The organism is Micromonospora sp. DH13 (assembly GCF_020873825.1).
In the GTDB taxonomy this organism is placed as follows: Bacteria; Actinomycetota; Actinomycetes; order Mycobacteriales; family Micromonosporaceae; genus Micromonospora; species Micromonospora haikouensis.
Window position 1 is genome coordinate 111,804 of sequence record NZ_JAHWGR010000005.1, and the last position, 55,324, is coordinate 167,127.

A 55,324-nucleotide genomic window follows, 5' to 3' on the forward strand; every position below is an offset into this window, starting at 1 on the left:
GCCCCGGGCGGTAGCGCCGGCTGGACCGCCCTGCGGCGGGCGGCGGTCGGGCCGCCTCCGGCGGGCGTACCCTGCAACCCGCGGCGGCATCGGCGGTCGCGGCAGCGTGGGGAGGGGGTCGCCATGTCGGACCGGACGGAGCGGAACGAGGCCACGTCGCCCACGGGCGCGCGGGCGATCAAGCCCCGGGCCTGGGCCCCGGTGCGGGCGATGACCCGGATCCTCAACGCCGACGGCAGCCAGCGCACCGCCGTACCGGCCGGCACCGGCACCGGCCGCAGCGCGGTCATGGACTCCGCTCTCTACGTCGATGGCCGGCGGCAGCCCGGCGACCGGCACTACGCGGAGGCGCTGGCCGCCGCCCGCCGCGAGCGCGGCTTCGTCTGGATCGGCCTGCACGAGCCGGAGCTGGCGGAGATGACGGCGATCGCCGCCACCTTCGGCCTGCACGAGCTGGCCGTCGAGGACGCCGTCAAGGCCCAGCAGCGGCCCAAGCTGGAACGCTTCGGCGAGGTCAGCTTCCTGGTGCTGCGCACCGCCCGCTACTGCGAGCACGACGAGCTGACCGAGAACTCGGAGGTCGTCGAGACCGGCCAGGTGATGCTCTTCATCGGCCCGAACTTCGTGATCAGCGTCCGGCACGGCGACGCCTGCCGGCTCGCCCCGGTCCGCGCCGACCTGGAGGCCAAGCACGACCTGCTGGCGCACGGCCCCTGGGCCGTCGCGTACGCGATCACCGACCGCGTGGTCGACGTCTACCTGGAGGTGGCCGACCAGCTGGAGGACGACCTGGACGTCCTGGAGGCCGACGTGTTCGACCGGCAGAGCAGCGGCCGGATCCAGCGGATCTACCAGATGAAGCGGGAACTGGTCGAGTTCAAGCGGGCCGTCGTCCCGCTGCAACGCCCGCTGATGACCCTCACCGCTCAGGTCAGCCGGGAGATCCCGCAGGAGGTGCGGCGCTACTTCCGGGACGTGCAGGACCACCTCAGCCGCACCGTCGAACAGGTCAACTCCTACGACGACCTGCTCAACTCGATCCTCCAGGCGCGGCTGGCGCAGGTCACGGTCGACCAGAACAACGACATGCGCAAGATCGCGGCCTGGGCGGCCATCGCGGCGGTCTGGACCGCCATCGCCGGCATCTACGGCATGAACTTCGAGAACATGCCGGAACTCAAGATGACGTACGGCTATCCGGTCGTGCTCGCCCTGATGCTCGCCATCTCGCTCGCGCTCTACCGCTGGTTCCGCCGCAACGGCTGGCTCTGACGGCTCCGCCGTCGCGGCGGCCTGTGACGACAGCGCCCACGGCGCGGGACGACGGGGGTCGTCGCCGCGCCGCGGGCGGTGGCACGAGGGTCAGCGGCGGCCGCCGGAACCGGCCGTCTTCTCCTTGTTGAGCGCCTTGTCGAGGTTGTCGGCCGGGCGGCCGGAGACGTCGCGGGCGCCCTCGGCGACCGAGGGGACCTTGTCGGTCGGGTGGACCACCGGCTGGGCGGCGGGCCGGGGGGTGGCGGGGCTGGCCGAGGGGGTCTCCACGACCAGGGTGTCCACCTCGTCGCGGGCCGGCTCCAGGGTGCGGGTCGGGTCGTACTCGGACCATTCCTGCTGCTCGCGGCGGCGGCGCAGCGCCATGGCGCCGGCCAGGCCGGCGACCGTGCCGGCGGCCAGCAGGCCGACCATCGTGCCCCGCGAACGCTTCTGCTTCCGCTTCGCCTTCATGCTCTTCGCCTTGACCTTCCTGCTCACGGCGGCCTGCCGCGCGGCGGCGGCCTTCTTCCCCGCGACGGCCTTCCCGGCCGCCTCGGCCTGCGCGTTACGGACGGCCAGGGCGAGCGGCGCGAGGGCCGCGACCGTCGACGCGAGACCGCTGGACGCCCGGTCCCGCACCACGAGGGCGGTCGGCGCGACGGCTCCCCGGGCCGCCTGGACCCGCGGGCCGACCGTGGCGCCGGCACCCTTGGCGGCGTACGTCGCAGCCTGCCGCAGGTGGCCGATGCCCTGGTTCAGCTCGGCCCTCGCCAGCTGCCCCTGGGTCTTGCGCCGCACGATTCCAAACACGGTCCCACCTCCTGGGAGTTGTTCCTTCGTCATCCTCCACCTTCGGATGCCTCCGCACTGCCAGAACGGGCACATGGGAGGATCCGCATGGAACTGACCAACGACTGAGGAGTACCCGTGGCCGAGGCTGTCTACGCCACCTTGCACACCAACGCCGGCCCGATCCGGCTGGAGCTGTTCCCCAACCACGCGCCGAAGACGGTTCGCAACTTCGTGGACCTGGCCGAGGGCAACAAGGAGTACATCGACCCGCGTACGGGTCAGCCGGGCAGTGGGCCATACTACGACGGCACGATCTCGCACCGGGTGATCAGCGGCTTCATGGTCCAGATGGGCGACCCGACCGGCACCGGTCGCGGCGGCCCGGGCTACAAGTTCGGTGACGAGTTCCACCCCGAGCTGCGCTTCGACCGGCCGTACCTGCTGGCGATGGCGAACGCCGGGCCCGGCACCAACGGCTCGCAGTTCTTCATCACCGTCGGCCCGACCCCGCACCTGAACAACCGGCACACCATCTTCGGTCAGGTGGCCGACGAGGCGTCGGCGAAGGTCGTCGACTCGATCGCCAACACCCCCACCGGCCCGAGCGACCGCCCGCTCCAGGACGTCGTCATCGAGCGCGTCGAGATCGAGCGCGTCCCGGCCTGACCGGCTGCGCGAGGTACCTTTGCTCGCATGACCGAGCGCCCCGCCGCACCGGGAGGCAGCAGCCGTGAGTGAGTCCCCGCCGACCACCCCGGTCTGCTACCGGCACCCCGGCCGGGAGACGTACGTCCGCTGCACCCGCTGCGACCGGCCGATCTGCCCCGACTGCATGCGGGACGCCTCGGTCGGGCACCAGTGCCCGGAGTGCGTGGACGAGGGACGCCGCAGCGTGCGGCCGGCGCGCACCGCCTTCGGTGGCGGTGCCGTCGGCCGCCTCGGCTACGTCACCAAGGCACTCATCGCGCTCAACGTGCTGCTCATGCTCCTGTCCATCGCCTCCGACCGGGGCGGGGACGCGCTGGCCGGCGGCTCCGGGTTCGGTGGCCTGATGGGTGGCAGCACCCCGCTCACCGACTGGGGCTCGGTGCTCGGGCAGGCTCTCTTCCCCGACGGCAGCGTGCACGGCATCGCCCAGGGCGAGTGGTACCGCCTGGTCACCGCGATGTTCCTGCACTACGGCATCGTGCACCTGCTGCTGAACATGTGGGCACTGTGGGTGCTCGGGCGGTCCCTGGAGGCCAACCTCGGCCCACTGCGCTTCCTCGCCCTCTATCTGATCGCCGGCCTCGGCGGGAACGTGGCGGCCTACCTGTTCAGCGCCGAGAACGCCACCACGGCCGGCGCATCGACCGCGATCTTCGGCCTCTTCGCCGCGCTGATCGTGATCGAACGCCGGATGGGGCGGGACATCTCCTCGGTGCTGCCGGTCCTGGTGATCAACCTGGTCTTCACCCTGACCGTGCCGGGCATCTCCATCCCGGGTCACCTCGGCGGCCTGGTGACCGGCGGGGCCATGGCGCTGGTGCTGGCGTACGCGCCCCGGTCCCGGCGGACGCTGTTCCAGGTCGCCGGCGCGGCCGTCCTGCTGGTGGCGCTGCTCGCCCTGGCGGTCGTGCGCACCCTGACGCTGACCGGCTAGCCGGCCAGTCCAACCCCGGTCGGCCCCGGTTAGCCCCGGTCAGCCGGAGGCGGCGGGCCCTGGCCCGGGAACGCCGGCCGCCGCACAAACTGTGCCCACGCTCCGTGCGTCACAGCGGGGCGGGTCCCCGCCGGCCGGCCGATCTCACTCCGCGTGTTCTCCTGCCGGCCTGCCACCACGCCCGACGCCCCCTTTGCTCTGCACCCATATAAGCAGCATCAGCCTGAGCTGCGTTGATGCGGGATGGTCAAGGGTGGGGGGTGGTGACGACCGGTTGCGCTACGTAGACCGTTGCGTATCCGGGTGCAGAGCAAAGGGCCGGAGCAGGTGGTTGGCCCCGCGCTGGCTCGTTGCTTTCCGTCACCGGGCCCGAGAATGATCGTGGTGCCTCCGAGTGGCATCGGCGGAACGGCGAAGCGGCGGGACGGCGGGACGACAGGGCGGCAGGACGCGGAGCCGCCGCCGGGCCGTCGCCCGGACCGCGGCGGCGGCTCGGGCGCGACAAGCTAGGGGCGATCCAGCCCGCCCGGCCTTCCCACGCCGCCCGGCTCACCCATCCCGGTCGACCGGGCGCGGGCGGCGCGCAGCGCGTCGGCCACCTCACCGGGCGGGGCGTCCAGGTCGTAGCGGCCGAACAGGTGCAGCGACTCGCCCGCGTCGATCTCCAGGATCTCCGTGGACAGGCCCAGCCGGGGCCGCCGGTCCACGGTGATCGCCTCGACGGAGGCCCAGTCGAGGCGACGCCGGCCCGCGAAGCCCCGGACCACTGTGATCCCCGCCGGATCGACCGCGAGCCGCACCGGGGCCAGCAGGTCCCGCAGCGCCCAGCCGACCAGTCCGGCGGCCAGCACCCCGGCGAGCACCAGCCGCACCCGGTCGCCGTCGGCGAACACCAGCCCGAGCCCGACCAGCGCCGCCGCGCCGACCAGCTTCAGCGCCGGCAGGGTGGGTGGGACCCGCCACTGCCGGGCCGACGGTGCTGTGGGGGTCAGTGCCGACTCCATCCCACCAGGATGCCAGCCGGGCCCACCCGTGACAGGGGCCCGCCCGCGACCGCCCCGACCGCCGTGGGGGGACGGCCGGGCGACGGAAGACGTACTATCGGGGCAGCCAGGTTACCGGGGAGTAAACATGAGTGACGCGGTCATCGTCGGTGCGGTACGCACCCCGGTCGGGCGGCGCGAGGGCAGCCTCGCCGCCGTACACCCGGTCGACCTCTCGGCCCACGTGCTGCGCGCCCTCGCCGAGCGCACCGGGATCGACCCCGCGCAGGTCGACGACGTCGTCTGGGGCTGCGTGTCCCAGGTCGGCGAGCAGTCGTGGAACGTCGCCCGCAACGCCGTCCTCGCCGCCGGCTGGCCCGAGTCGGTGCCCGGCACCACGCTGGACCGGCAGTGCGGCTCCAGCCAGCAGGCCCTGCACTTCGCCGCCGCCACCGTCCTGTCCGGGCAGGCCGACCTGGTCGTCGCGGGCGGCGTCGAGTCGATGACCCGGGTGCCGATGGGCTCCAGCGTCGTCGGCGGCACGCCGTTCAGCGCCCAGGTCCGCGACCGCTACCGGGGCGTCGAGGGCTTCGCCGGGGACGAGCCGCTGCCGTTCAACCAGGGCGTCGGCGCCGAGCTGATCGCCGCCCGCTGGCACTTCTCCCGGGCGCAGCTCGACGAGTTCGCCCTCGCCAGCCACGTCAAGGCCGCCGCCGCGCAGGACGCCGGAGCCTTCGACCCGGAGCTGGCGCCGGTGGTGCTGGCCGACGGCGGCAAGTTCGCCGCCGACGAGGGCATCCGCCGGGACACCTCGCTGGCGAGGCTGGGCGGGCTGAAGACCCCCTTCCGCGCCGACGGCGTGGTCACCGCCGGGTCCGCGTCCCAGATCTCCGACGGCGCCGCCGCGCTCGCCGTCACCACCTCCGAGTGGGCCAGCCGCCACGGCCTGCGCCCGCTGGCCCGGGTGCACACCGCCGTGGTCGCCGCCGACGACCCGGTCACCATGCTCACCGCGCCCATCCCGGCCACCGCGAAAGCCCTGCGCCGCGCGGGGCTGGGCATCGAGGAGATCGGGGTGTACGAGGTGAACGAGGCGTTCGCCCCGGTGCCGCTGGCCTGGCTGGCCGAGACGGAGGCGGACCCGGAGCGGCTGAACCCGCGCGGCGGCGCGATCGCCCTGGGGCACCCGCTCGGCGCGTCCGGGGCCCGGATCATGACCACGATGCTCCAGCACATGCGCGACAACGGCATCCGCTACGGCCTGCAGACCATGTGTGAGGGCGGCGGCATGGCCAACGCCACCATCGTCGAGCTGCTCTGAGCGGGCGGGCGGGGAAAACCCCTCGCCGGCCGGCACGGCGCTGCCTACCCTGCCCACCGTGACCAACGCACCGACGCCCCCCGCCGACGCGCTGACCCCGCCCGCCGACGCCCCGCCGCCGTCCACCGACTGGGCCGACCCGCGCTGGCAGGCCCGCGCCCACGACTGGGTCGCCGGGCAGCTCGACCGGGTCGGCCGTCGGGTCACCGGGCCGGTGGAACCCCGCCTCCGGCCCTGGTCGCTGGTGTGGCGGGTGCCCACCGACGCCGGCCCGTACTGGTTCAAGGCCAACAATGCCGGCACCCGCTTCGAGGCCGGGCTGCTCGGCGCGCTGGCCCGGATCGCCCCCGGCCGGGTGCCCGACCCGGTGGCGGTCGACGCCGACCTGGGGTGGTCGCTGCTGCCCGACGGCGGCGAGACCCTGCGCGACGCGCTCGCCCGGCACCGCGACCCGGCCGTCTGGGAACGTGTCCTCCCCCGGTACGCGGCGTTCCAGCGCGCCGTCGCGCCCCGGGTCGGCGAGCTGCTGGCCCTCGGGGTGCCGGACCACCGCCCCGAGGCGCTGCCCGCCCTCCTCGCCGGGCTGCTCGACGACCCCGACGCCCTGCTCCTCGGCGCGCAGGGCGGCCTCACCCCCGAGATGTCGGCGCGGCTGCGGGCGTTCCTTCCTGAGTACGCCGACCGCTGCCGCCGGCTGGCCGCGTCCGGGGTGCCCGCCAGCGTGCAGCACGACGACCTGCACGACGGCAACGTGTTCGCCGCCGACCACCGCTTCTTCGACTGGGGGGACGCCTCCGTCGCCCACCCGTTCGGCACGCTGCTGGTGACCCTGAACTCCGTGGCGCACTCCTTCGAGCTGCCCGACGGCGACCCGGTGCTGCTGCGGCTGCGCGACGCGTACCTCGAACCGTGGACCGACCGGCACGACCGGGCCGACCTGCGGGAGGCGGCCGCCCTGGCGGTCACGGTGACCAAGGTCAGCCGGGCGCTGTCCTGGCGGCGCGCGCTGAGCACGCCGGACCCGGCCCGCGCCGAGTACGCCGAGGCGGTCCCCGGCTGGCTCGCCGAGCTGTTCGAACCCGACCGCCTCTGACAGTCGTCCACCCCGCGCGTGGAAGTTCCGTAGATTGGCGGTTGCCCATATCAGGCGCGGGGCGGGCTCGTTGGTCACGTCATGGACGTCTTCTCCCGCACGTTCCTTCCGGCCGCCGCCGAGACCGGGCTGGCCGTGCAGGCCGTCAGCCGGCACGTGCCGGTCTTCCGCCGCTGCGTCGGCGCCGGTGACGCCAGCGTCCTGGTCGCCCGGTGCGGCCGACCCGACCGGGCGGCCGGCGAATACCTGCTGCTGCTCACCCACCGCCGGCTCGTGGTCACCCGGCAGACCCGGGTGCTGCACCGGCTCCGCCTGCACCTCAACGCCGAGCTGGGCGAGCTGAGCGACGTCACCTGGAGCGCCGACCCGCGTCAGCCGGCGGTCGAGCTGGCCGCCACGGCCATCGACGGCGTGCGGGAACGGTTCGTCATCCGCGTCCAGCACCCGAGGCAGGTGTGGCAGCTCGACGCGCTGCTGCACCACGCGTTCAGCACCCGGCTGCGCAGCTCGCGGGAGCGGGTGGTGGCCGCCATCGGCGACGCGCCGACCGCCGCCCGGGGGGCCGCGTTCCGGCCCGTCGTGGTGCACTGATCGGGCCCTTACCTGATCCGAACATGTCCTGACGCCCTCCGTCGGGCGGTGGTCGGCAATCATGGTCCGGTGACCGTCGACGCACCGCAGCGCGGGCTGGTCCTCGTCGTCGAGGACGAGCCGGCGATCGCCGAGCTGGTTCGGCTTTACCTGACGCGGGACGGTTTCGGCGTCCACCTGGAACGCGACGGCGCGGCGGGGCTGTCCGCCGCCCGCCGGCTGCGCCCGGTCGCCTGTGTCCTGGACATCGCCCTGCCCGGGCTCGCCGGCACCGAGATCTGCCGGCGGCTGCGCGAGGCCGGCGACTGGACGCCGGTGCTCTTCCTCACCGCGCGCGACGACGAGGTGGACCGCATCATCGGTCTGGAGCTGGGCGCGGACGACTACGTGACGAAGCCGTTCAGCCCGCGCGAGCTGGTGGCCCGGGTCCGGGCGGTGCTGCGCCGCACGGCGGGCGTGCCGGAGGGCGTCGAGCGGCCCCGGACGGTCGGCCCGGTCACCCTCGACCCGACCCGCCGCACGGTGACCGTGTCCGGCGAGCCGGTGCAGCTCACCTCGACCGAGTTCGACCTGCTCGCGCACCTGATGGCCCGCCCCGGCCGGGTCTTCACCCGCGAGGAGCTGCTGGCCGGCGTCTGGGGCTACGCGGCCCACTCCGGCACCCGCACCGTCGACGTGCACGTGGCGCAGGTCCGGGCCAAGCTGGGCGGGGCGGCCGGGGTGATCCGCACGCACCGGGGCGTCGGGTACGCCGCCGATGGCTGACCGACCGGCGACGCCGGGGGAGTCCGTGCCGGCCCAGCCCACCGTCGCGCTGCCGGTGATCGGCCCGCGCCCGGCCGGCCCGCGCCGGCGTCGCCCCGGGCGTACGCTCACGGCCCGCGCGGTGCTCGTCACCTGCGCGGTCGCCCTCGTCTCGGTGCTGGTCACCGCGCTTGTCGCGGTCCCGTTGGCGGTGCGCGGGCAGGAGCGACGCGACCAGGAGGCGCTCGCGGCGCAGGCGCGGCTCGCCGCCGACGTGCTGCGCGTGCGGGCCCCGAGGCAGCGGGACGCGGCGGGCGAACGGTTGATCCGCCAGCTCCAGGAGCAGGACATCTCCGTGTACGTGATCCGCGCCGGCACGGTGGACCACGCCGGCCTGCCCCGGCAGGTCGTCAACCGGGTCGCCGCCGGCAACACCGTCTCCGGCCGGCGGCTGGTCTCCGGCGAGCGCGCCCTGGTCGAGGGGCGGCCGCTGGCCGGCGGGGACGGCGTGGTGCTGACCCGGCCCGCCACGCCCGGCCTGTGGGGGCGGGTCGTCCGGGGCCTCTGGCTGCCGCTGCTCGCCGGGCTGGCCGCCGGCCTGGCGGCCGGGATGCTGCTGGCCCGCCGGCTGGCCCGCCCGATCCGCGTCGCCGCGACCGCCGCCGCCCGGCTCAGCGCCGGTGACCGGGCCGTACGGGTGCCCGTCGAGCCACCCGACGAGGTCGCCGAGCTGGCCCTGGCCCTGAACGGGCTTGCCGCCGCGCTGGCCACCAGCGAGGACCGGCAGCGGGAGTTCCTGCTCTCCGTCTCCCACGAGCTGCGCACCCCGCTCACCGCCATCCGCGGGTACGCCGAGGCGCTGGCCGACGGGGTGATCGACGCGGACGACACGCCGCGCACCGGGCGCACGATGCTGGCCGAGGCCGAGCACCTGGACCGGCTGGTCCGCGACCTGCTCGCGTTGGCCCGGCTGGAGGCCGCCGACTTCCCCCTCGAACCGGTGCCGGTCGACCTGGCCCGGCTGGCCGCCGACGCGGAACACACCTGGGCCGACCGCTGCGCGGCGGTGGGGGTGACGTTCCGCATGGAGATCCCCGACGGCGTGGTGCCCGCGTACACCGATCCGGGGCGCATCCGGCAGGTGGTCGACGGGCTGCTGGAGAACGCGCTGCGGGTCGTACCCCCGGGTGCGCCGGTGGTGCTCGCGGCCCGGCCCGCCGGAGCCGACCCGGCGGCCGGTGGGATCCTGGAGGTGCGCGACGGCGGCCCCGGCTTCACCGACGACGACCTGGCGGTGGCGTTCGACCGGGGTGCGCTGCACGCGCGTTACCGGGGGGTACGCAAGGTCGGCAGCGGCCTCGGGCTGGCGCTCGCCGCCGGGCTGGTCCGCCGGCTGGGCGGGGAGATCTCCGCCGGTCACGCCGCCGAGGGCGGCGCGGCGTTCACCGTGCGGCTGCCGGCCGACCCTTACCTGACCCGAACATCGCGCTGACGCCCCCTGAGCACCGGGGCGGGACGCTGGGACCCTCACCGACGAGAGGGATACCCATGGCACGTCACGGATTCGCGGTCGCCGCCACCTCGCTGCTCGCGGCGGTCGCCCTGGGCGTCACCGGCTGCGGGCCGGCGCAGGTGGCGCAGGACGCCTCCAAGGAGGTCGCGGTCGACGTGTCCGCCGCGCTGGGCGCGGAGGGACAGGCGCTCACCGCGCTGGGCTTCGACCCGGGCGACCTCGACCTGGTGGCCGCCCCGGCCCCGGCCGGCTCGGACTCGACACAGCCGGGCGCGCCCGCGCCGGCCAGCGGCGAGCCCGACGCGAAGGAGAAGCGGGGCGAGCGGGCGCAGGAGTGGCGCAAGCGCCGGCAGGCGCGGGTGCTGCTGCGGAAGAAGAACACCCTGCACGGCGAGGTCGTGGTGGGCACGAAGGACGGCGGCACGAGGACCGTCGCCGTGCAGCGCGGCGAGGTCACCGCGATCGACGGGGACTCGATGACCGTCAAGTCCACCGACGGGTTCACGATGACGTGGACCTTCGGCGACGACCTGCGGGTGGTCGAGCGGCGCAAGACGATCCAGCCGGAGGCGGTGCGGGTCGGCGCGACGGTCGGCGTGGCCGGCGCGAAGGACGGCGACGCCGCCAAGGCCCGGCTCGTCCTGCTCAAGTAGGCGGCAGGGCGTACCCGACGTAGCCCCGCCAGGTCAGCGTCCAGCCGGTGGGCACCAGGTCGGCGCAGACCTTCCGGGTGCCCGTGCAGACGATCGCGTCCGTCGAGGCGGGGTCGGCCGGCGGCCGGTCCGGCAGCACCGACTGGAGCGCCACCAGCTCGGGCGGCCGGCCGTCGGCGTCGCGCAGCAGGAGCCACCACGGGTACTCCCAGTTGTCGTTCTGCTGCACCAGCCCGATCCGCCGCGCACCGCTGGCCCGGACCGCGTCGGCCGCCGCCCGGAACTCGTCGGCCCACTGCGGCCGCCGCAGGAAGCGGGTGTCCCACTCCGAGGTGGTGAAGACGGAGCCGGCCCCGACCAGCCGGCGCGGGAAGCCGTACGACAGGGCGAGCACGCCGGCCAGCGCGGACCCGGCCAGCATCGCGACCGCCAGCCCGACCGCCACCGACCGCCGGCGGCCCGAGGCGGAGGAGAAGCCGCTCGCGGACTCCGACTCCGACGCCAGCCGGCGGCGGAAGAGCGAGTCCAGCCAGAGCCCGGCGAGCGGGGCCGCCAGGACCAGGGCGTACAGCAGGAGCCGGTTCCCCCACGGCTGCCACTTGATCATCGCGGTGTGCAGCGCGACGGCCGTCACCACCACGATCGCGTACCCGCGCAGGGCACCGGCTGCCGTCGGGCTGACCCGGGCCGGCCGGGCCAGCGCCAGCGCCGCGCCGACCAGCGCCAGCGCGCCGGCCAGCGGGAACGCCACCCGGTCCTCGTCGGGATACCAGGACGGCACCGGGAAGGTCTCCCGGCCGAAGGTGATGGCCCGGTCCTGCGGGTCCACGCCGATCGCCCGCGCCCCGGCCATGATCGCCTCGGCGGTGCCCGCCCGCACCGGCGCGAGCGGCGTGTCCAGCGCGGTGTGTCCGATCCGCAGGGCGTTGACCAGTACCGACGGCGGGTCGTGCCGTTCCATCGGGATGGACTCGCGCAGCCGCGGCGGCCCCAACGGGTGCCCGAACTCCGCCTGCACGCGGGCCAGGAACGGGCCGACCACCAGCAGGGCCACCAGCACCACCAGCACCGAGCCGGCCACCGTCCGGGCCACGCCGCCCGCGCGGGACCCTGGCGGCTCCGGGGCGCCGCCGCCCGCCCCCGGCCGGGCGACGTCGTCCGAGCCGATCGGGGCCACCTCGTCGGCCCCGCCGGTCGGCAGACCGACGCGACCCGCGCCGACCAGGGCCGGCCGGGCCGGTCCGTCGACCCTGGCCCCGGCCCGCCGGTCGCGGTCCGCACCCCGCACGATCCCGCCGAGGTACGCCAGCCGGAGCTGGCCGATCCCCCAGAGCAGCAGCAGCGGGCCGACGCCGATCAGGCCGCTGGTCTTCGTCACCGCGGTCAGTCCCGTCGCCGCGCCGAGCAGCAGCAGCGTGCCGACCCCGGCCCGGCGGCGCAGCCCGTCCAGGGCGAGGGTCGCCACGCAGGCCACCCAGGCGGCGCAGACCAGGTCGGTCTGGGTGCTGGTCGCCTGCAGCGCCACCATGGGCGTGGTGCCCAGCACGAACGCGGTGAGGAGCTGGGCCCGCCGTCCCCCGCCGAGCTGCGCCGCGATCCGGGCGACGGCCAGTAGGCAGCCCACCCCGGCGGCCCACTGGACCAGGTTGTGCAGCGCGTCGCCGCCGGTGAACAGGCGCAGGTGCAGCAGCAGGTACTCCGCACCGGGCGGGATCGTCACCTGCCGGTGGATCGCGGTGGGCCAGAACTCCAGGCTGCCCTGGGCCACCCAGTGCTCCACCTTCGGCAGGTGGTACGTCTGCGAGTCGAAGTTGTTCGGCTCGGCGAGCAGCGCGATCAGCAGCTCCACCAGGACGAGCCCGCCGACCGTGCCGGCGAGCAGGCGCTCGCCCCGCCCGGCCGTACGCCACCGGTCCGCCAGCCGGGCCCGGACGGCGGCCAGGCTCCGGGCGGCGCCGGACCCGGTTGGTGCGGCGGTGCGGCGGCGTCGCCAGCCCGCCGCCGTCACGGTGGCGGCGACGAAGATCAGCCACGCGACCGCGAACGCGGGCAGGGTCAGCAGGCGCAACGCGCCGAGCAGCTCCACGGTCAGCACCGCGAACGCGCCGGTGACCACCGCGGCCCGGACCACGGCGAGGCGCAGCGGGGCGACGGTGTCCGGCCGGGCGGGGCGCAGCGCCACGGCGAGGGACAGGACGGCGACGAGCGGGGCCGCCACGAGCAGGGAGCCGGCTGCCGACATGGCGCGAAGTAAACACCATCCGGCTGAACGCGCCGAGCCCGACGCCCGGCGGTGCTGCACCCCGCCGCGCTGAGCTGCCAAGCTAGGCTAGGCCGGACGTGTCGCCGTTAGCGTGGAGATTCCCGTGAAGCTCTCGATCCTCATGCCGGTCTACAACGAGGAAGAACGCATCGCGGATGCCCTCAAGCAGGCACTGGCGGTCGACTATCCGTGCGAGATCGAGCTGGTCGTGGTCGACGACGGCAGCCGCGACGGCACCGGGGAGGTCCTCGGCCGCGCCGACGACGCGCGACTGCGGGTGATCACCCACCAGCGTAACGCCGGCAAGGGCGCGGCCATCAAGACAGCGGTCGACAACGCCGAGGGCGAATACATGGTCATCCTCGACGCCGACCTGGAGTACGACCCGCAGGACATCCCCAAGCTGCTCGACCCGGTGCTCGACGGCCGCGCCACGGTGGTCTACGGCAATCGCACCTTCGGCAGCCACAGCGCCTACAGCTTCTGGTATGTGATGGGCAACAAGGGCGTCACCATGGCGGCCAACGTCCTGTTCAACTCGTACATCGGCGACCTGGAGACCTGCTTCAAGCTGATGCCGGTGGCGCTCTACCGTTCCCTCGACATCCGCTCGCGGGGCTTCGGCATGGAGGCGGAGGTGACCGGCAAGCTGCTGCGCCGGCGCATCCGCCCGTACGAGGTGCCGATCAGCTACCGCGCGCGTGGCCGCGAGGAGGGCAAGAAGATCACCTGGAAGGACGGCGTCGAGGCGATCTGGATCCTCGGCCGGGAGCGCACCCGCCGCCGCCCCGCGGGCGCCTCGCAGCACTGATTCCGACGGCTCCGCCGTGCTGGCGGTCATGCGGGCCGTGCCGTTAGCCTGGTCGAGTTGAAGTCCACTTCAATTCAAGGCGACGTGATGCAGGAATCCCTGACCATCGGCCAGCTCGCCGCGCGCAGCGGGGTCGCACCCTCGGCGCTGCGCTACTACGAGCGCCTCGGCCTCATCCGGGCCGACCGCACCGGCGGCAACCAGCGCCGCTACGCCCGCACCGAGCTGCGCCGGGTCGCGTTCATCCGCGTTTCCCAGCAGGTCGGCGTCTCGCTGGAGGAGATCCGCGAGGCGCTGGACTCCCTGCCCGCCTCCCGCACGCCCACAGCGGCCGACTGGGCCGAACTCTCCGCCGCCTGGCGGGCCCGGCTCAGCGAGAAGATCCGCCTGATGACCAAACTCCGTGACGACCTCGACGGCTGCATCGGCTGCGGCTGTCTTTCGTTGCAGCGCTGCGTCCTCTACAACCCCGACGACAAGCTGTCCGGCGAGGGCCCCGGCGCCCGCCTCATGCTCCCCCGCTCTGCCGGCCCCGCCAGCCCCGACGACGCCTGCGTCGACTGCACGCCCGCTCCTGACCCTGCGTCCGCGTGCGGCGACTGCGTCGCCCCGGCCGCCGTCTAGCGTCTCCGCGACCTGATCGGTTCTCCTCTCCTGCATCTGTTCGCGAGGAGCCTCCTGCGCACCGGAAGAGCCGAGGGGTGCCGGCGGCGAACGGGGATCCGCTCGTACGTCGCGGAACTGAGGAATTGCACGGCGACCCCGCGATCGGATTTCAGCGCTTGGGCTCTCCGGAATCGGGTGCCGCGAACTGCGATTTCGGGACCGACATCCCTTGACTGTCGTGGGCCCGGCCGGGCTTTCTCAGACGGCTTTGCCCGCGCAGGAATTCTCCTGTTCGGGCGCGCCGCTTTTCGTGTGCGATTGTGCGTCGATCGAGGTCAGGCCGTGGGCTTACGGAATAGCTCGATCATGGCTGCGTAGCTGTTCTCGGCGTGGCCGTCGGCCACCGCCCGGTCCGCCAGTGTCTTGAAGAACCGCGGCAGTTCGGAGTGAATGCCGAGGTGCTCGCTCTCCTCGGCGAGGTGCTCCATCGCCGCCTGGTGGACGGTCATCGTGGCATCCGTCGCCTCGTACCTACCCTCGTCGACCTGGGGGGCGTAGGCGGTCACGTATTCCGTGATGGCGCTGATCATGGTGTTCGCCAGCGGCGCGAAGGTCTCAGCCTTCACCTTCGCCGTCCCGAGCAGGGCGGCACCGTGCAGGAATCCGTTCAGGATGCCCCACATGATGCCCAGCAGCGCCATGTCGTAGAGGGAGGAGAGGCCGTGGTCCTCTTCCAGGTAGGTCGTGGCCGCCGGGGCGATGGCCTTGAGCGTCGACTCGTGTGCCTCGAAGGCCGACTTGTGGCCGCTGTAGAGCAGAACGGCGCCGTCGGTGCCGATGACCGGGGGGATGGCCATGATCGCACCGTCGAGGTACGGGATGTTCCGCTGCGCGGCCCACTCGGCGGTCTCGCGAGCCTGCGTCGAGGTGGCAGTCGTCAGGTTGACCAGGACCCGGCCGGCGAGCGCGGACTCCACGGGGCGGATCAGCTCGTGGACCGCGTCGTAGTCCGAGACGCAGACGATCACCAAGGGGCTGGCGGTCACCGCGCTTTCCAGTGTGTCGGCGAGCACTGCGCCGTCGGCGACGAGTCGCTCCGCTTTTTCCGGCGACCGGTTCCAAACCGTGGTGGGGTGGCCTCCCTTGAGGAATGCGGCGGCCAACGCCTGGCCCATCAGCCCGAGGCCGACGACAGTGACCGGAGGTCGATCGGCATTTGGATCAGACATCATCCACTCCCGTTAATTGCTCTGCTGTAGGTGTCGCGACTACGGACTCGCGTATGTCTGAATGGTGGCATCGCTGGATGGGTGTCGACAGTGGCAGGAGTGACAGAGTTCGAAAATATCCTGCCGTAGACTGGCGTCCATGGGTCCTGGCTCCGTCGCGATTGCGGTGATCAACGACACTGACATGCAGGTGTGCGAGGTGTACGAGACGGCCATCGCCTACGCCGTCTTCGGTGATCCTCATCCCGATCTCGCCGACCCCTGGTACGACCTGCGTTTGTGTGCGGTTTCGCAGTCTCCCGCCGCGGAGGCGCGGGGCTTCTCCGTGCGTGCGAATCATGGGCTCGACGACCTCGTCGAGGCCGACACCGTGATCGTCCCCTCGGTGCCGGACGCCGTCATCTCCCGTGGTGAGCCTCTGGCGGATGACTTCATCGACGCACTGCGTCGGGCTGCCGACGCGGGCGCGCGCATGGTCTCCCTGTGCACCGGCGCGTTCGCGCTCGCCGAGGCGGGGCTGCTGGATGGCCGGCGGGCCACCGCCCACTGGTCGCAGACCGCCGATCTGGCGAAGCGGTACCCCAAGGTGCACGTGGACGACTCGGTGCTCTACGTCGATGAGGGCAACGTGCTGACGAGCGCCGGAATGACCGCTGGGCTGGATCTCTGCCTGCACCTCGTGCGCCGTGACCTCGGCGTGCGGGTGGCCAATCAGGTGGCCCGCCGGATGGTGGTCTCCGCCCACCGGATCGGTGGTCAGGCACAGGTCGTGGGCCTCTCCGTGGCGGTCACCGACGACGACAGCCTCGGCGTGGTGATGGACTGGGCGGCTGCCAATCTCGACCAGCCGTTGACGGTCGGTGACCTGGCCCAGCAGGCGGGGATGAGCACCCGCGCCTTTTTCCGGCGGTTCCAGGCGGCCACCGGGATGACGCCGCTGAAGTGGCTGCTCGACCAGCGGCTGTCTCACGCACAGACCCTGCTGGAGACGACCGAGCTGTCGATCGAGCGGATCAGTGAGCGCAGTGGCATGGGCACGGCGGCGAACCTGCGCCGCCACTTCACCATCAGGGCCGGCGTGACTCCCACCGACTACCGGAACGCGTTCACCGCGACCCCGAGGCGTCGTCACCAGGGACACTGATCGCCGGGTGGGCGAATGGACACCAGCGGTGACCATGGCGAGCCCGAGCGTCGTCGGGGTGCCCGGGCACCGCGCCCGGAGGCGCAGCGGCCCGTCGGGCACGAGAAGGCACTACTGGACGGTCAGCAGCACCTTCCCCACGTGGGCGTTGGACTCGACCAGGCGGTGCGCCTCGGCGGCCTCGGCCATCGGCAGCCGCCGGTCGACGACCGGGCGGACCATCCCGGCGGCGACCAGCGGCCACACCTGCTCGCGTACGCCCGCCACGATCTCCGCCTTCTCCGCCAGCGGCCGGGAGCGCAGCGCGGTGGCCGCCACCGACGCCCGCTTGGCCAGCAGCGCCCCCAGGTCCAGCTCCGCCTTCCGGCCGCCCTGCATCCCGATCACCACCAGCCGGCCGCCGGTGGCCAGCGCCGCCACGTTCCGGGCCAGGTAGGACGCGCCCATGATGTCGAGGATCACGTCCGCGCCCCGGCCGCCGGTGACCCGGCGGACCTCCTCGACGAAGTCCTGCTCCCGGTAGTCGATCGCGTGCGCCGCGCCCAGCCCGAGCAGCCGCTCGTGCTTGGCCGGACGGGCGGTCACCACCACCGTCGCACCGAGCGCCGCGCCGAGCTGCACGGCGAACGTGCCGATCCCGCTGCCCCCGCCGTGCACCAGCAGTGTCTCGCCCCGCGCCAGCCCGGCGAGCCGCACGACGTTCGACCAGACCGTGCACGCCACCTCGGGCAGCGCCGCCGCGTCGACCAGGTCGACGCCGTCCGGCACCGGCAGCAACTGCCCGGCGGGCACGGCCACCCGCTCGGCGTACCCGCCGCCGGCCAGCAGCGCGCAGACCTCCCGGCCCACCTCCCACCCGGCCACGTCGGGACCGATCGCGCTGACCACCCCCGAGCATTCCAACCCGGGGTACGTGGGCGCGCCCGGCGGGGGAGGGTAGTGCCCCTGCCGTTGCAGCAGGTCGGCCCGGTTGACCGCGCTGGCCCGCACGTCGACGATCACCTCGCCGGGGCCGGGCTCGGGGTCGGGCACCTCCGCCCAGACGAGTGCGTCGGGTCCACCGGGCTCCGGGATCGTGATCGCGCGCATGGCCCAGTCATACCCGATCCGGCGCGCCCTCCACGTCCGGGCTGTCCCGGTCCGTCGACGCTCGGTGCCGGTGGGACGGTGAGTCGCGGGTTGGCCGGCTTCTGGCAGACTAGGCAACGGTCGTGCCCTGCGGGGCACGTGCCGGGAGGGTTCGCCTAGTGGCCGATGGCGCTGGTCTTGAAAACCGGTAAGGCAGCGATGTCTTCGTGGGTTCGAATCCCACACCCTCCGCTCTCTGGACAGCAGAAACGGCCCCTGACCAGCGCGGACGCCAGCCAGGGGCCGTTTCGTCATTCGTGAGGGAGTCTCACTTCGTCCCGCCGGGGGCCGTCGCGTCTCGCTGGTCGTGTCGTATTCGTGTCGGCGCTACCCGGCTGCCTCGGTGCCCAACGCTCCCTCGATCCGCTTCCGGGCCGCTGCATCCTGGCCGTCGATACACGAGGCGTAGACCTTCAACAGGACATGGACGCTGTGCCCGGCCCACTGCGCGACCTGGGTAGCGGGCACCCCGGCGTTGAGCCAGAGCGACACGGCGGCGTGCCGCAGGTCGTACGGCCGGTGCGCCAGCGGTGACCGCTGCTGCGCGGGCGTCAACGCTGCCTCTCGGGCCTGCCTCCAGGCGCGCAGGTAGGTGCTCTTCGACACCGGGGCGACCCTGGCACCGGCGGCGTTGAACATCCGGCCGTTGGCGTTGCGGCAGTGCTCCCGCAGGTGGTGCCGCAGGATGCGAACCAACTCGGGGCAGGCCGGCACGTCGCGGGTCGCCTTCTTCGCCCGGTGCTTGAGTTCCCGGTCCTCCAGCGACGTGCCGCCGTCGCTCCAATCCTCGCCCACCTGCTGAGTCGACCCGCTGAGGTGAAGCCACCCCCACCCGGTTTCGGGTAGCTCGCATTCGTCGGCGCGCAGGTGGATCACCTCGGAGGGGCGGAGCGCGGCGAAGTACATGCAGGCGAAGAACCCTTCCAGGTGCGGATCGCGGTTCCGCACCGCCGAGAGCAGGGAGCGGGCCTGTTCGGGATTCACGACCACCTTCCGGTCGACCTGGTCGGTGTTCTTCGGCGCTCGCCACTGGATGAAGTCCATCGGGTGAGCGTCGAGATAGCGGAGCTCGACGGCGTACTTCAAGGCGCTGTAGAGCACGGCCCGTTTCCTCGCCACGGTGTTCGCGGCGGCGGGGCCGCCGTCGATCCGGACCGTGAGCGCGTCGAGCGCCTTTCGGGTGGTGGCGGGGTTCGCTACGTCCGACAGCGGGAGCGTGTTCGCGGCGAGCCAGCGAACGACCGGCGCGATCTGCTCCGGTGGCAGGCCGTTGTCGCGGTCGCGCTGCAACTTGTTGAAGGTCCAGGTGTAGAGGGCGTGCCGAATCTCGGCGTCATCCGGTGCGCCGCGCGACGTGGCGAGCAGGGCGAGCGTGGCCGTGGTGAGCGCGTCGGCAATGCTCTTGCGCTGCGTCGCGGCAGCACGCGGCCACTTCATGTCGACGAACGCGACAGCCAGGTCATACCAGTTCCGGGCGTTCAGTTCCCGGGCCATCGGCTCCGGCAGCCCGCTCTTCTCGTCGAAAGCCGTTCCCTCGCGCTGGGCAACGACCAGCTTCGACCGGAAGCTCTCGGCGAGCGCCCCGGTGGCGTACGTCTTCCGGAACGACTTGCCGGCGACCCTCCATCGAACGGTGTAGGACTTCTTCTTGCCGGCGAGGGTGTTGGTCAGGATCGCGTGAATGCGCACGTCATAGCTGCTCAAGCGGCCTCCTCGTGATCGTTGAGCCAGTTGTCCAGGTCGCGGCGGCGGACGTAGAGGCTGCCGTTGGGGTACTTGATGGTTCGGGGCGCGCGGCCGGTGGCCTTCCACTTGAAGAAGGTCGACCGAGGTACGCGGAGTTCGTCCAGGACTTCGGCGAGGGTGAGCAGGTTGCCGGTGGGGGTGGTGCGCTTCGGGCGGGTGGTCACGGGCGGCTGTCCTTCCTCGGGGTGGCGTCGAGGTAGATGCGGTGCCGGGTGGAGGGGTGCCGGTCGGGGTAGGGCTGGCTGATGCGGTTGACGGTGAGGACATGGGCGAGGGCGTTGAGGGCGGCGGCTGTTTCAGCGGGTGTGCCGTGCAGCCTGATTCGCATGCAGAGCGCCTTTCGGTCGGCGGTTGCCGTCGGGCCTGGAAAGCGTGAGATATCCGCGTAGATGGGCGCAGAGCGGCCCGCTGAGAGCGTCGTTGGGCCGCGATCCGGTGTTGCCCGGTGTGCGGGTGGGCCGGTGCGGCCGAGGGTTTCTCAGCGGGCCGTTCTGGTGGGTCAGCTTGGCCGGGGGTATCCGTACCATCCGTACCAAGCTCGTTTTGCCTGCTCAGGGGCGGTACGGATTGATTCCTGGTACGGATTAATGCGTACCAGGGGCGGCGGTGAGGGTGCGTCGTGGTACGGATCGATCCGTACCAGCGGGGTTATCCGTACCGGGGATGACCTGCGGAAACGAGGTTGGTACGGATGGTACGGATACCCCGGTGGAGGGGGTTTCGGGTTGAGGGCAGTAGCGCTGCCAAGCGTCGGTGAAGGCGTCGCGGGTGTAGCCCTTGGCCTGCCCCACGGGGAAGCGGATCGTGTCGGAGCGGATGTCGAACTCGCGGAGCAGGTCGCCGAGCCTCTTGCCGGTCAGCCCGTTGGGGCCGCTGTCGGCCCAGGGTGCCTCGGGGTCGCCGTTGAGAGCGGCGAGCAGGTCGGCGCTGGGCGCGGCGGGCGGATCGCCGAGGGTGGCGAACGCGGTACGGACGTCGGCCAGGAGCCGGACCCGTTGGGAGACGTTGCCGGCGTCGTCGGCTTCGGCGGTCAGGACGGTGATGGCCTGGCGGGCGCGGGCAGGCCAGGTGTCCCCGGCCAGGTCGGCGACCGCCACGAGGGGTTCCCAGGTGTCAGCGGCCCGGTCCTCTACCGGCATGGGCGGTTCCGCGGCTTCGAGGATGGCGAGGTTCGCGCGGAGCCATCCGGCCAGGTGTTGGGCGACGGTGCGGAGGGCGGGGCCGTCGCGGCGGTGCCGGTACGGGGCAACGGTCTCTCCCGGTGCGCGGCGGCGCATGCGGATGACGACGGCGCGGTCTTCGATGGTGTCGGGCATCGCGCCGATGCCGGCGAGGGCGGCCATGGCGAAGGTGGGGATCTTCTCCAGGCTTTGGGTGTTGTTGTCCCAGCGGATCGCGGGCCGGTTGCGCTGGTGACCGGCGTTGAGCAGCCCGCGTAGATCCTCGTTCGCGTCGGCGTTCTTCCCCCCGAACAACGTGTCTGCCTCATCCACCAGCAGGGTCGGAGGTTGGCCGGTGCCGATGGCCCGGTAGACGGCGGCGGGGCTGGCGTTGACGGTGATGAGCGGGTCGTGGCAGGTGCCCTCGACCACGTCGAGAAGACGCGACTTCCCGCACCGCTTCTCCGGCGCCCGGATGACCAATCGGGGCGCGTGCGCCCACGCGGCTTGGGCGTGGGTCGCGGCGATCCACAGCGCGACGGCGTCGACCGCTTCGGGGCTGGGGAGGATCACGTACTTGGTGAGGCAGGCGTGTACCTGGTCGAGGATCGCCGCGCCGTCTTCGGGCTGGCCAGTGGTGCTCGTGGGTGGGTTCATGCGGCGAGTCCTTCGGCGTGGAAGCCACCTCGGATGGCGGCGCGGATGTCGCGGTCGGTTTGCTCGGCGGCGCGGCCGGCGGTGGTGAGGGCGGCTATGGCGTCGTCGCGGCTGATCGCGTCAGCGGCGACCATCCGGGCCACACCCCGTGCCGCCCCGTAGAGGGTGGTGCGGCGGGTTCCCTCGGCGGCGGTGGCGATCGCGTGCAGGTGCGCGGCCAAAAGCCGGTCGGGGAAGGAGATGCCTCCCGCCGCGCGGATGCTGGTCGGGCAGTGCGGGGTGGTGGGCGGTGGTGCTGGCGGGGCCGGTCGGCAGACATCAACCAGCGCGGGGGGCATCTCCTCCATCACCCTGCCTGGCGCCCACTGGTACGGGCGGCCCGTGCGTGGATGCACGCTCGGGGGCAGCACCACGTATCCGCCATCGGCCTTCACGTCGACACCGGGCCCTAGCCCCTGGCCGGGTTTGCCCTGGCTACACGGCACCGGGTCGCCGGGGTGCTGGTAGTACAGGTGCAGGCCACCGGAGCCGGTCACCACGTACGCGGTCGGCGGCAGCAACCCTCGGCCGATCAGCGCGTTCATGGTGTCGCGGCCACCATGGGCGGGGTCGACATCGGCCACGACGGTCCCTGACGGGGCACCGGTGCGCAGGGCGAGCTGCCCTGCGGGGACGGCGGCCACGATCGCGGCGACCCGGTCAGGGTCGGTGGTGGCAGCGTAGAAGCCGTGGCAGGTCAGACACGGGCAGGCGTCGCGGTCGTGGTCGGGGCCAGGATCGGTGCAGGGCGGGCAGTTGGCGACGGGTCGTTTCGACCGGGCGAGCATGAACACCGGCCAGCCCCGGGCGGCATAGTCGAGAGCGGCGGCGAGCAGGTCGGACATGAGGTGTCTCCTTCCTGGCGCAGGCGGGCCAGGTGGCCAGCGCCGCATGGACGCTGGCCACCTAGCGGTGAGCGCGCGAAGCGCGCCGATCAGGCACTTCGGGGCTAGGCGATGCGGCGCGGCCGGCTACTCGGCCGGCGGGCGTCCAGCGGGATGACCGGGGCCAGCCGTGCGACCGGGGCCGGGGTGGCGGGTGCGGTGCCGGCGGCGGACAGGAGCACGGTCATGACCTGCTGCCGGGTGCGGCCCGCTGCGCGTTCCCAGGGCAGGATGGCCGCGTGCAGGTCGACAACCGTGCGGGTGCGCAGGTGTCGGGTTAGGTGGTCGACGGCGGCGGTGTACATCTCGGCGGTGGTGGGGTCGGTGATGGCGAACCAGCGCGGTCGGCCGAGCAGGGCGGCGCGGATCGCGCCGTAGACGCTGGCGGGGTACATGCCGGAGCGGACCACCCGACAACCGCCGTGGGTGCAGCCGTGGTGCGGGTCGTAGAGGCCGGGGCCGGGGTGCCAGCCGTGCCGGCGCAGGTAGTCGGCGGCGGTGCGGAGGGCGTCGGCTGGGGAGTGCGGTAGGTGATCGGTCATCGGTGATGACCTTCCTCGGCGTTGACTGTGGGTAGTCGTGTGCGGGTGTGCGGGACCGCGCCGGGAGGGTGCCCGGCGGGTGCCGTGTGTGAGGCGTGGGAGGCGATCGGGACACGGGGGGTTCCGGGCCGGTTTTCGGGCCGGAACCCCCCTGTTGGGTGTGGGAGTCACACGCCTGACACGTGCAGGTCAGCGGCTGTATCTGGGGGTGGCACGAGCTGTGTGACTCCCACAGTTGTGGGAGGCGCTAACGTGTGACTCCCACGCCGGGTTGTGGGAGGTCAGGCGGCCCGCTGTATGCCGCCCCGGTAGGCGTCAACCGCCTCACGCAGAGTCGCGGCGAGGTATCCAGGCTTGGACGACTCTCCGATCCGAATGCGGCCGGTGGCGTTGTGCCGTTCCACATCCACGTCGCGCAGGAGCCGTCCCAACTCGGTGCCGAGTTCGGCGGGGTCCATGTCGAGGCGGGCCGCCAGGTCGGCGGTGTGGATGCGTCCGCCGTTGGCGTCGGTGGCTTCCAGCGCGCGGGTGAGTAGTTCCGGCACGGGGTTGAGGTGGTGGAGGGCGGTGGTCATGTCGATGCCGAGTGCGTTGACGTTGCGGGCGGCGATGGTCTTGAACCGGTCGAGGGCGGCGTCGAGGGTGTCGCCGGGGATCGGGTCGAACAGGTGCGCAATATCCGCCCCCGCACCACCGGCCGCCGGGGTGGTGCCGGTGGTCGGGGCGGGCGGCGGCGTGGTCGGGGTGGTCGCGGGCGTGGGCGGGGTGATGGTGATGGGGTCGGTGAACAGGGTGGGCATGGTGCGTGCCCACCGGTCGGCGTAGGCGCGGGTGCCCTTGACCGCGACCTTGGCGGCGAGTTGGGCGGAGGTGGCGTCGAGGTCGGGTCGCCAGGGGGCGACGGCGACGGCGGCGGCGTCGATGCGGTTGGGGTCGGTGCGGTAGCCCTTGAACGGCATGGGCGCGGCTTCGCCGGGGTTGCCGGCGAGCAGGAACCCGCAGCCTTGGTAGGGGGCGGCTTCGGCGTCGATGTTGTACTTCCAGCCGAACAGGTAGTTCAGTTCCTTCTCATCGGTGACCCGCATCCCGATGCGGATCCGGGCCTGCTCTTTGATGGCGATGGGCAGGTAGTCGTCGGTGGCGCGCAAGGCGCAGCAGAGGGTGCGGACTCCGGCGGCGCGGCCGGTGTCGCTGATCTGGGCGAGCATGTTCACGATGTGCGGCGGCACGGTCTTGATCTCGTCGACCACGATCACGATTTCGGGCAGGTCCGGGCCGACCGGGATCTTGTCGTCGTTCGCCGCCCGCATCCGCTGCTGGTACGCGGGTTTACGGCCGTTGATGATCTCGATCGCGGCGCGGACCATGATCTCCGCTTCGGCGATGCTGGTGGCGACCCAGTCGACGGCGGGGCGGGGCGCGCGGCCTTCGGCGTAGGGGGTGACCCACGGTCGGGACAGCCCGCCGCCGGCCAGGTCGATCTGCCACACGAGGGTGTCCACGCAGCGCACGAGTTGGGTGTTGATGGTCTGCAACTGGTTGGTCTTACCCGAGTCGGTCTGTCCGACCAGCACACCGCAGGCGTAACGCAGGTTGATCACGGCCTGCTCACCGTTGCGCAGCGGCCCGATCGCGAGCGGGTTGTTGATCGACAGGGGGCTGTAGTCGTCCAGGTAGTGATCCTGAGCGAGGGCGTTGACGGTGGAGACGTGCAGCAGCACCGCGCCGCGGCTGTCGCCGGGTTCGACGGTGACCTCGCAGCCGTGCGGCAGCCGGGCGTCGGCGGCCAATCCTTCGGTGCGGCGGGCGATGTCCCGCCACGTCGCCCCACCTGTTGGGAGGTCGGCGTCGAGGGTGAACCCGGTGCGGGTCGCCCACCCCTGCACGTTGCGCACCCGCACCTTCACGTCGGTGACGCGGGCGATGCGGGCTTCCCACACGGCGGCGACCCGGTCGCGGCGCGCGGCGGCGTCCATGGCGGCGGCGTGCTGCTGGGCGGCGGCGGCGCGGCGGCGGCGGGTGCGGCCGATAGCGGTGGCGACGGTGCCGAAACCGGCGGTGCCGGCGGCGAGGGTGCCGACCGCCCACCCCGACCACACCGCATCCGTCATCAGGGCAGTGGTCGCCCATGCGCCGGGCATCATCCAGCAGCAGCCGCGCCACAGCAGCCGGTGGCCGGGCAGGTCGTCGGCCATGCCGGCGGCGACCGCGCCGGCCGCGCCGAGCGCCCCGCCGATCGCGGCGAACGGGCCGGGCACCTGCGCGGCAGCGGCGATGCTCGCCGCACCGAGCGTGGCCCCGGCGGCGTTCAACGTTCCCCACGCGGGGTGGGGGTGCCGCCAGTGCCAGGTGGACAGGGCGTAGGCGGCCCACGACATGGCCCGCCCCCGGGCCGGCTTCCCCGCGGTGGGGGCGGTGGTCGGGTTGGTGGGGGTGGCCCCCGGCACGGCGGCCGGGGGCACCATCTGCGGGTTGGTGTCGGTGGTGGTCATCAAACGTTCCACTCCTGCTCGTTGGTGCGCGGGGCTTCCTTACGGGCCAGGTCGCGTTCGTGGACCTTGCGGAACACCGGGGCGATCGTCTCGGCGGCGGCGATCGTGGCCCGCTGAACCTGGTAAAGCGCGGCGAGCGCTTCCACCACGCGGGGGTCGACGGGCCGCTCGGCGTGGGTGCGCAACGCCATCGCCTTCAAGCCCTCGGCGATGTCGAGCATCGCGGCGGGCATCTGCGCCAGATGCGCCCCGAACTCGTACATGTCATCGGGGGTGTACCTGCTCGCGGCCGACCGGAACTCCGATGCGGCCCCGGGGAGAGGGAAGTTACCCATGGCTGCGCCACCTCCAGCGGTGATCTCCAACGACCCGACCAATCCGGCCAGGTCGGTGCCGTTCGTGGTGGTGCCGGCGGCATCGTTGCCGGCGGCAGGCTTGTCCGTGGTGGTCTTGTCAGCGCCGGGGTTGGTGGTGGGGTTGGCTTTGCGGACTTCCTCCGCCAGCCGGGCGGCATCCTCGGGGCCCGCGACCGGCTTCGGTGACGGCTTCCGGCCGTTCTTGCCCCGGGGCGTCGACCCGGTACGCGGGAGACGCAGCCCCAGCCCGTGCGGCTTACGCCCCTTGCGTTTGTCGGTGTTCTTGCCGCTGCCGCCGGGGGAGCCCTTGCCGCCGCCCGGTTTGCGCCCGAACAGCCCGCCACCGGGGGTGCCGGTGCCGTCCTTGCCGGGCTTGCGCCCCTTGCGTTTGTCGGCGTTCTTGCCGCCCCCGCCGGGGGAGCCCTTGCCGCCGCCCGGCTTGCGCCCGAACAGGCCACCGGCAGGGGCCTTGCTCTTGCCGAACAACCCGCCCGGGGTGGCCTTTCCGCTACCGGGCTTGTTCCGACCCCGACCGCCGGCCGCACCGCCATTGGCGGTGGCCCGGCGAGACGGGCGGGCCGACTGCCCGGTACGGCCAGCGCCGTCGCGGCGTGCGCGGTCCCGCTTGGCCTTCCGGTCGGCCATGGCGAGTCCGGCGGCGGCGGTCGCGGCGGCGGCCAGCAGCAGCGCACCGACACCACCGGCGCCGGCCCACACCGCCCCACCGCCCACGGCCAGGACGTCAGCGGCAGAGAGCAGCAACGCCCCACCAGGGAACCCGGTCGGGCCGTCATCGTCCGGCGGGTCATCCCCGGTGTCGTCGGCGGTCGGCTCATCGGCCGGTGCGTCGGCGTCGGCCAGGGGCAGGCCATCGCCCCCGACGTCGCCACCGTGGTCGGGCTCCGGGTCGGTGGTGGGCGGCGTGGCTTCGGTCGTGTCGGTGGCCTCGATCGTGTCGGTACTCACCGGCGACCCGCCCCGACCCGCAGCAGCCACCGCACGATCCCGTAACCCCCGGCCGCGATCAGCAGGGCCAGCAACAGCCACCCGGTGACCTGCGCGTCACGCGCCAGCCCGAACCCGGTCGCGAACACCACCACCGGGCCGCCGACCGTCAATCCGACGGCCAACCCCGCCCGCGAATCCATTGACCCGACCGCCGCAGCCACGCGCGGCCGGTCAACCTGCTCACTTCTCGGCACCATCACCGGTGCCTCCTCTCGTCAAAGGGGGTAGAGGTTGAGCGCCGGTCAGCCGAGCAGCAGGACCAGGGCGGCGGTGACGGCGGTGCCGGCCAGACCGGACAGCAGCAGGTCGACGGCGGTGCGGACCCGGCGGTACTTGGCCACCGTGGTTCGGGACAGCCACACCAGCTCGTGTGCTCGCAGGGACGCCATGCTCAGCGGAGGCAGCGCGGCGTCGGTCATCAGGTCCCCCGGCGCGCTGGTCGCGTAGCGGATCAGGCCGTGTCCGCCGCCGAGCGACGGGCGCACCGCGCACGCCAGCAACCCGACGGCAACACCGATCACCCCGACGGTTGCCGCCCCGGTGGCGAGGGCGGGGACGGGCAGGTCGGCGCGGGCCAGCACGGCCAGGCCGATGGTGAGGGCGGTGCCGGCGAGCGTGAGCAACGTCGAGGCTTTCGCGTCCACGCGGACCAGCTCGGCGCGCACGGTGGCCACCTCGGCGGTAAGGAACGTGGTGTCTGGCACCATCAGAGGTGCCCTCCCTTCACATGGGGGTTGGGTGACCGGACCGGCGGCACAGCACTGGTTTCCAGGCCGTGAGGCTGTGCCGCCGGGCGGGGTCAGGTGCGGCTACGGCGGTTCGTGACCAGCAGCGCGGCCGATGCCATGACCATCAGGCCGTCAACGGCGAGGGGGCCGATGGCGATGGTGAGCGGGTCCTCGCCGAAGTGCTCCAGCAGCCCGGACAGGTGCCGGTAGGACACCACGGCGGCGACCACCGCGACCGGCAGCACCCCGGCCACGCGGGCGACCACGGAGCTGAATCCTTCGCCCCAGGGGATGCGGGTCAGGATCTCCACCGCGACGAACAGGGCCACCGGCCAGAACACCGACAGCGCCACGGCCAGGGGCGACGGGGACCACCCGGGGTCCGGGGCCCACCCGGCGGGTGCGCCGTCGGGCGGCTTCGGCAGGTAGGTGTGCGCCACGTTCGCCGCGATCGACACCACCCCACCGAGGATCACCCCGACGTAGGCCCACCCCCGGCCCTGGACCCGCTTGCCGCCCCGGTCGGGGCTGATCTTCGTACCCGGGTGACTGACCACCACGACCTGCTCGACCTGCTCGACCGGCGCGCTGTCCACGGCGACGGCCAGGGCCGGCGGGGCCAGCGCGGTCTGCTCGGCCACGATCGGGGCGGGGGCCGGGTCCGGGCCGATCGGCTCCGGGTAGTCCAGCCGGGGCGCGGCGGGTTCGTCGGCGGGCGTTGCGGGGGTCAGCAGCGCGCCGCGCACGATCATCGTGCGCAGCGTCTCGGCCCGGGTACGGTCGGCGTGCTCGGCCTTGAGGCGGGCGAGCAGGTCGTCAGCCTTTGCCGCGCCGATGCGGAACTCACGCATCAACCGGTTGCGCGACGGGAACTGCTGCCCGGCGGGCAGCGGCAGATCGCGGGCGGCCGGCAGCAGCGTCTCTACCGGCTGTGGGTAGCGGGTGCCGTTGATGGTCGGGGCGGTCATGCTGCTTCCTCCTCAGGGAACGTGGCCGGGTCGGCGCAGGTCAGGCACTCACCGAGCGAGCGCGGAATGTAGTAGGGCCGCTCATGGCCGCAGATGCGGCAGGTACGGCGCGCGGTCAAGGCGGCGCGGACGGCGCGGAGCTGGGCCGGGGTGGCGGTGCGCTTCGGCCGAGCCAGGTCGACCCGGTACAGGTACGCGGCGCGGGTGCCGCCGACGCCACGCCAGAGGACCTGGGCGGCGACCGGCTGACCGGCGGGGCGCAGGCCGGCGGCGCGGAGTTGACGGCGGGTGGCGTAGCCGGGCGGGGCACCTCTCCACCAGAAGGTGGGGATGCCGTAACGGTCGCCGTCCGGATCCCAGTACGCGGCCCTCATCCGCGACATCAGGCGACCCGGGGGGTCGCGTTCTGGCCAGCAGGGCAGCCGTAGATGGCCCGGTGCGACACCTGCTCGGCCCCGCACGTCTGGCAGCGCAGGATCTTGCAGCCGTAGCCGCACCCGGTCATGCCAACCTCCACCAGCAGGTGACCGTGACAGACGTGCGCGGGGCGGGCGGCCACCTCGGCGGCGGCGCGGGTCACCCGGGCCTCAGCCCGGCGCAGCCTGCGCCAGTCCAGCGGCGAGGGGCCGCCGTCGTCGGCGGCGTAGAGCATCGCGATCTCGGCGTCGAGCAGGTCCAGGTTGGCCGCGATCAACGGCCACTCCTGCTCGATCGCGGCCAGGTCGGCGGAGGTCGGCTCCAGCATGGCGGCGTCGTGGTCGGTGGTCACTTCGATCGGTTCCTTCCGGTACGGCGAGAGCGCGGCGACTGCCGGCAGGGCCGGCAGTGCTGCTCGTCGGGAGCCAGCGGGGCGAGGGAGCCGCACCCGCCGCAGTCGCGCCACACGGCGCTGCTCTTGGTCGTAATCCGCACGGCGGCGGCGATGCTTACGGACATGGACGGCTCACCTCTCCCCAGCTCGAATCAGTCGGACGAGTAGCCGAAGCGCGGCCAGGTCGGCGCGCTCCGGAGTGAAGAACAGGGCGTGCCGTGCTGGCACGCCGGGCGACCCTCGGTTTGGGCAAGCAAGGGGCCAAACCCCTGAAGCGGACAGGTCTTGCGGCCGGACACGTCAACAGCCGAACGCCGCTCGCCACCCCTAGATCGCATGCATCGGGACCCAATCGGGGAGACGGATCTCCCTGCGTCCCGGACCTCTGTGAAGTTCTCAAGTGAAGCCATGTGCCACGGCGGTCCAGCAGATTCACGAGCGGTGCAGCCGAAGCCGCATCCGCCGGCTGTGGAGTCGCCAGCAGGTATACGTGTTCTATGCGCCATAGAACACGTATACCTTCGACCTGTCAAGCACTGCGTTGGGCGGTGCTGGGAGGTCGCGTCCTTCGTGGTGGTGCTGGAATCCAGCTAAGCCGCTATCGACGCAGGTCAACAGGGAGATCATGGGGGTTCATTGGAGCGGCCGGGGGTTCACTTGGGGGAGCACTTGCCCCGGCTTGGTGTTGACCTTGCAGGTGAGTACACACTTGACTGCGGAGAGAGTTCGATCACTGGGGAGGTGGCGTGCCCAACGAGCTGCTTGTGCAGGCGCTCGCACGAGCCGGTTGGTCCAACAAGGGCTGCGCAGCCCGACTCCGGGCCTTCGGCGAGGCCAGGGGAGTTGCGGTCCGTTGCACCCACGTCGATGTGCGCCGCTGGCTAGATGGCGTGCAACCTCGGCCTCAGACCGCCGTTCTCATTGCCGAAGCGCTCAGTGACGCCCTGGGGGCGATGCTGACACCCTCCATGCTGGGCTTCGATTATCAAGCACGCGGCGCGTTGTCAATCGAGTCGCTCCACTACGCCGACGCATTGCCTGATACCTACCGCAGCTTGACCAGCACGGCCGAGCATGACATTTCCGGTTCTATTGAGCTCCAAAAGGCGGCAGCGGTATCAAGCGCGTGGACCGGCCCACTCATGGCATGGCTTCTGTCTCGCCCTGAATCTGTGCCCGTTAACGCGACGAGCCGTCGGGTAGGAATGGCCGAGGTGGCCGCCGTCTGCTCAACCATCAAATTATTCATGAACCTAGACTTTCAATTCGGCGGTGGCCACGCCCGGACGGCCCTCGCGCAGTACTTCCGGCATGACGTGCTGCCTTTGCTCGACGGCAGTTATTCGGAGAGCGTTGGGCGAAAATTGTTCTCGGCGGCGGCCGAGGTAGCGCAGCTTCTCGGTTGGACGGCCTACGATCTCGGCCAACATGGCTTGGCTCAGCGCTACCTGATTCAAGGTCTTCGCCTTGCTCAGGCGGGTGGCGATCGCGTAATGGGCGGTCGCCTACTCGCCAACATGAGTCATCAAGCCAACTATCTAGGACACCATCAGGAAGCGGCGCAACTTGCGCGTGCCGCGCAAGAGGGCACCCGAGGTGTAGCGAGCGCAACCGTCTCGGCCATGTTCCTTGCAATGGAGGCGCGGGCGCGAGCCGGGGCCGGTGACAGCCGTAGTTGTGCGAGTGTCCTACATGAGGCGGAAAGCATGTTCAATCGTCGTGTTTCCTGCGACGATCCGCCTTGGATCTACTACTTCGATGAAGCCGAAATGGCGGGCGAGGCTGCCCACTGTTTCCGAGATCTGCGCTCGCCTGCACAGGCGTTGGAATTTGTGTCGCAGGCTATCGAGCTTACCGATCCTGCCTACGTTCGTACTCATGCCTTTATCAGGCTCGTAAACGCGGCAAGCTGTTTGCACACACCCACCCCCGATGTGGGGAAGGCTGCTGAGGTGGCGCTTGAGGCAATTCACCTTGCTGGGGCGCTCAAGTCGGAGCGCTATCTACGCTACGTGAGAGACCTCCGGTCCGACTTCACGCCGTATACGGGCAGCGCAGAGGCTAAGCGAGCGCTGGCCATGTTCGACGCGGTATTGGCCGGTCGGTAGCCAAGTTCCCTAGAATGGCTGCCACTGCGACCTTGCTGTCGGGCGACGCAACGTGGCTAGCCGCCTGTCGAATTCCTCTGCGTGCAAGTCGCTTTCGCCCACGTTCTGCATCAGCCAGGTTGTCATTTTGAACAGGTTGATATCGCGAAGAATCTGGAAGCCACTCCATTCTCGCACATCCGCTCCGTACGCCTCGCAGAATGCGTGGTAGTCCTCTGGGCTATGCCAGCCGATCTCGTATTCAGTGGCAGTGACGGACAGGTCTACCTCAGGCGGCCCGAAGCAGAACGCCTCAAAGTCGATCAGGATTGCCTCGTTGTCAGGGGTGCAGATTAGATTCTTGACATGTGCGTCTCCGTGCAGCGCGACCGGAGGACTTGGAAACGAAAGTGCGGCGTACGCCGTTCTTAGGTTGCCTAGGCGGGAGTGAAGGAAATTTAGTACTTCCGGCGAGACATTCGCTGCTTTACTCAGTCGGTCACCGACGCGACCAAAGATGTCGAGTCTTGGGAGCCCAACGGCGTCGTCAATTCCGCAGTCGTGGACAAGGCGAAGCGCTGCGCCCAAGGCGCTTGCGGAAGCCTTGTCGCCGGTATCAGCAACTTTTCGCCAGAACGTCACGGGGTGCGCACCTACAAGGATTGGCTGCTCTACCGGATAGAGGCGAGCGGCGGGCACCTCGCAACGCTCCAGCCATCGGGCGACACGGACTTCTTTCTCAGCATCCCTTAAGTGGCCCCTGCTGCGAGCGATGCGAACGACGAGAGAAGGATGCTGAACGGAGAAGATCGCATTCTCTCCCAGCCTCATCAGCGTCGCATTGGTCGATGAAGCGCCAACGACGGAACAGGCTTCCCTAAGAACAAGTGCCGCCGCTGTTGAACTGAATGGTTGCGATGCTTCCCTAGTTGTCAATTCATCCATCCGAGGTAGTGTTGTTCCCCAAGACTATGCGAGGCCTGCCCGGCAGCCTCACGATTAAGCCATTGGACTCTAGAATATCCAATGCGCGGCGAACCGTGCTGCGTGCTACGCTATAGCGCCAGGAAAGGTGTTTCTCGGCAGGAAGTTCGGTGCCGGCTGGGAAATTGCCGGCACGAATCTCCCCTTCTAAGGATCGCGCTACCTCCTCCGCACGATTCTTAATCTCGCTACTCTCGTGAGGTGACGTGACGAAGCGGCCCCGGCCCGGGATCGTGGTGGTAAATCCGCCCCTGTCGAGAATCAGGAGCGCTTGACGAGATGTGCCGCGCGCAACCCCGTATCGTTCGCTTAGTGATGCCTCGCTGTCGACCCTCTCACCGGCCGCTAGTCGTCCGCTTTGGATCTCCGCTCGGATCTCCGCAGCGATCGACTCGGCGCGGCTCGCGACTCGCGGTTGCCCCTGATCCTCGGCCTTCACGAAGCGGCCCCGACCGGCAACCGACTCGATTAGCCCCTCAGCCTCCAATGCGCCCAGGGCGCGACGTGCCGTCACTCTGGACACGGCCCAACGCCTGCATACCTCCGACTCGGGAGGCAGCGCCGCTCCGGGTGCTAGCTCCCCGGCTTGGATCGACTCTCGCAGGGTCTGGGCGATCTCGCGATAGCCGGCACCTGGGATGCCTCCGGTCTTCACAGGTCTCCTCGCTGTCGTCGGGTGCATAGATCAGGCTATGCACCCGACGACTGGGCGGCCACCTTCCGGCGCGCTCGCCGGGCGGGTGAGGTGTGACCCGCGTGCCGTATTCGTGTCTCGTGTCCGAGATCACCAGCGTTCGCGCTGGTCAGCGTCCTGAATGACGTGGGATTCCGCTCTTCGGCCGCCGCGCGGCTGTGCGGTCACCGGGGCGCGGGGCGCGCGAAGCGCGGCGAGTCAGCGGTACCTTGTCACCATCAACCGAGCGGCGCGGCGGAGGGATCTTGGTCGGGCAAGTGAATGAAATCGGCATTGTTGATCTTTAGCGGTCCAGGTCAGGAAGTCTGTTCCCCGCGCACGCGGGGGTGATCCCAGGCCGTCGTCGCCGCAGCAGCCGCCGTCGGTCTGTTCCCCGCGCACGCGGGGGTGATCCCGACTACGAGCGGGTCGCTATGTTCGCCGTAGTCTGTTCCCCGCGCACGCGGGGGTGATCCGTCGATCGGTGTCATCGACTTCGTCGTTAAGGGCTGTTCCCCGCGCACGCGGGGGTGATCCTGGCCGGCATCTTGGCCTGCAACACCGCCAGGTCTGTTCCCCGCGCACGCGGGGGTGATCCATGCCTAGGGGGCAGCCTGCCGCGCATCACCACCTGTTCCCCGCGCACGCGGGGGTGATCCGAATGCTAGCCCCGCGTACATCAAGTGCGATCGCTGTTCCCCGCGCACGCGGGGGTGATCCCGGAGGCCTGCCGTGGCGTTCAGCGACGAGCAGCTGTTCCCCGCGCACGCGGGGGTGATCCCGCGGAGCCGGAGAAGACCATCATCCGGGTGTCCTGTTCCCCGCGCACGCGGGGGTGATCCCAGGGCCAGCGCGATCGGCGAGGCGGTGCCCAGCTGTTCCCCGCGCACGCGGGGGTGATCCCTTGCCACGGTCACCGGCGCATTCGGGAAGATCCTGTTCCCCGCGCACGCGGGGGTGATCCGTCACCGTGGCCGGCGACCACCGCGCAGCTCGGCTGTTCCCCGCGCACGCGGGGGTGATCCGTACGGCGCGGACTGGTGGACGTTCGATGAGACCTGTTCCCCGCGCACGCGGGGGTGATCCGTACGCGGGCGACCCCTCGGCCCCGTCGTGCGACTGTTCCCCGCGCACGCGGGGGTGATCCGACGAGGCGGTGATCCCACTGTCCAAGCTCGCGCTGTTCCCCGCGCACGCGGGGGTGATCCCCAGGGAGGCGCGGCCGTGTCGTCGCTCCATCGCTGTTCCCCGCGCACGCGGGGGTGATCCCCACGCCTGGTAGTCGATGCCGCCGTCGCGCAGCTGTTCCCCGCGCACGCGGGGGTGATCCGGCGTACAAGGACGCCGACGGGCAGGGCAAGAACTGTTCCCCGCGCACGCGGGGGTGATCCCACGCCGTCGGGGTCGGGGATCGGCGCGTAGTGCTGTTCCCCGCGTACGCGGGGGTGATCCCTAGATTGCGCCCCAGTCCACCGGGACGGTCTGGCTGTTCCCCGCACACGCGGGGGTGATCCGGACTACACGTCCGGGGCGACCGAAGGTGAGCGCTGTTCTCCGCGCTCTACCTTCGTTCCCTCCATGTCGTGTATGTGTCGGCTGTCGCCGATCAGGTTTCGTTGGTGCAGGTCAGCCCCGTGTGACTCTCGGTCTTGAAAACCGGTAAGGCAGCGATGTCTTCGTGGGTTCGAATCCCACACCCTCCGCCTCCTGAGCAGCGGAAACACCCATGAAGGGGTGCCGAGGCACGATGTGGTGGCCCGCCATATCGCGGTATGGTGATTGTATGGCTTCTAGGAAGATCACCGTCACCCTCCCCGAAGAGTTGGTCGAAGCGCTCGGCGCGGCCGCTAGTGAGGATGGGGTGCCGCTGTCGAGGCTGGTCGCCAGCGCAGCGGAGAGCGAACTCCGGCGGCGGGTGGGTCGACGGTTGGTCGCGGAGTGGCAAGCCGAGCATGGAGCGTTCACGGTGGAGGAACTCGCCGCAGCGCGCGCCGAGATGGCCGCCGCCGACGCCCAGGCGCTCGGTGCCGCAGGGCAAGCTGCCGCGTGAGCATTCCCTACGTCTACGACGCCGGGGTGCTGCTCGCGATCGACGGCAACGACCGGCGGATGTGGGTTATCCACCACCTGGCCGTGGAGGAGGGGCGACGCCTGCTCATCCCGTCCGTCGTGGTGGGCCAGGCGTGGCGCGATGCCCGTCGGCAGGTCCAGCTCGGCCGGTTCCTGCACAGTTGCGAGGTCGTTCCGGTCGGGGTCGAGCTGGCGAAGGCGGCCGGTGTCCTGTGCGGCAAGGCGGGCACGCGTGACGTGGTCGACGCCTGCGTGGTCAATGTTGCCCTGGCCTGCGGTGGCATCGTGTTCACCAGCGACCCCGAGGACATCGCGCAACTGTCGGCGGCCGCAGACGTCAAGCCCGGGTTGGTCATCCGCCGCCTCTGATGGTGGATGCAGACACCGTCGCGTCAAGGGCTTTGCAGGCAGCGCGACGATAAGGGACCGAAAGCGTGCCGGTGGTCGATAGGCGGGACGTCGCGGGGTAAGAAGGGGCGCAGGAAATCGCGCCCACCGGAAGGACCATCCCGATGTCCCTGGAACGACCGATCGCCCCGGACCCGTACGAGCTGCTGCCCACCGTCGCGTCGTTCGCCCTGACCAGCGACGACGTGCACAACGGCGAGCCGATGGACGCCCGGTACGCCCACGGCAGCGTCGGCGGCGAGAACGTCTCGCCTCACCTGGCCTGGTCGGGCTTCCCGGCCGAGACCAAGAGCTTCGTGGTCACCTGCTTCGACCCGGATGCGCCGACCGGCAGCGGCTTCTGGCACTGGGTCCTGGTCGACGTGCCCGCCTCGGTGACCGAGCTGCCCCGGGGCGTCAAGGAGGCCGACCTGGGCGGCGCGTTCAGCGTCCGCAACGACTACGGCGACACCGGGTTCGGTGGGGCCGCCCCGCCCGCTGGCGACCGCCCGCACCGGTACGTCTTCGCCGTGCACGCGGTCGACGTCGAGCGCCTCGACGTGGGCGCGGGGGCGAGCTGCGCGTACGTGGGCTTCAACCTGGCCTTCCACACCCTGGCCCGGGCGGTGATCCGCCCGACGTACCAGGTCAAGGACTGACCCAGCCCCACCCGTTCCCGCGATCTTGCACTTGGGGCCCGCCGCTCGCGGCCTTTGCCCGTTCTGTCGGGGCCCTAAGTGCAAGATCGCTGCAGGAGGGGGTTCGGGTCAGGCGGGGACCCGGGCGACGGCGAAGACGGACTGGCCGAACGGGGGGCGGACCAGTTGCTCGGCGGCCTTGGTCGCCGGGAGGACCAGGGTGTCGTAGACCTTGACCATCGGGCCCTCCTTCGGCATCAGCCGGAAGACCTTGGTCGCCATGAAGTAGCCGATCAGGCCGAGCGCGTTCGCGTAGTGGATCTTCTCCACGGTCAGGCCGGCCTCGGTCATCGCGGCGGCCAGGGTCTTCTTCGTGTACCGCCGGACGTGGCCGGTGGCGATGTCCGCCGGGCTCATCGCGAACTCGAACGCCGGCACGATGATGATCACGTTGCCGCCGGGCCGGACCAGGTCGCGCATGCTGCGCAGCGCGCCCACGTGGTCCTCGATGTGCTCCAGCACGTTGTACGAGACGGCGGCGCTGTAGTCCCCGCGCTCGGAGTGCGGCAGCAGCATCTGCCGCACCTCGATGGTCGGCTGCTCGGCGAGGCGCTCCTTCAGCGCGATCAGCCGATCCGGGTCGGCCTCGGTGGCCGTGAACCGGGGAAGGTGCGCCGACCACTCCAGGGCGTAGTCGCCCAGCCCGCTGCCGATCTCGATAGGGTTGTCACCGAGGTGCGGGACGGCCAGTTCGACGAACCACCTGCGGTGGTTGACCGCCGTCGCGAGCCCCTCAAGGACCTCGGACTGGACTCGCTGATCCCCAGTGATATCTGCCATGCGTCGATTCCTCACGGTGTGACTCGACCTGCCCCGGGACCGACAGAGTGAACCATCCGAAGCGGACGGCGGGGAAATCGGGGCACCGAAGTGGCCGAATTGCGGTCGGGGGTGGGCACGAGATCGGCGGTCGGCGAACCCGGCACATAGTACGCCAGTCCCCAGAAACATGTCACGTCAGTGCCAAACCCTGACTACTCTACGAATTGTCATGACTACTAATCAATCGGGCCGCCCCGACGGCGAGGCCGGGGGCGGCGGGGGCGGCTCCCCGGCGCAGGACGCCCGCGAAGAGCGGCGGGCCGGTGCTGCGGCGACCCGTCGGGGCCGCTGGACGGACGCCGCCGCCGTGCTCAGCTTCGCGCTGATCGCGTTCTGGGTGACGCTGCGCTTCTGGTCGAACCCGGCGCACGGGGTGCGGGACAACCGATCCGATCAGGCGCTCTTCGAATGGATGCTGGCGCACGGCGCGCGCGTGGTGACCGATTTCGCATACCCGTTCGGTTCGGACCGGATGAACGTGCCGGACGGCGTGAATCTGATGGCTAATACATCCGTATTGTCCATTTCATTGCCAATGACGCCGGTCACCGTCCTGTTCGGTCCGCGTACTGCATTCCTGGTCTTTCTCACCGGCGGCATGATCGCCACCGCGACCGCCTGGTACTTCGTGCTCTCCCGGGTGCTGATCGGCGCCCGGGGGCCGGCCTGGCTCGGTGCCGGCTTCTGCGCCTTCGCCCCCGCGATGGTGTCGCACGCCAACGCCCACCCCAACATCGTCAGCCAGTTCGTCGTGCCGCTCATCGTCTGGCGCACCCTGCGGCTGGCGGACGGGGGCCGGTGGCTGCGCAACGGCGTGCTGCTCGGCCTCGTGATCGTCTGGCAGGCGTTCATCAACCTGGAGATCCTGCTGATGACCGCGATCGGGCTCGGCGTCGTGGTCGTCGCGCTCGCCCTCGGCCGGCCCGACCTGCGCCGGCAGGCCCGGCCCTTCCTCGCCGGCCTCGCGGTCGCCGCCGTCCTCTCCGCCGCCCTGCTGGCCTACCCGCTCTATGTGCAGTTCTTCGGCCCCGGCGCCTACGAGGGGTTGTCCCGGCTGATCCGCGGCTACCGCACCGACCTGGCCGCGTTCACCGCGTTCGCCCGCGAGTCGGTCGCGGGGAACCCGGAGGCCAACCGGGAGCTGGTGAAGAACCCCACCGAGGAGAACGGCTTCTTCGGCTGGCCGCTCGTCGTGCTGGTGGGCGCGATCGTGTGGTGGCTGCGGCGCAGCCCCGTGGTGCTCGGCCTTGCTGCGGTCGGCCTCCTCTTCGCCGTCCTCTCGCTCGGCCGCGAGATCCAGTTCGAGGGCCGGGCCACCGGCGTCGCCGGCCCTTGGGCCGCGCTGGAGGACCTGCCGATCCTGCACTCCGTGGTGCCGACCCGGTGGGCGCTGGCGACCGTACCGATCGTCGGGGTGCTGCTCGCGCTCGGCGCGGACCGCGCCCGCCGGCTCGCCCGGGACCACCCCGCCGCCCGGCCGCAGATCCGCTTCGCCACCGCCACCGTGCTGACCATGGCGCTGCTCCCCGCGTTCCCCACCCCGCTGCCCTCGGCCCGCCTCGACCCCGTGCCCGAGTTCGTCACCTCCGGCGCCTGGCGTCCGTACGTGGCCGGCGGCCGCAGTGTGGTCACCCTGCCACTGCCCGACACCGACTACCCGGACCCGCTGCGCTGGTCGGCGGCCACCGGGCTGGACCTGCCGCTGGCGCGCGGCTACTTCCTCGGGCCGGACACCCGCCCCCGGGCACCGGAGGGGCGGATCGCCCTGTTCACCGCGCCGCCCCGCCCCACCAGCAGCTTCTTCATCACCATCCGGCGCACCGGCCAGGTGCCCCCGGTCACCCCGCTGACCCGGGTGAGCGCCGTGGACGATCTGCGGTACTGGCGGGCGGGGGTGGTCGTGCTCGGCCCGCACGAGCACGCCGACGCGCTGCGCCGGGGCATGACCGAGCTGACCGGCATCCGCCCCACGTACACCGGCGGGGCCTGGGTGTGGGACGTCCGCCCGCTGACGAACTGAAGCCCGGCGGCGGCCGGCCGGAGAGCGCGGTCTGCCGGAGAGCGCGGGCGGTTGGCGAGCGGGGGCGGTTGGTGGGCGCGGGCGGGGGGCCAGCGGAGGCGGCGGCGGGTCAGGCGGTGCGGAGGCAGCAGCCCTGGCAGACCTTGGGCCGGGGCAGCGTGAACGCGAGGCAGCAGGTGCGGCGCTGGACCGTCGGCTCGCCGGCCGGGCCGGGCACCAGCTCGACCAGGTCCGCCAGGTCGAGCGCGCCGAGCAGCGTCTCCACGTGCCGGGCCGCGGGGCCGGGCAGCGCGTCGGCCGCCCGCAGGACGCCGTGCGCGATGCCGGAGGCGACGGAGCCGAGCAGCGTACGGGCGCCGATGCGGACCTCGGCCTGGATGGCGGCGACCAGCGGGGCGAGGTGGGCGTCGAGCAGCGAGGCGCGAAGCGCGGCCAGCAGCGCGGCCTCGTCGGCGACGACCCGGATTTCGGGGAGCCCCGCGAGGGCCAGCGGGTCGCCGGGGAGCACCGCGACGGTGGTCGACCGGCGCAGCCCGAGGGTGACCAGCGGGCGATGGTCCTCAAAGTGGATCAACACGTCGGCGGGGTCGAGCAGCGGCACCCTGCGGGCCGCCGCCCAGCCGAGGACGGCCGGCAGGGCCGCCCAGTAGCTGTACGACTTCCAGGCCAGGGCGGCGCAGGCGTGCGGGGTGCTGCCCCAGCGCAGCGCGGCGGCCGCGAGCAGCTCGGGCAGCCGGCTGCCGTCGACGAGGGTGGTGGCCGGGGCCCAGCCGAACCGGTCGTCGGTGACGAGCAGCCCCGGGGCGAGACCGGGCAGGTCGTCGGTGCCGAACATGGCGCGCAGGGTGGCGGTCACCGGGGCGAGCGGCGTCGCGGTCTCCCGCGTGGGCAGCACCGCTGTCACCTGATCCCCCCCCCGCCTCTGCGCCCGCCGGACACGCCGGCAAGTGAACTAAGGCTAGCCTAACCATCCCGATCGGATAAGGAAAGCCTCACCTGGGTGCTGGAGGGAGGCTCCGGTCACTCCGGCGGCCCGTCGACCGGGAGGGTCATGCGCCGCTACTACCCGGCCCGGGGCGGCGGAAACGCGAGGCCCGCGGCCCGGGGTGGCGGTCGAGCCGCAGGGCCGGCGGGCGGAAGCCCGGGGGCGGCGGGAGGTGTGAGGCCGGCACTCGGGTCGCGAAATGATTGACGTTCGTGGGTGAATTGTCAAGTTGAGTGTCGGCAAGATGTCATTCCTGTGCGCGTTCACGTGCGGAACGTGAAACTGATACTCCCCGGCGTTGAGGAAGCTGATGACGACCTCTCCCATCGAGCGGGCCGCGGAGTCGTTCGCGGCCGAACTTGCCCGGCACCGGACCGAGCGGGGGCTGTCCAAGAAGCAGCTGGCCACACTGATGGGTTTCGACCCGTCCTACGTCAGCCACGTCGAGGGGCGACGGCACCGACCCACCGAGGACTTCGCCCGCCGGGCCGAGGCCGTCCTGGAGGCCAGCGGCGCGATCTGGCAACGCTTCCGGGAGTACGACGAACTGCGGCACGGCCGCTCCGCCACGCCCGCCCGGGACCACCCCGCCCCCGGCCAGTGGATGCCCCCCGGCACCGGGCTCATCGTCGAACGCGAACAGGCCGTCCTCACCCACACCGACGGCGCCTACCACTGCCTCATCCGCCGGGAGCTCTACAACGCCGGCACCGAACCGGTCACCCGCTACCTCGTCCGGGTCGCCGTCGACCGCTACCCCAACGACCCGGGCCGGTCCAACCGGCACCACCGGGAGCACCCGCTCACCTTCGCCGAGCTGCAACTGCGGGCGCACCGCGACGACGGCGGCGGGCAGCCCGAGCCGATGCACTGGCGGGCCAAACACGACCGGGACGCGTTCAAGGAGATCTGGCTGCTCTTCGAGAACGACGAGGGCCGGTTCCCGCTCTACCCCGGCGACCGGGTCACCATCGAATACGCGTACCAGGTCGGCCGCGAGAAGTGGGGCCCCTGGTTCCAGCGCGCCGTACGCCTGCCCACCCGGCACCTGGCGGTGCGGCTGGACCTCCCCGCGGAGCTGGACCCCCAGGTCTGGGGGCTGGAGACCTCGCTCTCGGCGGAGGAAGGGCCGCTGCGCCGCCCTGTCGTCCGACACGACCGCGCCGACCGGGCCGTCTTTGACTGGGCGACGGAGGACCCGCCGCTCAACGCCCGGTACCGGCTGCAGTGGCGGTTCCGCAGCCGCCCGCCCGACTCCGACCCGGGCGGCCCGGCCGGCGTCGCCCGGGTGCGGGCCAGCGACCGGATGCGCGGGCTCGGCATCGTCCAGCGCGGCGCGGACCTGCTCCGCCAGCCCAGCCGCCAGTTCGACCTGCCCGCCGAGGAGGGGATCGCCCGGGAGGTCGTCGAACGGCTCGGCTCGGCGCTCGTCCGCCTCGACGAGCTGCACCCGTTCAGCAAGGGCGTCGGCATCGCCGCGCCGCAGCTCGGCCTCGCCTGGGCCGCCGCCGTCGTACGCCCGCCCGACCGGGCCGCCGAGCCGGTGGTGCTGCTCAACCCCCGGGTCGTCGACTCGTCCCCCGAGACCGACGAGCAGTACGAGGGCTGCCTCTCCTTCTTCGACCACCGCGGGTTGGTGCCCCGGCCGCTGCGCATCGACGTCGAACACGCCCAGTGGGACGGCGCCCGCCTCATCACCTCGTTCGAGTTCGCCATGGCCCGGCTCGTGGCACACGAGATCGACCACCTGGAAGGCCGCCTCTACGTCGACCGGATGACGCCCGGCGTGCCGCTGGTGCCCGTCGAGGAATACCGCGAGACCGGCACCCCCTGGCGGTACTGAGCCGAGGCGACCCCGGACGGGGCGCCGGGTGACTTCGCGCCGAGGCGGGCACGGCATCCCTGGCCGAGGCGGGGTGACCTCGCGCCGGAACGGGCCCGGGCCGAGAGGGGGACCGGGTCGCGTGCCCCAGGGGGCGGGGGCACGCGACCCGGTCTTTTTCGGGGGGAGGAAAGCTTCTCTGCCGCCGACCCCGCCCGGCTTGCCGACCGGGCGGGGAACGACGGCTGCCGGCCGACCTACAGGTCGCCGAAGGTGTCGTACCGGATGTTCGGCGGCGGGACCTCGTCCTCCGCGAGGGCTCGCAACGTCGACCGGACCATCCGGGCCGAGCCCGAGACGTAGCAGTCGTGGGTCGTCCACGGGCCGTAGCGGGTGATCACATCGGAGATGTCACCCCGCTCGCCGTCGAAGTCCGGCTCATCGCTGCACGCCGGCGTCACCGACAGCCACGGGTGGGCCTCCACCAGCTCGCGGAGCCCGGCCAGCCCGTACAGGTCGGCGGCGTGGCGGGCACCGTAGAAGATGTGCACCCAGCGGGTTCGGTTCCAGCCGGCCAGCTCCTCCACCAGCGCCTTGATCGGGGCCAGCCCCACCCCGCCGGCGACGCAGAGCACGTCCCGCTCGGAGTCGCGGTCCAGGACCATCGAACCCATCGGCGCGGCCACGCGCAGCAGGTCGCCCGGCCTCGTGCGCCGCACCAGCGCCCCGGAGACCCAACCGGCCCCCGGGGGCGTACGGACGTGGAACTCCAGGACGTTGTCGTCGTTCGGGGCGTTCGCCACCGAGTACGTCCGCCACACCCGGGGCAGGTGCCGGGGCACCTCGACGCTGACGTACTGGCCGGCCCGCCACCGCAGCGGATGCTGGAGGGCGCGCACCGTCAACACCGCGGTGTCCTGCCCGTGCCGCTCGTGGGTCAACACCTCCGCGTGCCAGAACGGCGGATTGTCGTCCGCCGCCGCCCCGGCCAGCATCTTCGCCGAGATCGCCCCGTACGCGTCCCGCCAGGCCTGGTCGTACTCCAGGTTCCAGCCGTCGCCGGCGGTGCTGCGCAGCGCGTCCAGCAGCGCGACACCCATCGTCTCGTAGTGCGCCGCGTCGACGTGGTATTTCCGGTGGTCCCGGCCGAGCGAGCGAAGATACTCGTCGAAGCTCTCCGGATCGTCCACCACCTGGGTCGCGGTGACGATCGCGTCGAGGATGCGGTCACCCTGGCCGGTCATCTCGACCGGGAAGAGCGGACGCAGCGCGGGGTCGAGGAGGAAGAGCCGGGCGTAGAAGTGACCGCTCAGCCGGTCCCGGTCCTCCTCGACCAGGGTCCAGCTCTCCTTCAGCAACCGCGCGACATGGTCCACGGGGGCGCTCCTCCTGACGGCGGATCGGGCTGACGGCGATCGGGCACCCATAGAATGTCCACGGAGCGTGCCCGTCGGTCGCACAGAATGTGCGATCGCCTCACACCGCCCGGTTGACCCGTGTCCGCCGGGCCGGGTGGTCGGGCACAGTGGTGCGGTGACCGTTGAGGAGCTCACCCGCCCGGTGTCCCGCCGGGTCCTCGGCACGGAGATGCTGCTGGTGCTCGGGCTGTCGCTCGGGCAGTCGGCCGTCTACGCGCTCGTGTCGATCATCGCGAAGCTGACCGCCGACGGCCCGCTGTCCAAGCAGACCGCCGCGCTGAACACCTCGCACTCGGCCCGCCCCTGGCTCGACCTGACCTACCAGCTGCTCGGCATCGTCTTCGCGCTGCTGCCGGTGCTGCTCGCCGTACACCTGCTGGCCCGCGACCCCGGCGACCCCGGCCGTACCCTCGGGGTGGACCTGCGTCGGCCCGGCTCCGACCTGGCCCGCGGTGCCGGCCTCGCGGCGCTCATCGGCCTGCCCGGCCTCGCCCTGTTCTGGGCCGCCGCCCAGCTCGGCGTCAACGCCACCCTCGTGCCCGCCGGCCTGCCGGACGTCTGGTGGGCCGTCCCGGTGCTGATCCTCGCCGCCGCGCAGAACGCCGTGCTGGAGGAGGTGATCGTCGTCGGCTACCTGGTCACCCGGCTGCGCCAGCTGCAGTGGCGGCTCGGCGCGGTGCTCGCGGCGAGCGCCGTGCTGCGCGGCTCCTACCACCTCTACCAGGGCTTCGGCGCGTTCGTCGGCAACGCCGTGATGGGCGTCGTGTTCGGCCTGTTCTACCTGCGCACCAAGCGGGTGATGCCGCTGATCGTCGCGCACACCCTGCTCGACGTGGTCGCCTTCGTCGGCTACGCGCTCCTGCCGAAGGCCTGGTTCAGCTGGCTCTGACCGGCCCCGGGGGCGGCACCTCCGGGGCCGGAGCCGGGGTCGAGGCCGGGCGCGGGCGGTAGGCGGCGACCGCCCGCGCCGCTAGCCGCTCGGCGGCGGCCGAGTCGCCCACGGCCGCGGTCAGCACCGCCGCCCCCGGCAGCAGCCGGGACGCCACCCGCACCCCCAGCCACCCGCCGGGCCGCCCGGTCAGCGGCGCGGCCAGCTGCCAGACCGCTCTCGCCGCCTGCGGCGCCCCCGCCGTCGCCTGCCCCGCCGACCCCCGTCCCGTCGCCGTCCGCCCCGCCCGTATCCGCTCTGCCGCGTCCAGTGCCGCCCGGGCGCTCTGCGCATCCGGACGCACCCGGGTCAACACCAGCAGCTCCACCGCCCGCTCGGAATCGGCCGGATCCCGGCCGTACGCCGCCGCCAGGTGCAGCACCAGGTTGGCCTGCGCCCACAACACCGCAGTCAGCTCCACGACCGGGGCGAACAGGCCGGCCAGCGTCGCCACGGCCCCACCCGCCCCGGCCAGCCTGACGAATCGCCGGGTCGCGAGCCGGGCCAACCCGTCCGGCGTAGCCGCCGGATAGGCGGCGCGATGCCACGCGGCCCAGTCGGCCGCGCGCGGTCCGAGCGACCGCACGGCGGCGAGGGCGAGCAGCTCCGGAGCGAGGTCCGGGTGGTCGAGCGCCCACCCGGCCGTCACCCACGGGCCATCCTCGGAGATACGCGCCGACGCCGTCCCCGGTGCCCGTCCACCCGCCCCGGCGTCGGCCTCCGGGGCAGGGCCTGGGCGGGTCGGCTGCTCGGACACGGACACGACCGGGGGCACCGGCCCGGCCGGGGTGGTGGTGGCCCCCTCCGATCGCTTTCCTGCCGGCGTGGCCCGTCGCGGCCCGCTCGCCTTCGCGGCTGTTCCGCCCGGCGTGGCCGCCTTGCCCGGCGTCGCCTTTCGGGCAGGTGCCTTCCGGGCAGCCCGTGGCCGAGGGGCCGGGCGGGTGGCGGTGTCCTCCGTCGCAGCCTGCTCAGCCTGCCCGGCCGACTCCACCTCGGCGGGCCCGGCCGGTACCTCCCCGGCGTCAGTGTGTGGCTGATCACGTCGCCCAGCCGTGCCCTCGGCCGGCGCGGACGACGGCTCCGAGGCCGCAGAAGAAGCCGGGGCCGGCCGGGCCGCGACCCGCCCCGGGTCTGGCGGCGACGATGCCGGCTGGCCGGGTGCGGGCGGCTGGAAGATCACCCCGGGGGCCGCTCGCGGCCGGCGCGACCGGGGGCGCGGGGCATTCGGAGCTTCGGGGGCCTCGGGGCCCTCGGGTGCCTGATCCGCCGCCGGTGGTGGCGCGGGATCGGGGACGACCGGCGGTATGAAGGCCGCCTTCGGTGAACGGCGTCGTCGCGCACCCTCACCAGGCTCGCGGCGGGACGGGTCGCGCGGCGACTGCTCCTCCATGTCGATGGAGCCTAGCCCCGATCCGGGAGCCGCACAGCGGGGAAACGCCTGCGTGGGAGGCACCCGTCCGCCCGGCACCGGACGATCTTTTCCGCCCGGCCGGCAGCGCTGCGATAGTCGCTTTGCCCCGGAAGGGTGCGGGCCTGTATCCTCGGGCGCGGTGGTCTACGGGCCACCTGGGAGACTTCGCCTAGTCTGGTCTATGGCGCCGCACTGCTAATGCGGTTGGGGTCTTAAAGCCCCTCCCGGGTTCGAATCCCGGAGTCTCCGCGCGAAAGCCGGTGTGTAGACTGGCCCAGCAGCAAGCGCCCGTAGCTCAACGGATAGAGCATCTGACTACGGATCAGAAGGTTAGGGGTTCGAGTCCCTTCGGGCGCACAGACAGCCCCCTACCAGCCTCTCAAGGCGGTAGGGGGCTTTGTTCTGTCTAGCCATGCCTGTGAATACCTCCTTACTCTCCGTGCATGTCCAAGATCAACTCGCTACATATCAAGGCGTACGAGCGTGACCTCAAGATCCGTAACCGCTCGCCCCGTACGGCCCAGAACTACCGGGAGACGCTGCTCCAGCTCGCGGCGTTCGTAGAGGGCGCAGACCTCCTGGAGCTGGCTCGCGGCGAGGTCGAGGGCTACATCCTCCACGTCCTGGAGTCCCGGTCGGCGGCTTCGGCCTCGGGGCGGTACCGGGCGCTGCGGGCCTTCTACAACTGGGCCGTTCGGGAGGAGTTGATTCCGGAGTCGCCGATGCGGAAGATGACGCCGCCGAAGGTCGTGGAGAAGCCGATCCCAGTAGTGCCGGACCAGGCCCTCAAGATGCTGCTGGCCGAATGTGCGGGCACTGACTTCGAGAGTCGAAGGGACACCGCAATCATCCGCCTGTGGTGCGAGCCCGGATCGCCTCGCGTCTCCGAGGTCGCCGGCATGTCGGTGGGGGACGTTGATCAGGTTCTTGACCTCGTGAAGCTGCTCGGGAAGGGCGGCCGGGTCCGGGTCATCCCCTTCGGTACCAAGACCGGGCAGGCCCTCTACCGCTACCTCCGAGCCCGGAAGGACCACCCGCTAGCGAAGGGCGGTTCGGAGGCGCTGTGGCTCGGCGCGCGAGGGAAGCCGCTTACTGCCTCGGGCCTCTATCAGATGTTGGAGCGGCGAGCCCGGCAGGCGGGTGTCGGCCACATCCACCCGCACCAGCTCCGCCACACCTCAGCCCACAACTGGCGCGTAGCGGGAGGGTCGGAGAGCGACGCTATGGTGTTGTTCGGGTGGGTGAGCCCGGAGATGCCCCGCCGGTACGGCCGGTCGGCGGAAGTCGAGCGGGCACAGACCGCAGCCCGCCGGATCTCGGTAGCAGACCGCCTGTAGTTCTTCCTTTCCGAACACCCCGCACAAGGCGGGGTGTTCTCATTGTAGTGTGGTTCTGCATGCAAAAATGGTGCACATCTGACCCCGATCAGTCCACCAATCAGCATCAGCACAGTAAAGGGTCACCCACCTCTTGCTAAACATTGCGCCCAGTGCCCACAATGGCACTCACTGCCTTGTTAACTGAACAACAATGGCACGCATTCGCGCTTCGCAATGCCTTTGTGGTGACCGTCTGACCCCCGTGTTAGCTCCTGTAGTCGCTGCCCTCGCCCGGCAGTCGCACAGTTAACAGGGCAGCCTGGTTTGCTAAACATTGCAGTGAGTGAGCAGAATGGCACAGTAAACAAACCAATGGGTGCAGCAATTGTCCAATTAAGGTTTGATAAACATTTAGCTTTGGGGTAGCGCAAGGCATGGTTGCCGGGGTAGACGGCGGCCCTTCATTGGCCTTAACTGGACCACCCATTACTACTACGTAGCGTCGTAGAACCCACGTCCGTAAAACTTGCCGCCGCCCCTACCCTTCCCGCCCTACCCTCCCGCCCTCCTCGCCCCGTAGCGCCCAACCTAGGCCCCTTTCCTGACACGCTCAACCCTCCCGAACCGCTTCTCGCCGCCGACGCCTCCCCGATTACCAAGATCGCTTACCAAATCTATCGAGCTATCTCTATAAAGCCTGGTCGGAGGCCGATTACCAATTACCGATTACCTATAAGAGAGAGCGCTAGGTACGCGCGCTCTCTCCTCTCTTGCTCGATTACCAGGTCCGATTACCATGGTAATACCGCCTCCGACCAGGGAAAACACGATTACCGATTACCGCCGATTACCAGCCATGGTAAGCGTTCCGTCCTTCGCTCGGGCTAGCTCGCCGGCCGCTAGGAGCCGGTCCACCTCGATCTTGAGCTTCCCTTGTCCTGCACCCTTATCAGTGTGCTTCTTCAGGCCCGCCATTAGCTTGTTGGCTCCGCCCATCGAGTAGACGCCCGGCTCGGCCTCGACTACGCGGCGAATGCGGTCCGCAAGGGGCTCCTTCTCGCCCTTGGCGTCGGGGAGGGCGTCGTACAGCTCATCCCGAACCAGCACGCACGAATCAGCGACCTGCTTCCGTACGGTCTGAATCTTGAGGCCGGCGGGCCCCTCCTTGTTCTTTTTCCGCCAGATCTCGACGGGCGCGTTGTCGCTTTCTGCCGTAGCCGCGAGGTTGATAACGCAGTCTGGGTTGGCCTCGAATTGACTTCCGCCCCGAGCGCGCTTAGCAACCCCGGCATTCCGGGGGTCTACCCAACCTGTGTGGTGGACGAGAATGAGGGTTGCCTCGTGCTCTTCCGCGCGCTTAGACATATAGGACACAATCAGCGCCGCATCCTTCGTCTCGTCTGCCTCGGGAGCGAGAGACGAGAAGGTATCGAGCACAACGAGCACCGCGTCTGTGGCCTCGATGGCCTTATCGAGCCGGTGCCAGAATGCCCCCTCGGCAGCCCCATTCTTGTTGTCGCGGCGCGGTGCGACACCATCCGGGTGCTTGAGGATTCGGAGGCGTTCCTCGGGGACGGTCACCCCGTTCTCCTTCTCCCACGCCTCGATCCGCTTCGACAGACCGTAGGCACCCTCGCCCAGCACAAACAGGACTGTGCCGGTCTTTCTGACCTTGTGGCCGAGCCAGTCGACCCCGGTTGCTACGGAGAGAGCCCAGCCGAGGACTGTGAAGGTCTTGTTGGTGCCAGTAGAGCCGGTGACTACCGCCGTCGTGCCCTGGTCTAGCCACCCCTCGATCAGCGGCCGGGGCGGCGGGAGCTTCCGCAGATCGCTAACCGTCAGCCAGTCCCCGAGCGGGTCGCTCTCCAGCCTTGCCTGCTCGGCCTCTTCCTTGGCCTTGGCCTCGGCCTCCAACTTGGAGATTCGGCGTAGCGCTTCCTGGGCCTTGTTTAGCTTCTTCTCCCGCACAGGGATACCGCCCTCAGCTCCAGGGTCGTCGTCGTCCAGATCGATGTCCTCAAAGGTGAGATCATCCGGTCCATAGTCCGGGAATCCCTCAGCATCAAGCACGGGGCTCCGCTCTGGGGTAAAGAAGAGGTCGATGTCATCAAAGGTGATGTCATCCGGTCCATAGTCCGGGTATCCATCTACGTCAAGCACGGGGCGAGCAGTAGCGGGAGAGAGCCGGGCCTTTCCTTTGTCAAGGGCCATTACGGCCTCCCCTCGGGGGCGTAGGGAGCCTGCCGCCCGTAACCGGCGCTACCGGGAGGGGTAGAGGGAGAAAGCCTGGCAAGGGCCCGATAGCGGGCAGAGGGGTGCAAGCGGTACATTAGAGCCTCCTAGAAGTTGAGCAGCGATGACCCCGGACGGCAGCCGGGGTCATTTGCTTGTTCGCCGACGCCACACCATCTGGCGGCGGCCACAGCAGCCCGGCCGCCGGCAGCGGTTCGGGCACCCCCGGGCGCGGCAGGACTCCCCGGGGCAATAGGTGTAGTAGCAGCGCGGCTTGCGTTCGGTGTTCACTCGATTCCTCCACAAAGCACAAAAGGGACCAGGCGCGCCGATATGGCGAGCTGGTCCCTTCTCGCCTGCACTGTAACACTCATTCCCCGTCCTCCGTCAACAACTTGATCGCGTAGCGGAGGGCTTCCCCTTCTCCGACCCCGTTCTCCTCGGCGTACTGCTTTAGGGCGGCGTGCTCCTCCGGCGTTGCCCAGAATTGAATCTTCTGTGTGAGCCCAACTCCCCGATACCTCTTCGGTCGGGGATTGCTGAGCCTTTCTGTGATGAGTTCTGCGGTTGATCTTGGCATAAACGATAGCTTATCGGATCCGATATAGTTTCGTTAATGCCAAGATCGGAGGTCGTGAATGAATGCGCGATATGAGCAGCAACCGCGGCACACGTGTACCGGGCCGCAATGCCGTTTCCTGAGCCACGAGAACGCCGAGGACCCGAGCCCTGAGCTGGCGGAACGGCTCGCCGAGAAGCGGGCGGTCCGGCGGGAGAAGGTCCGGAAGTACCGGAGGGGCACCAATGACTGAGAAGCCGTACAAGAGCGCTCCGGTAAGTGACGGGGCGTACGTCCGGACGGGGCAGATCACCGTCTCGCTTCCCGGGCGGCACGTACCTCCGGAGGTCGTGAGGGCTGCGGAGCGGTTCGCTCGGGCCTGTGAGGCGGTGCGGCGGGCTGAGGCCGAGATTGGCACCGCCAGTAAGGCGATGCGCGACACCGAGAACCGCGTCATGGGCGAGGCGTACCGGGCGGTTCACGATGACGCCGAGATCGACGAGAACGCGAAGCTGGCGCAGTCCGAGGAATGGGTACTGGCGAAGTCTGCCGAGGAAACCGCACTGGCCCGGTTCCACGGCGCGAAGCAGGCCCTTGCCTCCTGCCACGCGGAACTGGCTGCCGTAGCCGCCAACCCCGAGTGGGGTGCGTACCTCGCCGCCCAGCGCCAGGCACTCAGCGCCCGGGTGAAGGAAGACCTCAAGCGGGCCACCGAGACGCTGCGGGAGCTGGAGGAGATCGAGGGGTTGACCGCTCTCGTGGCGGCCGGCGGTGTGTGGCAGAAGCGCCGGCACGCCGCCGTCGCCCCGGTCGAGAACGAAGACACTCAGCCCTTCCGGGATGCCCAAGACCTCCTGTGCGCAGTCCTGAATAAGGAAGCCATGGTGATTCGGGCGATGCTCCAGAAGGCCCACATCCTCGACTCCCGCACCGGCGACAAGAACTACCACTTCAACATGGTCGGTGCGGAATGAGCTGGAGAGACGAGCAGGACGCGCTACGGGCCGCCGGAATGAAGGCCCGCCTGGAAGAGCAGCAGCGGCGAGATGAGCAGTTTCTCAAGGCGAGACAGCGGGGCCGGGAAGCCTCAACTGGCGCTACTCGTGCCGCTGCGCTTCTCGCTGGGCTTAAGGGCAAGACGCCTTCTCTCCGCTCGATCATGGAGAAGAGCCAGGCCAATGCAGACGAGTTCGGCCGGCTGGAGCGGGAGGTCGAGAGGGGCCGGCCGATGACCAGCCTCGGGCGTGCCCTCTTCGAGCGGGAGAAGGCCCGGAGGGAGGGCGAGAGCGGTGCAGCGGACGCGGGGTAGGGACGCCTTCGGAGCGAGCCTGGCAAGGGCTCTCGGGCCATGCAGGCGGGCCGTAGAGGTTCGCCGCGAGGCCGAGCGCCGGGAGCGGGAGGCGAACGAACAGCTGGAACTGGTCATCGCCTTCCGGGAGCAGTTGGAGGCGCTCGATGCCAATTACACAAGGAATGGTGAGAGCGAAGTGAGCAATCTTCTCCCGCTGACTGGGGAAATCTTCGTGGGGTTCGACGGCAGCAACCTCGACCTCTCCCGACTCCGTGGTGGGGGCGTGGATTGCAAGACCGACCTGGCTGCCATCTATATCGAGCTGTTCACCCGGTTGCGTAGCGCCGGCCTTCACTTCGACCCTCCCGCAAACAATACGGTTTCTTGGGCTCTGGAGGTGACTGGGCCGAATTCCACAGAAGCTCTCGGAGGCTGGAACCCGGATACCAGGCTCTTCGTGCTCCGCAGCGATCTGGCCCTGTCCCCCGAATTGACGCGGGATGTGGTGGCGCACGAGATGACCCATCAAGTCATCAGCCAGTGGCCACAGCCCAATGACTACGAAAACGGTGGGCATGGAGAGCGATTCTTCCTCGTGGCCCGTCTGGTAGCCCAGGCGCTCGATATGCCCGAGCCCAGGCGCGAAACCCTGCCTGCCTGGCCGACAATGGATCGGCCGGATGGCTTCTACGGGCCGTACGTCGAGCGGCGCATCGACGAGGATGCCTGATATGGCTCGCGTGGGCGTCGAGATTACCGGCAGCGGGGATGGTTCCGGAGTCCGGATCACTGGAAGCGGCGGATCGATCAACAGCTCAGGAGGAATCAGGGTCTACGGTGAGGGGGAGAATAGTTTCTTGGAGAGGCCAGACTCTCCGGGAGGTGGCTATTCCTACGGTCCGCTCCGTGTAGAAATGGGTTACCAGCTTGACGGGGCGGCGACACCGTTCCGCGCTGGTCTTCAGGTCTACTACCCGAACGGCCAAGTCATGGCCCGCCTGGGTGAGCTTCCCGGCTCGGGCCGCGTTGGGCTGGAGATCTGCGATGAGAACGGCGTCGTGAAGGCGCTCGCCGGAGAGCTGACAGACGGGGACTACGGCCTAGCCGTCACCGGCCCGAGCGGGGAGTTGACGAAGCTCAGCGACTTCGTGTTCGGGCCCCGGGTTGACCGCGTTCGCAACGTCGAGGCCCGTACCTCTACCTCCTGGGGAGATCTGGCGACGGTAGGCCCGGATGTGGAAGTCAAGATCGGCGAGTCCGGGATGGCCCTGGTCCTGCTCACGACTGCCTTCGACTACAACGGCAACAACAGCCAAGGGGGAGGGCTCATGGGCGTCGAGCTCAGCGGCGCCAACACCCAGACCCCCGAGGACTTCTACGCGGTTGTGTCGACCTTCAGCGGTGCCGGCTCCTGGATCGTGGGGGACCGGAAGACCGCACAGGTGCTCCTGACCGGCCTCAACCCCGGCAACACGACCTTCACGGCCAAGTACCGAAAGCACAGCGGAACCACCCTCCAGTTCTTCGACCGTGAGATCGCGGTCTTCCCCTACTAACCCCACCCCACCGGGGAGGTCCGGCCTAGTCACCCGGTACCGCCCCAACCCTCCCGGCCTGACTACCCGAGAGGGGAAGTGCCCCGGCTCCCGAGATGGGAGCCGGGGCACTTCGCAAGAGAGGAGAGATCGTGAAGAGAGTGGTTGACTACTCGATCCCCGCCGTAGAGCGGTTCTGGCAGGACGTAGACCGGCGAGGCCCGGAGGAGTGCTGGCCGTGGAACGGCGTCGGGAGCGATCAAGGCTACGGCTGGTTCCGGCCGGCGGCTAACGACCGGGAGAAGGCGCACCGCTGGCTTCTGGGGTACCTCCGGGGCGAACCGCTCCGCTGGGACAGCGACCAGAAGGAGTTGGCCTGTCACCGCTGTGACAACAAGACCTGCTGCAACCCGGGCCACCTCTACGTCGGCACCGCCAGCGATAACCAGAAGGACCGGAAGAACGGCGGGCCGGTGCACTTCAAGGAGATCCCCGCCCCCGTGTTGAGCGCGTTCACGATGCGCGCCGAGGTCGTGAAGCTGCGTGGCCTGCCCGAGGATGATTGCTGGGAGTGGCCGTACTCGAAGACCTCCCGCCCGAGGAACATCGCCCCGAACATGCAGCACAGAGGCGTCTTCTACAGCGTTCCCCGGATGGCACTGCTCGTCTATGGTGCGGGCGTTACCCCGGAGCGCCCCTACGCTCGGCATACCTGCGGCGAGCGTTGGTGCTGGAACCCGAGCCACCTTTACCCGTCTACTACGAGCCGTAGTAGGCGTCTCTCGCGGTAGCCGCCCCTCCGGAAACGGGTCGTGCAGCCCGTAGGCGTGCGTCTCCGGGGCTGCCTCGCCTCCGGGGTAGTCCCGGAGGGCTACCGCTTCTCGGCGACGTAGGTACCGCGCTGCGGCACGGTGAAGACCAAGCCCCGTTCCCGCAGCAGGGCGACGGCCTGCCTGACGGTGCCCCGGCCTACCCCGTGCTCCCCGCGTAGCTGCGTCTCGCTCGGGATGGGTCGCCGGGGGAGCAGCTTGCCTTCCTCGATCTCCTTGGCGATCAAGTCAGCGAGCTGCACGTACATCGGCACCGGAGACAGCGGATCGAGCATGTCACCAATCCTCACCTGACGTCCTGAGACGTTCGGCCCCGGAAACGTTCCAGAACGTCGCAGGACGTGGGGCGACAAGACAGAACGAGTTGGACTACCTTCTGTAGGCGTCGGTAAACCCGCAGCTAGGGAGTAGCTCTGTGCCTAGGTTCAAGTGGTTCCAACGCCCCGACCAACCCGTTGACAACGTGAACGGGGAGCCGGCCCCGCGACAGGGCGAGCCTGTGCCGCCGCCTGAGCCGCGTTCCCGCCAAGCCGCCAAGGGGCACAACCAGGCGAAGGGCCGTCATGCGCGTTGAGCGTCGGCCAGAGCCGCCCTTCTCCGTCGTCATGGCCGGCTACGTGATCGACTTTCACCACCGCAACGTGTGCTCGAAGTGCGGCGACGACGGGTGTCCACGGATCGTGGAGGCTCGCAAGACGCTTGAGGCATGGCGGGACCGGAAGGCGCGACGTGAGGGCCGGTGACGTCTTCCACGTCACCCGGGCGGCCAGCCCTCAGTTCATCGCTCCGATCTTCTTCCGCCTCATCCGCGTCATGGATGTGCCGACCTACCACGGGTGGGTTTGGCTGGAGGGCTACCAGCTCGACCAGAGGGGCGACGCCGTGGCGCGGCGGGAACTCTTCGTCCAGCCCGCCGGGCTCCGCAAGCTCTCCGCTCTCGCCCGCCCCGCCGTGCCGCAGAGGCGTAAGGGATCTCTGTAGCCCGAATCGTTACAGTCGGTGAACCTCGATGCCTGCGGTGGCGAGTTGACCGCCTTATCCCCAGAGTTCCGGAGGGGTTCGATCTTGTGTTTTCCCTGGTCAGGCCGTCTATCTACAGGGGGCGACTACGGATCAGAAGGTTAGGGGTTCGAGTCCCTTCGGGCGCACTTCACGATCAAGGCCGTGACCAGCGGAAACGCGAGTCACGGCCTTGATTGCTTTCGCGGGTTGGGACGGATCGTCCCAGGATTTGGAATCTGGGTGCTCCGATGGTGCTCCGTTGTCGGTGTGCTGTTCCGGCAGGGCTTCGTGCCGACCTGTGCTGACCAGTGCGTTTGCGTGTCGGCTCGTCTGGATCATGGTCGGGAGGCCGGTACGCCGGGGTGTGGCAGTGGTCCACTGTGGTCGGTGAAGTGGATCTTGTCTGCGTGGAATGGCTGGTCCTTGTGCCGATCCTTGCGGCCATGAGTAGATGAAGGTGCGGGTGTCCTACTTGGCGATCCACCCGCCAGCATCCGGGTCTGCCGCTGATCGTGCAGCTCGCGCCGGTTCGGCACGACCGTCCGCCTGGCCAACGGGCTGGCACTAGGTGCTCAGGCTTCGATTTGGATGCTCAGCTGTGCGCCGAGCTGGCGGAACCCCAGTGCCTGCGCCACTCGGCGCGATGGTTCCGGTCGAGCCCGCCACTGTGGCAGCAGATGGTTCGCCACGGCGTCGGCGACTGCTGCGGAGGCAGCGGCCCTCGCCAGCCCGCGCCCCCGTTGGCTCGGCTCGGTGAGTACGCACAGGTGGGTCAGCTCCTTCGACCAGCGTTGGTAGCCAGCCGCCGCGACAACATGGTTCCCATGGCGGACCACGAACGCGTCGGAGGTGATGGCGGCCAACCCGCATTCGTCGGCGTCGTGCATCGGGACAGAGGCCAGGAGCGTGGCGAGATCGGCATGTCCTCGGGGTATCGCATCGACCGTGTCGAGTTCGGCCGGTTGGAGGTCACACTCGTCGAGGTAGGCCAGGCTTGCCGGGCCCAGTGCCTCGGTGAACGGCAGGACAGCGCGCAGCTGGTCAGGGTCCGTCAGTACTTCGACCGGCAAACCGCGCAGGCGTTTGCGCAAGA

General features: G+C 70.7%; 54 protein-coding genes, 4 tRNA genes, 1 pseudogene and 1 CRISPR repeat array. Of the genes and pseudogenes, 31 read left to right on the forward strand and 28 right to left on the reverse strand.

From position 1 onward, the window contains the following. Positions 1-123 precede the first annotated feature (123 nt). Positions 124-1,272: a magnesium/cobalt transporter CorA gene (gene corA / locus LPA42_RS06750; protein WP_043960855.1), complete on the forward strand. Its 1,149-nt coding sequence runs from the start codon at positions 124-126 to the stop codon at positions 1,270-1,272. A gap of 90 nt (positions 1,273-1,362) precedes the next feature. Here the strand turns inward: corA and LPA42_RS06755 are convergent, their stop codons facing one another. After that, positions 1,363-2,097: a hypothetical protein gene (locus tag LPA42_RS06755; protein WP_228986420.1), complete on the reverse strand. Its 735-nt coding sequence runs from the start codon at positions 2,095-2,097 to the stop codon at positions 1,363-1,365. 84 nt (positions 2,098-2,181) lie between these two features. On the opposite strand from LPA42_RS06755, the gene LPA42_RS06760 reads away from it, so the two are divergent. After that, complete coding sequence (locus LPA42_RS06760; RefSeq protein ID WP_077935225.1) at positions 2,182-2,712, forward strand: peptidylprolyl isomerase; 531 nt, start codon at positions 2,182-2,184, stop codon at positions 2,710-2,712. A 64-nt stretch (positions 2,713-2,776) separates the two neighbouring features. Beyond that, the gene (locus tag LPA42_RS06765; RefSeq protein WP_043960852.1) at positions 2,777-3,688 is read left to right on the forward strand and encodes a rhomboid family intramembrane serine protease; all 912 of its coding nucleotides are present in this window, start codon (positions 2,777-2,779) and stop codon (positions 3,686-3,688) included. A 506-nt stretch (positions 3,689-4,194) separates the two neighbouring features. Here LPA42_RS06765 and LPA42_RS06770 read toward each other — a convergent pair. Then, positions 4,195-4,692, reverse strand: coding sequence for a PH domain-containing protein (locus tag LPA42_RS06770; protein ID WP_077935224.1), 498 nt, complete (start codon positions 4,690-4,692; stop codon positions 4,195-4,197). A 127-nt stretch (positions 4,693-4,819) separates the two neighbouring features. Here LPA42_RS06770 and LPA42_RS06775 point away from each other — a divergent pair, with 127 nt between their 5' ends. The 6 genes from LPA42_RS06775 to LPA42_RS06800 all read left to right on the forward strand — a co-directional run bounded on the left by LPA42_RS06775 (position 4,820) and on the right by LPA42_RS06800 (position 10,586). Further along, entirely contained in the window at positions 4,820-5,992 is a 1,173-nt protein-coding gene (locus LPA42_RS06775; RefSeq protein WP_077935223.1) for an acetyl-CoA C-acyltransferase, read from the forward strand. Positions 5,993-6,050: 58 nt separating this feature from the next. Then, positions 6,051-7,085 carry a phosphotransferase gene (locus tag LPA42_RS06780; protein WP_228986421.1) on the forward strand — a complete coding sequence of 345 codons (1,035 nt, stop codon included), beginning with the start codon at positions 6,051-6,053 and terminating at the stop codon, positions 7,083-7,085. Positions 7,086-7,166: 81 nt separating this feature from the next. Continuing rightward, positions 7,167-7,676 carry a hypothetical protein gene (locus LPA42_RS06785; RefSeq protein ID WP_043960849.1) on the forward strand — a complete coding sequence of 170 codons (510 nt, stop codon included), beginning with the start codon at positions 7,167-7,169 and terminating at the stop codon, positions 7,674-7,676. 69 nt (positions 7,677-7,745) lie between these two features. Continuing rightward, positions 7,746-8,441: a response regulator transcription factor gene (locus LPA42_RS06790; RefSeq protein WP_043960848.1), complete on the forward strand. Its 696-nt coding sequence runs from the start codon at positions 7,746-7,748 to the stop codon at positions 8,439-8,441. Beyond that, positions 8,434-9,912 (forward strand): sensor histidine kinase KdpD, encoded by a 1,479-nt coding sequence (locus LPA42_RS06795; protein ID WP_077935218.1) that lies wholly within the window; start codon positions 8,434-8,436, stop codon positions 9,910-9,912. Before LPA42_RS06790 ends, LPA42_RS06795 begins: the two co-directional genes overlap by 8 nt. A gap of 56 nt (positions 9,913-9,968) precedes the next feature. After that, positions 9,969-10,586, forward strand: coding sequence for a hypothetical protein (locus tag LPA42_RS06800; RefSeq protein ID WP_077935217.1), 618 nt, complete (start codon positions 9,969-9,971; stop codon positions 10,584-10,586). On the opposite strand, the gene LPA42_RS06805 is transcribed toward LPA42_RS06800, so the two are convergent. Then, positions 10,579-12,828: a hypothetical protein gene (locus tag LPA42_RS06805; RefSeq protein WP_077935216.1), complete on the reverse strand. Its 2,250-nt coding sequence runs from the start codon at positions 12,826-12,828 to the stop codon at positions 10,579-10,581. The two genes, LPA42_RS06800 and LPA42_RS06805, sit on opposite strands and share 8 nt — an antisense overlap. Before the next feature lie 124 nt (positions 12,829-12,952). Between LPA42_RS06805 and LPA42_RS06810 the strand changes: the two genes are divergently transcribed. Further along, positions 12,953-13,660, forward strand: a complete 708-nt coding sequence (locus LPA42_RS06810; protein WP_043960844.1) for a glycosyltransferase family 2 protein — start codon at positions 12,953-12,955, stop codon at positions 13,658-13,660. 87 nt (positions 13,661-13,747) lie between these two features. Then, positions 13,748-14,182: pseudogene (soxR, locus tag LPA42_RS06815) on the forward strand (redox-sensitive transcriptional activator SoxR); the annotation flags it as partial. A gap of 419 nt (positions 14,183-14,601) precedes the next feature. Here soxR and LPA42_RS06820 read toward each other — a convergent pair. Continuing rightward, positions 14,602-15,495, reverse strand: a complete 894-nt coding sequence (locus LPA42_RS06820; RefSeq protein ID WP_096761538.1) for an NAD(P)-dependent oxidoreductase — start codon at positions 15,493-15,495, stop codon at positions 14,602-14,604. A gap of 139 nt (positions 15,496-15,634) precedes the next feature. On the opposite strand from LPA42_RS06820, the gene LPA42_RS06825 reads away from it, so the two are divergent. Then, complete coding sequence (locus tag LPA42_RS06825; RefSeq protein WP_077935214.1) at positions 15,635-16,639, forward strand: helix-turn-helix domain-containing protein; 1,005 nt, start codon at positions 15,635-15,637, stop codon at positions 16,637-16,639. Positions 16,640-16,750: 111 nt separating this feature from the next. On the opposite strand, the gene LPA42_RS06830 is transcribed toward LPA42_RS06825, so the two are convergent. Further along, complete coding sequence (locus LPA42_RS06830; RefSeq protein WP_077935213.1) at positions 16,751-17,728, reverse strand: NAD(P)H-quinone oxidoreductase; 978 nt, start codon at positions 17,726-17,728, stop codon at positions 16,751-16,753. 144 nt (positions 17,729-17,872) lie between these two features. On the opposite strand from LPA42_RS06830, the gene LPA42_RS06835 reads away from it, so the two are divergent. Continuing rightward, a tRNA-Ser gene (locus LPA42_RS06835) sits at positions 17,873-17,959 on the forward strand. Between the two features lie 135 nt (positions 17,960-18,094). On the opposite strand, the gene LPA42_RS06840 is transcribed toward LPA42_RS06835, so the two are convergent. The 6 genes from LPA42_RS06840 to LPA42_RS06865 form a co-directional block, all read right to left on the reverse strand. After that, a complete protein-coding gene (locus LPA42_RS06840; RefSeq protein WP_096761536.1) occupies positions 18,095-19,471 on the reverse strand; it encodes a tyrosine-type recombinase/integrase in 1,377 nt (458 codons plus the stop codon). Beyond that, complete coding sequence (locus LPA42_RS06845; protein WP_077935212.1) at positions 19,468-19,677, reverse strand: AlpA family transcriptional regulator; 210 nt, start codon at positions 19,675-19,677, stop codon at positions 19,468-19,470. Before LPA42_RS06845 ends, LPA42_RS06840 begins: the two co-directional genes overlap by 4 nt. After that, positions 19,674-19,841 (reverse strand): hypothetical protein, encoded by a 168-nt coding sequence (locus LPA42_RS06850; protein WP_198956386.1) that lies wholly within the window; start codon positions 19,839-19,841, stop codon positions 19,674-19,676. The genes LPA42_RS06845 and LPA42_RS06850 overlap by 4 nt, the downstream gene beginning before the upstream one ends. Positions 19,842-20,097: 256 nt before the next feature. Further along, positions 20,098-21,330, reverse strand: a complete 1,233-nt coding sequence (locus LPA42_RS06855) for a DUF3631 domain-containing protein (RefSeq protein WP_077935211.1) — start codon at positions 21,328-21,330, stop codon at positions 20,098-20,100. Next, positions 21,327-22,214, reverse strand: coding sequence for a bifunctional DNA primase/polymerase (locus tag LPA42_RS06860; protein WP_077935210.1), 888 nt, complete (start codon positions 22,212-22,214; stop codon positions 21,327-21,329). Before LPA42_RS06860 ends, LPA42_RS06855 begins: the two co-directional genes overlap by 4 nt. Positions 22,215-22,318: 104 nt before the next feature. Further along, entirely contained in the window at positions 22,319-22,795 is a 477-nt protein-coding gene (locus tag LPA42_RS06865; protein WP_077935209.1) for a hypothetical protein, read from the reverse strand. A gap of 45 nt (positions 22,796-22,840) precedes the next feature. Between LPA42_RS06865 and LPA42_RS34720 the strand changes: the two genes are divergently transcribed. Continuing rightward, entirely contained in the window at positions 22,841-23,053 is a 213-nt protein-coding gene (locus LPA42_RS34720; protein WP_368859506.1) for a peptidase inhibitor family I36 protein, read from the forward strand. A 23-nt stretch (positions 23,054-23,076) separates the two neighbouring features. On the opposite strand, the gene LPA42_RS06870 is transcribed toward LPA42_RS34720, so the two are convergent. The 7 genes from LPA42_RS06870 to LPA42_RS06900 all read right to left on the reverse strand — a co-directional run bounded on the left by LPA42_RS06870 (position 23,077) and on the right by LPA42_RS06900 (position 29,116). Then, positions 23,077-25,287 carry a hypothetical protein gene (locus LPA42_RS06870; RefSeq protein WP_077935208.1) on the reverse strand — a complete coding sequence of 737 codons (2,211 nt, stop codon included), beginning with the start codon at positions 25,285-25,287 and terminating at the stop codon, positions 23,077-23,079. Further along, positions 25,287-26,609: a hypothetical protein gene (locus tag LPA42_RS06875; RefSeq protein WP_228986422.1), complete on the reverse strand. Its 1,323-nt coding sequence runs from the start codon at positions 26,607-26,609 to the stop codon at positions 25,287-25,289. Before LPA42_RS06875 ends, LPA42_RS06870 begins: the two co-directional genes overlap by 1 nt. Next, a complete protein-coding gene (locus LPA42_RS06880; RefSeq protein ID WP_228986445.1) occupies positions 26,606-26,848 on the reverse strand; it encodes a hypothetical protein in 243 nt (80 codons plus the stop codon). Before LPA42_RS06880 ends, LPA42_RS06875 begins: the two co-directional genes overlap by 4 nt. Positions 26,849-26,893: 45 nt before the next feature. Then, entirely contained in the window at positions 26,894-27,358 is a 465-nt protein-coding gene (locus LPA42_RS06885) for a Pycsar system effector family protein (RefSeq protein WP_077935206.1), read from the reverse strand. A 92-nt stretch (positions 27,359-27,450) separates the two neighbouring features. Next, positions 27,451-28,347: a DUF2637 domain-containing protein gene (locus LPA42_RS06890; RefSeq protein WP_228986423.1), complete on the reverse strand. Its 897-nt coding sequence runs from the start codon at positions 28,345-28,347 to the stop codon at positions 27,451-27,453. Then, positions 28,344-28,730 carry an RRQRL motif-containing zinc-binding protein gene (locus LPA42_RS06895; RefSeq protein ID WP_077935205.1) on the reverse strand — a complete coding sequence of 129 codons (387 nt, stop codon included), beginning with the start codon at positions 28,728-28,730 and terminating at the stop codon, positions 28,344-28,346. The genes LPA42_RS06890 and LPA42_RS06895 overlap by 4 nt, the downstream gene beginning before the upstream one ends. Then, positions 28,730-29,116 carry a DUF6284 family protein gene (locus tag LPA42_RS06900; protein ID WP_228986424.1) on the reverse strand — a complete coding sequence of 129 codons (387 nt, stop codon included), beginning with the start codon at positions 29,114-29,116 and terminating at the stop codon, positions 28,730-28,732. Before LPA42_RS06900 ends, LPA42_RS06895 begins: the two co-directional genes overlap by 1 nt. 788 nt (positions 29,117-29,904) lie before the next feature. Between LPA42_RS06900 and LPA42_RS06905 the strand changes: the two genes are divergently transcribed. Beyond that, positions 29,905-31,266, forward strand: coding sequence for a sporulation protein (locus tag LPA42_RS06905; protein ID WP_144082487.1), 1,362 nt, complete (start codon positions 29,905-29,907; stop codon positions 31,264-31,266). 9 nt (positions 31,267-31,275) lie between these two features. On the opposite strand, the gene LPA42_RS06910 is transcribed toward LPA42_RS06905, so the two are convergent. Next, positions 31,276-32,190: a phosphotransferase family protein gene (locus LPA42_RS06910; protein WP_228986425.1), complete on the reverse strand. Its 915-nt coding sequence runs from the start codon at positions 32,188-32,190 to the stop codon at positions 31,276-31,278. After that, positions 32,183-32,911 carry a GntR family transcriptional regulator gene (locus LPA42_RS06915; RefSeq protein ID WP_077935202.1) on the reverse strand — a complete coding sequence of 243 codons (729 nt, stop codon included), beginning with the start codon at positions 32,909-32,911 and terminating at the stop codon, positions 32,183-32,185. Before LPA42_RS06915 ends, LPA42_RS06910 begins: the two co-directional genes overlap by 8 nt. A gap of 317 nt (positions 32,912-33,228) precedes the next feature. After that, positions 33,229-34,416: direct repeats of the CRISPR family, unit length 28 nt; unit sequence CTGTTCCCCGCGCACGCGGGGGTGATCC. Positions 34,417-34,525: 109 nt separating this feature from the next. Here LPA42_RS06915 and LPA42_RS06920 point away from each other — a divergent pair. From LPA42_RS06920 to LPA42_RS06935, 4 genes are all read left to right on the forward strand, one after another. After that, positions 34,526-34,602, forward strand: a tRNA-Ser gene (locus LPA42_RS06920). An 83-nt stretch (positions 34,603-34,685) separates the two neighbouring features. Further along, positions 34,686-34,952, forward strand: coding sequence for a hypothetical protein (locus LPA42_RS06925; protein ID WP_077935201.1), 267 nt, complete (start codon positions 34,686-34,688; stop codon positions 34,950-34,952). Next, positions 34,949-35,341: a type II toxin-antitoxin system VapC family toxin gene (locus tag LPA42_RS06930; protein ID WP_052503557.1), complete on the forward strand. Its 393-nt coding sequence runs from the start codon at positions 34,949-34,951 to the stop codon at positions 35,339-35,341. Before LPA42_RS06925 ends, LPA42_RS06930 begins: the two co-directional genes overlap by 4 nt. Before the next feature lie 143 nt (positions 35,342-35,484). Further along, positions 35,485-36,018: a YbhB/YbcL family Raf kinase inhibitor-like protein gene (locus tag LPA42_RS06935; RefSeq protein ID WP_043960821.1), complete on the forward strand. Its 534-nt coding sequence runs from the start codon at positions 35,485-35,487 to the stop codon at positions 36,016-36,018. A gap of 108 nt (positions 36,019-36,126) precedes the next feature. Here LPA42_RS06935 and LPA42_RS06940 read toward each other — a convergent pair whose 3' ends face one another. Then, positions 36,127-36,837 (reverse strand): class I SAM-dependent methyltransferase, encoded by a 711-nt coding sequence (locus tag LPA42_RS06940; RefSeq protein WP_043960820.1) that lies wholly within the window; start codon positions 36,835-36,837, stop codon positions 36,127-36,129. Between the two features lie 211 nt (positions 36,838-37,048). On the opposite strand from LPA42_RS06940, the gene LPA42_RS06945 reads away from it, so the two are divergent. Beyond that, positions 37,049-38,899 (forward strand): hypothetical protein, encoded by a 1,851-nt coding sequence (locus LPA42_RS06945; protein WP_228986426.1) that lies wholly within the window; start codon positions 37,049-37,051, stop codon positions 38,897-38,899. 109 nt (positions 38,900-39,008) lie between these two features. Here LPA42_RS06945 and LPA42_RS06950 read toward each other — a convergent pair whose 3' ends face one another. Then, a complete protein-coding gene (locus tag LPA42_RS06950) occupies positions 39,009-39,791 on the reverse strand; it encodes an IucA/IucC family C-terminal-domain containing protein (protein WP_077935200.1) in 783 nt (260 codons plus the stop codon). A 403-nt stretch (positions 39,792-40,194) separates the two neighbouring features. Between LPA42_RS06950 and LPA42_RS06955 the strand changes: the two genes are divergently transcribed. Then, positions 40,195-41,727 (forward strand): peptide deformylase, encoded by a 1,533-nt coding sequence (locus LPA42_RS06955; protein WP_077935195.1) that lies wholly within the window; start codon positions 40,195-40,197, stop codon positions 41,725-41,727. Between the two features lie 236 nt (positions 41,728-41,963). Here the strand turns inward: LPA42_RS06955 and LPA42_RS06960 are convergent, their stop codons facing one another. Next, complete coding sequence (locus tag LPA42_RS06960) at positions 41,964-43,082, reverse strand: globin domain-containing protein (protein ID WP_077935194.1); 1,119 nt, start codon at positions 43,080-43,082, stop codon at positions 41,964-41,966. 211 nt (positions 43,083-43,293) lie between these two features. On the opposite strand from LPA42_RS06960, the gene LPA42_RS06965 reads away from it, so the two are divergent. Further along, entirely contained in the window at positions 43,294-44,013 is a 720-nt protein-coding gene (locus LPA42_RS06965; RefSeq protein WP_077935199.1) for a CPBP family intramembrane glutamic endopeptidase, read from the forward strand. Here the strand turns inward: LPA42_RS06965 and LPA42_RS06970 are convergent. After that, the gene (locus LPA42_RS06970; protein ID WP_198956385.1) at positions 44,000-44,701 is read right to left on the reverse strand and encodes a hypothetical protein; all 702 of its coding nucleotides are present in this window, start codon (positions 44,699-44,701) and stop codon (positions 44,000-44,002) included. The genes LPA42_RS06965 and LPA42_RS06970 overlap by 14 nt on opposite strands. 920 nt (positions 44,702-45,621) lie before the next feature. On the opposite strand from LPA42_RS06970, the gene LPA42_RS06975 reads away from it, so the two are divergent. From LPA42_RS06975 to LPA42_RS06985, 3 genes are all read left to right on the forward strand, one after another. Next, positions 45,622-45,712, forward strand: a tRNA-Ser gene (locus LPA42_RS06975). Between the two features lie 35 nt (positions 45,713-45,747). Next, positions 45,748-45,820: transfer RNA gene (locus LPA42_RS06980), tRNA-Arg, on the forward strand. Between the two features lie 86 nt (positions 45,821-45,906). Then, complete coding sequence (locus tag LPA42_RS06985) at positions 45,907-46,800, forward strand: tyrosine-type recombinase/integrase (protein WP_077935193.1); 894 nt, start codon at positions 45,907-45,909, stop codon at positions 46,798-46,800. Between the two features lie 819 nt (positions 46,801-47,619). On the opposite strand, the gene LPA42_RS06990 is transcribed toward LPA42_RS06985, so the two are convergent. Next, on the reverse strand, positions 47,620-48,993 hold the full coding sequence (locus LPA42_RS06990) for an AAA family ATPase (protein WP_077935192.1): 1,374 nt from the start codon (positions 48,991-48,993) through the stop codon (positions 47,620-47,622). A gap of 391 nt (positions 48,994-49,384) precedes the next feature. Continuing rightward, positions 49,385-49,594: a hypothetical protein gene (locus tag LPA42_RS06995; protein WP_144082486.1), complete on the reverse strand. Its 210-nt coding sequence runs from the start codon at positions 49,592-49,594 to the stop codon at positions 49,385-49,387. 410 nt (positions 49,595-50,004) lie between these two features. On the opposite strand from LPA42_RS06995, the gene LPA42_RS07000 reads away from it, so the two are divergent. The 5 genes from LPA42_RS07000 (at position 50,005) to LPA42_RS07020 (ending at position 53,190) form a co-directional block, all read left to right on the forward strand. Then, positions 50,005-50,547, forward strand: coding sequence for a hypothetical protein (locus LPA42_RS07000; RefSeq protein ID WP_144082485.1), 543 nt, complete (start codon positions 50,005-50,007; stop codon positions 50,545-50,547). Beyond that, positions 50,544-50,882, forward strand: a complete 339-nt coding sequence (locus LPA42_RS07005; RefSeq protein WP_077935190.1) for a hypothetical protein — start codon at positions 50,544-50,546, stop codon at positions 50,880-50,882. Before LPA42_RS07000 ends, LPA42_RS07005 begins: the two co-directional genes overlap by 4 nt. Further along, a complete protein-coding gene (locus LPA42_RS07010; protein ID WP_077935189.1) occupies positions 50,863-51,594 on the forward strand; it encodes a hypothetical protein in 732 nt (243 codons plus the stop codon). The genes LPA42_RS07005 and LPA42_RS07010 overlap by 20 nt, the downstream gene beginning before the upstream one ends. Positions 51,595-51,604: 10 nt before the next feature. Further along, positions 51,605-52,420 (forward strand): hypothetical protein, encoded by an 816-nt coding sequence (locus tag LPA42_RS07015; protein ID WP_144082484.1) that lies wholly within the window; start codon positions 51,605-51,607, stop codon positions 52,418-52,420. Between the two features lie 131 nt (positions 52,421-52,551). Then, complete coding sequence (locus tag LPA42_RS07020) at positions 52,552-53,190, forward strand: HNH endonuclease (protein ID WP_077935187.1); 639 nt, start codon at positions 52,552-52,554, stop codon at positions 53,188-53,190. A gap of 80 nt (positions 53,191-53,270) precedes the next feature. On the opposite strand, the gene LPA42_RS07025 is transcribed toward LPA42_RS07020, so the two are convergent. Then, a complete protein-coding gene (locus LPA42_RS07025; protein WP_228986427.1) occupies positions 53,271-53,519 on the reverse strand; it encodes a winged helix-turn-helix domain-containing protein in 249 nt (82 codons plus the stop codon). Between the two features lie 439 nt (positions 53,520-53,958). Here LPA42_RS07025 and LPA42_RS07030 point away from each other — a divergent pair, with 439 nt between their 5' ends. Beyond that, a complete protein-coding gene (locus LPA42_RS07030; protein ID WP_077935185.1) occupies positions 53,959-54,210 on the forward strand; it encodes a hypothetical protein in 252 nt (83 codons plus the stop codon). Between the two features lie 593 nt (positions 54,211-54,803). Here the strand turns inward: LPA42_RS07030 and LPA42_RS07035 are convergent. After that, positions 54,804-55,322, reverse strand: a complete 519-nt coding sequence (locus LPA42_RS07035; protein WP_198956384.1) for a GNAT family N-acetyltransferase — start codon at positions 55,320-55,322, stop codon at positions 54,804-54,806. Positions 55,323-55,324: the final 2 nt, after the last annotated feature.

Bases quoted from the DNA above. Each gene is read 5' to 3' on its own strand.
- LPA42_RS06860 (WP_077935210.1), bottom strand. From the start codon at position 22,214: ATGTCCGACCTGCTCGCCGCCGCTCTCGACTATGCCGCCCGGGGCTGG.
- LPA42_RS06990 (WP_077935192.1), bottom strand. From the start codon at position 48,993: ATGGCCCTTGACAAAGGAAAGGCCCGGCTCTCTCCCGCTACTGCTCGC.
- LPA42_RS06945 (WP_228986426.1), top strand. From the start codon at position 37,049: ATGACTACTAATCAATCGGGCCGCCCCGACGGCGAGGCCGGGGGCGGC.
- LPA42_RS06820 (WP_096761538.1), bottom strand. From the start codon at position 15,495: ATGTCTGATCCAAATGCCGATCGACCTCCGGTCACTGTCGTCGGCCTC.
- LPA42_RS06795 (WP_077935218.1), top strand. From the start codon at position 8,434: ATGGCTGACCGACCGGCGACGCCGGGGGAGTCCGTGCCGGCCCAGCCC.
- LPA42_RS06935 (WP_043960821.1), top strand. From the start codon at position 35,485: ATGTCCCTGGAACGACCGATCGCCCCGGACCCGTACGAGCTGCTGCCC.
- LPA42_RS06785 (WP_043960849.1), top strand. From the start codon at position 7,167: ATGGACGTCTTCTCCCGCACGTTCCTTCCGGCCGCCGCCGAGACCGGG.
- LPA42_RS06925 (WP_077935201.1), top strand. From the start codon at position 34,686: ATGGCTTCTAGGAAGATCACCGTCACCCTCCCCGAAGAGTTGGTCGAA.
- LPA42_RS06910 (WP_228986425.1), bottom strand. From the start codon at position 32,190: ATGGATGAATTGACAACTAGGGAAGCATCGCAACCATTCAGTTCAACA.
- LPA42_RS06995 (WP_144082486.1), bottom strand. From the start codon at position 49,594: ATGCCAAGATCAACCGCAGAACTCATCACAGAAAGGCTCAGCAATCCC.
- LPA42_RS07005 (WP_077935190.1), top strand. From the start codon at position 50,544: ATGAGCTGGAGAGACGAGCAGGACGCGCTACGGGCCGCCGGAATGAAG.
- LPA42_RS06800 (WP_077935217.1), top strand. From the start codon at position 9,969: ATGGCACGTCACGGATTCGCGGTCGCCGCCACCTCGCTGCTCGCGGCG.
- corA (WP_043960855.1), top strand. From the start codon at position 124: ATGTCGGACCGGACGGAGCGGAACGAGGCCACGTCGCCCACGGGCGCG.
- LPA42_RS06770 (WP_077935224.1), bottom strand. From the start codon at position 4,692: ATGGAGTCGGCACTGACCCCCACAGCACCGTCGGCCCGGCAGTGGCGG.
- LPA42_RS06825 (WP_077935214.1), top strand. From the start codon at position 15,635: ATGGGTCCTGGCTCCGTCGCGATTGCGGTGATCAACGACACTGACATG.
- LPA42_RS06915 (WP_077935202.1), bottom strand. From the start codon at position 32,911: ATGCACCCGACGACAGCGAGGAGACCTGTGAAGACCGGAGGCATCCCA.
- LPA42_RS06880 (WP_228986445.1), bottom strand. From the start codon at position 26,848: ATGGTGCCGAGAAGTGAGCAGGTTGACCGGCCGCGCGTGGCTGCGGCG.
- LPA42_RS06865 (WP_077935209.1), bottom strand. From the start codon at position 22,795: ATGACCGATCACCTACCGCACTCCCCAGCCGACGCCCTCCGCACCGCC.
- LPA42_RS06850 (WP_198956386.1), bottom strand. From the start codon at position 19,841: ATGCGAATCAGGCTGCACGGCACACCCGCTGAAACAGCCGCCGCCCTC.
- LPA42_RS07000 (WP_144082485.1), top strand. From the start codon at position 50,005: ATGCGCGACACCGAGAACCGCGTCATGGGCGAGGCGTACCGGGCGGTT.
- LPA42_RS06830 (WP_077935213.1), bottom strand. From the start codon at position 17,728: ATGCGCGCGATCACGATCCCGGAGCCCGGTGGACCCGACGCACTCGTC.
- LPA42_RS06870 (WP_077935208.1), bottom strand. From the start codon at position 25,287: ATGACCACCACCGACACCAACCCGCAGATGGTGCCCCCGGCCGCCGTG.
- LPA42_RS06965 (WP_077935199.1), top strand. From the start codon at position 43,294: ATGCTGCTGGTGCTCGGGCTGTCGCTCGGGCAGTCGGCCGTCTACGCG.
- LPA42_RS06890 (WP_228986423.1), bottom strand. From the start codon at position 28,347: ATGACCGCCCCGACCATCAACGGCACCCGCTACCCACAGCCGGTAGAG.
- LPA42_RS06755 (WP_228986420.1), bottom strand. From the start codon at position 2,097: ATGACGAAGGAACAACTCCCAGGAGGTGGGACCGTGTTTGGAATCGTG.
- LPA42_RS06895 (WP_077935205.1), bottom strand. From the start codon at position 28,730: ATGTCGCGGATGAGGGCCGCGTACTGGGATCCGGACGGCGACCGTTAC.
- LPA42_RS06985 (WP_077935193.1), top strand. From the start codon at position 45,907: ATGTCCAAGATCAACTCGCTACATATCAAGGCGTACGAGCGTGACCTC.
- LPA42_RS06885 (WP_077935206.1), bottom strand. From the start codon at position 27,358: ATGGTGCCAGACACCACGTTCCTTACCGCCGAGGTGGCCACCGTGCGC.
- LPA42_RS06775 (WP_077935223.1), top strand. From the start codon at position 4,820: ATGAGTGACGCGGTCATCGTCGGTGCGGTACGCACCCCGGTCGGGCGG.
- LPA42_RS06955 (WP_077935195.1), top strand. From the start codon at position 40,195: ATGACGACCTCTCCCATCGAGCGGGCCGCGGAGTCGTTCGCGGCCGAA.
- LPA42_RS06855 (WP_077935211.1), bottom strand. From the start codon at position 21,330: ATGAACCCACCCACGAGCACCACTGGCCAGCCCGAAGACGGCGCGGCG.
- LPA42_RS06940 (WP_043960820.1), bottom strand. From the start codon at position 36,837: ATGGCAGATATCACTGGGGATCAGCGAGTCCAGTCCGAGGTCCTTGAG.
- LPA42_RS06805 (WP_077935216.1), bottom strand. From the start codon at position 12,828: ATGTCGGCAGCCGGCTCCCTGCTCGTGGCGGCCCCGCTCGTCGCCGTC.